Annotated in this window: 53 protein-coding genes, 1 tRNA gene, 2 pseudogenes, 1 CRISPR repeat array and 1 riboswitch; of the genes and pseudogenes, 45 read left to right on the top strand and 11 right to left on the bottom strand. The window is 73.4% G+C overall.

Going from position 1 to position 57,161, the window contains the following annotated elements; translation table 11 throughout:
* The first annotated feature begins 15 nt into the window (after nt 1–15).
* The 15 genes from ABZ659_RS06405 (at nt 16) to ABZ659_RS06335 (ending at nt 16,845) form a co-directional block, all read left to right on the top strand.
* Nucleotides 16–888, top strand: a complete 873-nt coding sequence (locus ABZ659_RS06405; RefSeq protein WP_360214466.1) for a glycosyltransferase — start codon at nt 16–18, stop codon at nt 886–888.
* Between the two features lie 77 nt (nt 889–965).
* A complete protein-coding gene (locus ABZ659_RS06400) occupies nt 966–1,904 on the top strand; it encodes an ABC transporter permease (RefSeq protein WP_360214085.1) in 939 nt (312 codons plus the stop codon).
* A complete protein-coding gene (locus ABZ659_RS06395) occupies nt 1,897–2,712 on the top strand; it encodes an ABC transporter ATP-binding protein (protein WP_360214083.1) in 816 nt (271 codons plus the stop codon). The genes ABZ659_RS06400 and ABZ659_RS06395 overlap by 8 nt, the downstream gene beginning before the upstream one ends.
* Before the next feature lie 359 nt (nt 2,713–3,071).
* Complete coding sequence (gene hpnC, locus ABZ659_RS06390) at nt 3,072–3,974, top strand: squalene synthase HpnC (RefSeq protein ID WP_360214081.1); 903 nt, start codon at nt 3,072–3,074, stop codon at nt 3,972–3,974.
* Nucleotides 3,971–4,921 (top strand): presqualene diphosphate synthase HpnD, encoded by a 951-nt coding sequence (gene hpnD, locus ABZ659_RS06385; RefSeq protein ID WP_360214079.1) that lies wholly within the window; start codon nt 3,971–3,973, stop codon nt 4,919–4,921. Before hpnC ends, hpnD begins: the two co-directional genes overlap by 4 nt.
* Nucleotides 4,922–5,069: 148 nt before the next feature.
* Nucleotides 5,070–6,497: a hydroxysqualene dehydroxylase HpnE gene (hpnE, locus tag ABZ659_RS06380; protein WP_360214077.1), complete on the top strand. Its 1,428-nt coding sequence runs from the start codon at nt 5,070–5,072 to the stop codon at nt 6,495–6,497.
* An 83-nt stretch (nt 6,498–6,580) separates the two neighbouring features.
* Nucleotides 6,581–7,627, top strand: a complete 1,047-nt coding sequence (locus tag ABZ659_RS06375; protein WP_360214464.1) for a polyprenyl synthetase family protein — start codon at nt 6,581–6,583, stop codon at nt 7,625–7,627.
* Nucleotides 7,628–7,738: 111 nt separating this feature from the next.
* Nucleotides 7,739–9,754, top strand: a complete 2,016-nt coding sequence (gene shc / locus ABZ659_RS06370) for a squalene--hopene cyclase (protein WP_360214075.1) — start codon at nt 7,739–7,741, stop codon at nt 9,752–9,754.
* Complete coding sequence (locus ABZ659_RS06365) at nt 9,754–10,395, top strand: 1-hydroxy-2-methyl-2-butenyl 4-diphosphate reductase (protein WP_360214073.1); 642 nt, start codon at nt 9,754–9,756, stop codon at nt 10,393–10,395. The genes shc and ABZ659_RS06365 overlap by 1 nt, the downstream gene beginning before the upstream one ends.
* 5 nt (nt 10,396–10,400) lie before the next feature.
* Nucleotides 10,401–11,423 (top strand): adenosyl-hopene transferase HpnH, encoded by a 1,023-nt coding sequence (hpnH, locus tag ABZ659_RS06360; protein ID WP_360214071.1) that lies wholly within the window; start codon nt 10,401–10,403, stop codon nt 11,421–11,423.
* Nucleotides 11,424–11,427: 4 nt separating this feature from the next.
* Nucleotides 11,428–12,603, top strand: a complete 1,176-nt coding sequence (gene ispG, locus ABZ659_RS06355) for a flavodoxin-dependent (E)-4-hydroxy-3-methylbut-2-enyl-diphosphate synthase (RefSeq protein ID WP_360214069.1) — start codon at nt 11,428–11,430, stop codon at nt 12,601–12,603.
* 37 nt (nt 12,604–12,640) lie between these two features.
* On the top strand, nt 12,641–14,587 hold the full coding sequence (gene dxs, locus ABZ659_RS06350) for a 1-deoxy-D-xylulose-5-phosphate synthase (RefSeq protein ID WP_360214067.1): 1,947 nt from the start codon (nt 12,641–12,643) through the stop codon (nt 14,585–14,587).
* Complete coding sequence (locus ABZ659_RS06345) at nt 14,588–16,033, top strand: aspartate aminotransferase family protein (RefSeq protein WP_360214065.1); 1,446 nt, start codon at nt 14,588–14,590, stop codon at nt 16,031–16,033. It begins immediately after the preceding gene.
* Nucleotides 16,034–16,097: 64 nt separating this feature from the next.
* The gene (locus ABZ659_RS06340) at nt 16,098–16,727 is read left to right on the top strand and encodes an XRE family transcriptional regulator (protein WP_360214063.1); all 630 of its coding nucleotides are present in this window, start codon (nt 16,098–16,100) and stop codon (nt 16,725–16,727) included.
* Nucleotides 16,720–16,845, top strand: coding sequence for a DUF6126 family protein (locus ABZ659_RS06335; protein ID WP_360214061.1), 126 nt, complete (start codon nt 16,720–16,722; stop codon nt 16,843–16,845). Before ABZ659_RS06340 ends, ABZ659_RS06335 begins: the two co-directional genes overlap by 8 nt.
* A gap of 29 nt (nt 16,846–16,874) precedes the next feature.
* Here ABZ659_RS06335 and ABZ659_RS06330 read toward each other — a convergent pair whose 3' ends face one another.
* Nucleotides 16,875–17,672 (bottom strand): tyrosine-protein phosphatase, encoded by a 798-nt coding sequence (locus ABZ659_RS06330; protein ID WP_360214059.1) that lies wholly within the window; start codon nt 17,670–17,672, stop codon nt 16,875–16,877.
* A gap of 201 nt (nt 17,673–17,873) precedes the next feature.
* Between ABZ659_RS06330 and ABZ659_RS06325 the strand changes: the two genes are divergently transcribed.
* The 3 genes from ABZ659_RS06325 (at nt 17,874) to ABZ659_RS06315 (ending at nt 22,388) form a co-directional block, all read left to right on the top strand.
* Nucleotides 17,874–19,964: an alpha-galactosidase gene (locus tag ABZ659_RS06325; protein WP_360214462.1), complete on the top strand. Its 2,091-nt coding sequence runs from the start codon at nt 17,874–17,876 to the stop codon at nt 19,962–19,964.
* A gap of 328 nt (nt 19,965–20,292) precedes the next feature.
* A riboswitch (cyclic di-AMP (ydaO/yuaA leader) is annotated at nt 20,293–20,449 on the top strand.
* 4 nt (nt 20,450–20,453) lie between these two features.
* Nucleotides 20,454–21,407 (top strand): LysM peptidoglycan-binding domain-containing M23 family metallopeptidase, encoded by a 954-nt coding sequence (locus ABZ659_RS06320; RefSeq protein ID WP_360214057.1) that lies wholly within the window; start codon nt 20,454–20,456, stop codon nt 21,405–21,407.
* A gap of 195 nt (nt 21,408–21,602) precedes the next feature.
* Complete coding sequence (locus ABZ659_RS06315) at nt 21,603–22,388, top strand: SGNH/GDSL hydrolase family protein (protein ID WP_360214460.1); 786 nt, start codon at nt 21,603–21,605, stop codon at nt 22,386–22,388.
* Nucleotides 22,389–22,399: 11 nt separating this feature from the next.
* Here ABZ659_RS06315 and ABZ659_RS06310 read toward each other — a convergent pair whose 3' ends face one another.
* The gene (locus ABZ659_RS06310; RefSeq protein ID WP_360214055.1) at nt 22,400–23,005 is read right to left on the bottom strand and encodes a TetR family transcriptional regulator C-terminal domain-containing protein; all 606 of its coding nucleotides are present in this window, start codon (nt 23,003–23,005) and stop codon (nt 22,400–22,402) included.
* A gap of 115 nt (nt 23,006–23,120) precedes the next feature.
* On the opposite strand from ABZ659_RS06310, the gene ABZ659_RS06305 reads away from it, so the two are divergent.
* Complete coding sequence (locus ABZ659_RS06305; protein ID WP_360214053.1) at nt 23,121–24,347, top strand: MBL fold metallo-hydrolase; 1,227 nt, start codon at nt 23,121–23,123, stop codon at nt 24,345–24,347.
* 6 nt (nt 24,348–24,353) lie between these two features.
* Here ABZ659_RS06305 and ABZ659_RS06300 read toward each other — a convergent pair whose 3' ends face one another.
* Entirely contained in the window at nt 24,354–25,868 is a 1,515-nt protein-coding gene (locus ABZ659_RS06300) for a SpoIIE family protein phosphatase (RefSeq protein ID WP_360214458.1), read from the bottom strand.
* Between the two features lie 398 nt (nt 25,869–26,266).
* Between ABZ659_RS06300 and ABZ659_RS06295 the strand changes: the two genes are divergently transcribed.
* Nucleotides 26,267–26,734, top strand: a complete 468-nt coding sequence (locus ABZ659_RS06295) for a cyclic nucleotide-binding domain-containing protein (RefSeq protein WP_360214051.1) — start codon at nt 26,267–26,269, stop codon at nt 26,732–26,734.
* 183 nt (nt 26,735–26,917) lie between these two features.
* On the top strand, nt 26,918–27,520 hold the full coding sequence (locus ABZ659_RS06290; protein ID WP_360214049.1) for a hypothetical protein: 603 nt from the start codon (nt 26,918–26,920) through the stop codon (nt 27,518–27,520).
* Between the two features lie 200 nt (nt 27,521–27,720).
* Here ABZ659_RS06290 and ABZ659_RS06285 read toward each other — a convergent pair whose 3' ends face one another.
* Entirely contained in the window at nt 27,721–28,374 is a 654-nt protein-coding gene (locus ABZ659_RS06285) for a CBS domain-containing protein (protein WP_360214047.1), read from the bottom strand.
* A 403-nt stretch (nt 28,375–28,777) separates the two neighbouring features.
* On the opposite strand from ABZ659_RS06285, the pseudogene ABZ659_RS06280 reads away from it, so the two are divergent.
* The 7 genes and pseudogenes from ABZ659_RS06280 to ABZ659_RS06250 all read left to right on the top strand — a co-directional run.
* Nucleotides 28,778–29,049: pseudogene (locus tag ABZ659_RS06280) on the top strand (arginine deiminase family protein); the annotation flags it as partial.
* 54 nt (nt 29,050–29,103) lie between these two features.
* A complete protein-coding gene (locus tag ABZ659_RS06275) occupies nt 29,104–30,027 on the top strand; it encodes a carbamate kinase (RefSeq protein ID WP_360214045.1) in 924 nt (307 codons plus the stop codon).
* A gap of 311 nt (nt 30,028–30,338) precedes the next feature.
* Nucleotides 30,339–30,770 (top strand): annotated as a pseudogene (locus ABZ659_RS06270) (pyridoxamine 5'-phosphate oxidase family protein); the annotation flags it as partial.
* A 159-nt stretch (nt 30,771–30,929) separates the two neighbouring features.
* Nucleotides 30,930–31,559 (top strand): DoxX family membrane protein, encoded by a 630-nt coding sequence (locus ABZ659_RS06265; RefSeq protein WP_360214043.1) that lies wholly within the window; start codon nt 30,930–30,932, stop codon nt 31,557–31,559.
* A gap of 312 nt (nt 31,560–31,871) precedes the next feature.
* Nucleotides 31,872–34,562: a GNAT family N-acetyltransferase gene (locus ABZ659_RS06260; protein ID WP_360214041.1), complete on the top strand. Its 2,691-nt coding sequence runs from the start codon at nt 31,872–31,874 to the stop codon at nt 34,560–34,562.
* Between the two features lie 26 nt (nt 34,563–34,588).
* A complete protein-coding gene (locus tag ABZ659_RS06255; protein WP_360214039.1) occupies nt 34,589–35,323 on the top strand; it encodes a CBS domain-containing protein in 735 nt (244 codons plus the stop codon).
* A gap of 32 nt (nt 35,324–35,355) precedes the next feature.
* Complete coding sequence (locus ABZ659_RS06250) at nt 35,356–35,865, top strand: flavodoxin domain-containing protein (protein ID WP_360214037.1); 510 nt, start codon at nt 35,356–35,358, stop codon at nt 35,863–35,865.
* Nucleotides 35,866–35,942: 77 nt separating this feature from the next.
* Here the strand turns inward: ABZ659_RS06250 and ABZ659_RS06245 are convergent, their stop codons facing one another.
* Nucleotides 35,943–36,446, bottom strand: coding sequence for a universal stress protein (locus ABZ659_RS06245; RefSeq protein ID WP_360214035.1), 504 nt, complete (start codon nt 36,444–36,446; stop codon nt 35,943–35,945).
* A gap of 189 nt (nt 36,447–36,635) precedes the next feature.
* Here ABZ659_RS06245 and ABZ659_RS06240 point away from each other — a divergent pair, with 189 nt between their 5' ends.
* The 13 genes from ABZ659_RS06240 (at nt 36,636) to ABZ659_RS06180 (ending at nt 50,291) form a co-directional block, all read left to right on the top strand.
* Nucleotides 36,636–37,616 (top strand): hypothetical protein, encoded by a 981-nt coding sequence (locus ABZ659_RS06240; RefSeq protein WP_360214033.1) that lies wholly within the window; start codon nt 36,636–36,638, stop codon nt 37,614–37,616.
* 362 nt (nt 37,617–37,978) lie between these two features.
* Nucleotides 37,979–39,715, top strand: coding sequence for an ATP-binding protein (locus tag ABZ659_RS06235; RefSeq protein WP_360214031.1), 1,737 nt, complete (start codon nt 37,979–37,981; stop codon nt 39,713–39,715).
* Nucleotides 39,716–39,802: 87 nt separating this feature from the next.
* Entirely contained in the window at nt 39,803–40,237 is a 435-nt protein-coding gene (locus tag ABZ659_RS06230; protein ID WP_360214029.1) for a roadblock/LC7 domain-containing protein, read from the top strand.
* 2 nt (nt 40,238–40,239) lie between these two features.
* Entirely contained in the window at nt 40,240–40,611 is a 372-nt protein-coding gene (locus ABZ659_RS06225; RefSeq protein WP_360214027.1) for a DUF742 domain-containing protein, read from the top strand.
* Nucleotides 40,589–41,242, top strand: coding sequence for an ATP/GTP-binding protein (locus tag ABZ659_RS06220; RefSeq protein ID WP_360214025.1), 654 nt, complete (start codon nt 40,589–40,591; stop codon nt 41,240–41,242). The genes ABZ659_RS06225 and ABZ659_RS06220 overlap by 23 nt, the downstream gene beginning before the upstream one ends.
* Before the next feature lie 61 nt (nt 41,243–41,303).
* Nucleotides 41,304–41,876, top strand: coding sequence for a GAF domain-containing protein (locus ABZ659_RS06215; RefSeq protein ID WP_360214023.1), 573 nt, complete (start codon nt 41,304–41,306; stop codon nt 41,874–41,876).
* A 177-nt stretch (nt 41,877–42,053) separates the two neighbouring features.
* Entirely contained in the window at nt 42,054–43,082 is a 1,029-nt protein-coding gene (gene tdh / locus ABZ659_RS06210) for an L-threonine 3-dehydrogenase (RefSeq protein WP_360214021.1), read from the top strand.
* Nucleotides 43,083–43,104: 22 nt separating this feature from the next.
* Complete coding sequence (locus ABZ659_RS06205; protein ID WP_360214019.1) at nt 43,105–44,298, top strand: glycine C-acetyltransferase; 1,194 nt, start codon at nt 43,105–43,107, stop codon at nt 44,296–44,298.
* 18 nt (nt 44,299–44,316) lie between these two features.
* The gene (locus ABZ659_RS06200) at nt 44,317–45,219 is read left to right on the top strand and encodes a LysR substrate-binding domain-containing protein (protein ID WP_360214017.1); all 903 of its coding nucleotides are present in this window, start codon (nt 44,317–44,319) and stop codon (nt 45,217–45,219) included.
* Nucleotides 45,220–45,336: 117 nt separating this feature from the next.
* A complete protein-coding gene (locus tag ABZ659_RS06195) occupies nt 45,337–45,864 on the top strand; it encodes a 2Fe-2S iron-sulfur cluster-binding protein (RefSeq protein ID WP_360214015.1) in 528 nt (175 codons plus the stop codon).
* Nucleotides 45,861–46,847, top strand: coding sequence for a xanthine dehydrogenase family protein subunit M (locus tag ABZ659_RS06190; protein ID WP_360214013.1), 987 nt, complete (start codon nt 45,861–45,863; stop codon nt 46,845–46,847). The genes ABZ659_RS06195 and ABZ659_RS06190 overlap by 4 nt, the downstream gene beginning before the upstream one ends.
* Entirely contained in the window at nt 46,847–48,964 is a 2,118-nt protein-coding gene (locus ABZ659_RS06185; protein ID WP_360214011.1) for a xanthine dehydrogenase family protein molybdopterin-binding subunit, read from the top strand. The genes ABZ659_RS06190 and ABZ659_RS06185 overlap by 1 nt, the downstream gene beginning before the upstream one ends.
* A gap of 76 nt (nt 48,965–49,040) precedes the next feature.
* Nucleotides 49,041–50,291, top strand: coding sequence for an NAD(P)/FAD-dependent oxidoreductase (locus ABZ659_RS06180; protein WP_360214456.1), 1,251 nt, complete (start codon nt 49,041–49,043; stop codon nt 50,289–50,291).
* Nucleotides 50,292–50,304: 13 nt separating this feature from the next.
* On the opposite strand, the gene ABZ659_RS06175 is transcribed toward ABZ659_RS06180, so the two are convergent.
* The gene (locus ABZ659_RS06175; RefSeq protein ID WP_360214009.1) at nt 50,305–50,697 is read right to left on the bottom strand and encodes an SRPBCC family protein; all 393 of its coding nucleotides are present in this window, start codon (nt 50,695–50,697) and stop codon (nt 50,305–50,307) included.
* A 69-nt stretch (nt 50,698–50,766) separates the two neighbouring features.
* The gene (locus ABZ659_RS06170; protein ID WP_360214007.1) at nt 50,767–51,030 is read right to left on the bottom strand and encodes a hypothetical protein; all 264 of its coding nucleotides are present in this window, start codon (nt 51,028–51,030) and stop codon (nt 50,767–50,769) included.
* Between the two features lie 180 nt (nt 51,031–51,210).
* Here ABZ659_RS06170 and ABZ659_RS06165 point away from each other — a divergent pair, with 180 nt between their 5' ends.
* From ABZ659_RS06165 to ABZ659_RS06155, 3 genes are read left to right on the top strand one after another with little or no spacing between them, the layout of a single operon-like run.
* Nucleotides 51,211–51,801, top strand: coding sequence for an XRE family transcriptional regulator (locus ABZ659_RS06165; RefSeq protein ID WP_360214005.1), 591 nt, complete (start codon nt 51,211–51,213; stop codon nt 51,799–51,801).
* A complete protein-coding gene (locus ABZ659_RS06160) occupies nt 51,798–52,322 on the top strand; it encodes a GNAT family N-acetyltransferase (protein WP_360214003.1) in 525 nt (174 codons plus the stop codon). Before ABZ659_RS06165 ends, ABZ659_RS06160 begins: the two co-directional genes overlap by 4 nt.
* A gap of 30 nt (nt 52,323–52,352) precedes the next feature.
* Complete coding sequence (locus ABZ659_RS06155) at nt 52,353–52,712, top strand: MmcQ/YjbR family DNA-binding protein (RefSeq protein WP_360214001.1); 360 nt, start codon at nt 52,353–52,355, stop codon at nt 52,710–52,712.
* Nucleotides 52,713–52,724: 12 nt separating this feature from the next.
* On the opposite strand, the gene ABZ659_RS06150 is transcribed toward ABZ659_RS06155, so the two are convergent.
* Together ABZ659_RS06150 and ABZ659_RS06145 are read right to left on the bottom strand one after the other, a co-directional pair.
* Nucleotides 52,725–53,636, bottom strand: a complete 912-nt coding sequence (locus ABZ659_RS06150; RefSeq protein WP_360213999.1) for a transketolase — start codon at nt 53,634–53,636, stop codon at nt 52,725–52,727.
* A 49-nt stretch (nt 53,637–53,685) separates the two neighbouring features.
* Nucleotides 53,686–54,381, bottom strand: a complete 696-nt coding sequence (locus ABZ659_RS06145) for a transketolase (protein ID WP_360213997.1) — start codon at nt 54,379–54,381, stop codon at nt 53,686–53,688.
* A 137-nt stretch (nt 54,382–54,518) separates the two neighbouring features.
* Between ABZ659_RS06145 and ABZ659_RS06140 the strand changes: the two genes are divergently transcribed.
* A tRNA-Pro gene (locus ABZ659_RS06140) sits at nt 54,519–54,592 on the top strand.
* Nucleotides 54,593–54,692: 100 nt separating this feature from the next.
* Here ABZ659_RS06140 and ABZ659_RS06135 read toward each other — a convergent pair.
* The gene (locus ABZ659_RS06135) at nt 54,693–55,295 is read right to left on the bottom strand and encodes a site-specific integrase (RefSeq protein ID WP_360213995.1); all 603 of its coding nucleotides are present in this window, start codon (nt 55,293–55,295) and stop codon (nt 54,693–54,695) included.
* Nucleotides 55,296–55,379: 84 nt separating this feature from the next.
* Nucleotides 55,380–55,910: a hypothetical protein gene (locus ABZ659_RS06130; protein ID WP_360213993.1), complete on the bottom strand. Its 531-nt coding sequence runs from the start codon at nt 55,908–55,910 to the stop codon at nt 55,380–55,382.
* A 612-nt stretch (nt 55,911–56,522) separates the two neighbouring features.
* Nucleotides 56,523–56,734: a CRISPR direct-repeat array (repeat unit 29 nt; unit sequence CGGAACACCTCCGCTCGCGCGGAGAGGAC).
* Nucleotides 56,735–57,161: the final 427 nt, after the last annotated feature.

Genomic DNA, 57,161 nt, shown 5'->3' with positions numbered 1-57,161 from the left:
GTGGACGCCGCCTCGCTGAAGGTCGGCGCGGTCGTCATCACCATGGGCAACCGCCCCGCCGAGCTGCGCGCCCTGCTGGACTCCGTCGCCCAGCAGGACGGCCCCGCCGTCGAGGTGGTCGTCGTCGGCAACGGCTCCCCGGTGCCCGACGTCCCCGCCGGGGTGCGCACCGTCGAGCTGCCCGAGAACCTCGGCATCCCCGGCGGCCGCAACGTCGGCATCGAGGCGTTCGGCCCCGGCGGCCGGGACGTCGACATCCTGCTCTTCCTCGACGACGACGGCCTGCTCGCCCGCGCCGACACCGCCCAGTTGTGCCGCGAGGCGTTCGCCGCCGACCCCCGGCTCGGCATCGTCAGCTTCCGCATCGCCGACCCGGACACCGGCGTCACCCAGCGCCGCCACGTCCCCCGGCTGCGCGCCTCCGACCCGATGCGCTCCTCCCGGGTCACCACCTTCCTCGGCGGCGCCAACGCCGTCCGCACGCGGGTCCTCGCCGAGGTCGGCGGCCTGCCGGACGCGTTCTTCTACGCCCACGAGGAGACCGACCTCGCCTGGCGGGCCCTGGACGCGGGCTGGATGATCGACTACCGCGCGGACATGGTGCTCCACCACCCCACGACCGCGCCCTCCCGGCACGCGGTCTACCACCGGATGGTCGCCCGCAACCGGGTCTGGCTCGCCCGGCGCAACCTGCCCGCCCTCCTCGTCCCCGTCTACCTGGGCGTCTGGCTGCTGCTCACCCTGGTGCGGCGCCCTTCCCGGCCCGCCCTGAAGGCCTGGTTCGGCGGCTTCCGGGAGGGCTGGGCCAGCCCCTGCGGTCCCCGCAGGCCCATGAAGTGGCGTACGGTGTGGCGGCTGACCCGACTGGGCCGACCCCCGGTGATCTGACAAGCTCTTCCCTGAGAGCATCGACCCGTGCCGGGCCCCGCGCGGGCCGCTCGGATCGAAGACGAAAGTTTCCACTTGTGAGTGAGACAACGCACGACGGAGGAGTCGCGGTGACGACCACGCTCCCGTCGCCCGACGAGTCACTGACCGCGGCGCAGCTGGCGGCGAAGTACGGCCTGTCCGTGAGCGGCGCCCGGCCCTCGCTCGTCGACTACGTCCGCCAGCTCTGGGACCGGCGCCACTTCATCCTCGCCTTCTCCCGGGCCAAGCTGACCGCCCAGTACAGCCAGGCCAAGCTGGGCCAGCTGTGGCAGGTGGCGACGCCGCTGCTGAACGCCGCGGTGTACTTCCTCATCTTCGGCCTGCTGCTCGGCGCCCGCCGCGGCATCCCGCACGACATCTACGTGCCGTTCCTGGTGACCGGCGTCTTCGTGTTCACCTTCACCCAGAGCTCGGTGCTCGCCGGGGTGCGCGCCATCTCCGGCAACCTCGGCCTGGTGCGCGCCCTGCACTTCCCGCGCGCCTCGCTGCCCGTCTCCTTCGCGCTCCAGCAGCTCCAGCAGCTGCTGTACTCGCTGATCGTGCTGGTCATCATCATGATCGGGTTCGGCAGCTACCCGAGCCCCGCCTGGCTGCTGGTGATCCCCGCGCTGGTGCTCCAGTTCGTGTTCAACACCGGCCTCGCGCTGACCTTCGCCCGGATGGGCAGCAAGACCCCCGACCTGGCCCAGCTGATGCCGTTCGTGCTGCGGACCTGGATGTACGCCTCCGGCGTGATGTTCAGCATCCCGGCGATGCTCGCCAACAAGGACGCCCCGACCTGGCTGAGCGACCTCCTCCAGTGGAACCCCGCCGCGATCTACATGGACCTGGTCCGCTTCGCGATGATCGACGGCTACGGCACCGAGTACCTCCCACCGCACGTGTGGGCCTTCGCCCTGGGCTGGGCCGTGCTCGTCGGCGCCTTCGGGTTCGTGTACTTCTGGAAGGCCGAGGAGCAGTACGGCCGTGGCTGACCTCGACAAGACCGACCACGTCAGCGCCTACGAGGGCGGGGCACGCGTCCCCACCGTCATCGCCGACGACCTGCACATCGTCTACCGCGTCAACGGCACCCGCGGCGGCCGGGGCAGCGCCACCGCCGCCCTCAGCCGCATCCTCCGGCGGGGCTCCGACGACAACGAGCGGGGCGTGCGCAAGGTGCACGCCGTGCGCGGGGTCTCCTTCGTCGCCTACCGGGGCGAGGCGATCGGCCTGATCGGCTCCAACGGCTCCGGCAAGTCCACCCTGCTGCGCGCCATCGCCGGACTGCTGCCCGCCGAGCGGGGCCGCGTCTACACCGACGGCCAGCCCTCCCTGCTGGGCGTGAACGCGGCCCTGATGAACGACCTCACCGGCGAGCGCAACGTCATCCTCGGCGGTCTCGCGATGGGCATGTCGCGGGAGCAGATCCGCGCCCGGTACCAGGACATCGTCGACTTCTCCGGCATCAACGAGAAGGGCGACTTCATCACCCTGCCGATGCGCACCTACTCCTCCGGCATGGCGGCCCGGCTGCGGTTCTCCATCGCCGCCGCCAAGGACCACGACGTCCTGATGATCGACGAGGCGCTCGCCACCGGCGACGGCCGCTTCCGCAAGCGCTCCGAGGCCCGCATCCGCGAGCTGCGCAAGGAGGCCGGGACGGTCTTCCTGGTCAGCCACAACAACAAGTCGATCCGTGACACCTGCAACCGCGTGCTCTGGCTGGAGCGGGGCGAACTGCGCATGGACGGCCCGACCGACGAGGTCCTCAAGGAGTACGAGAAGTTCTCCGGCAAGTAGCGGCACCCGCCGCGGGTCCCGTGGGAACTGTCCCGGCGGGGCCCGCGTCTGCAAAGGAAACGTCAACTCTGCGCGGCCGTAGGAATCTTGGAGCCAATCGGTGTGTTCTTGTGATGTGCAGGACACCCCCGAGCTGCCCGGTCCGTTGTACAACGTAAGCTGTACCGGTGCCGAATCACGGCAATAAGGGCCATACTGCGCGACACCCTGATCCGGGACCGCCGCGCCGAGCACCGGGCGGCGTGTCCGAAATAGTGTGTATTGGGTCCGCAGTGTAGAACGGGAGATGTGACGGCAATGGCTACGGAAACTCCCCGGCTCCGCGCAGCACGTGCCGTCCCCGCCCCGGGCAGCGAACGGTGACCGGAGCAGCGACGACGCGCGCCGGGGACCCGGAACGCGCGACCCTCGACAAGGCCACGGCTGAGAACTTCCCCGTGGCCCCCTTCTTCCTGCCCCGCGCCTGGCGCACCGACCTCATGGCCGTCTACGGCTTCGCCCGTCTGGTCGATGACATCGGCGACGGCGACCTGGCACCCGGCGGCGCCGACGCCGCCCTCCTCGGCGTCGCCCCCGACGCTGCTGAGGACCGGCTGGCCCTCCTCGACGCCTTCGAGGCCGACCTGCGCCGGGTCTTCGACGGCACCCCCCGGCACCCCCTGCTGCGCCGCCTCCAGCCCACCGTGCGCCGGTGCGCGCTGACCCCCGAGCCGTTCCTCGGCCTGATCGCCGCCAACCGCCAGGACCAGCTCGTCAGCCGCTACGAGAGCTACGACGACCTGCTCGCCTACTGCGAGCTGTCCGCCAACCCGGTCGGCCGACTCGTCCTCGCCGTCACCGGCACGGCCACCCCCGAGCGCATCCGCCGCTCCGACGCGATCTGCACCGCGCTCCAGATCGTCGAGCACCTCCAGGACGTGGCCGAGGACTTCGGCCGCGACCGGATCTACCTGCCCGCCGAGGACATGAAGCGCTTCCACGTCCAGGAAGCGGACCTCACCCCGAGGACCACCGGCGCGTCGGTGCGCGCCCTGGTCGCGTACGAAGCACAACGCGCCCGCGAACTCCTGAATGAAGGCGCCCCCCTGGTGGGTAGCGTCCACGGCAGACTGAGGCTGCTGCTCGCGGGGTTCGTGGCGGGGGGAAGGGCGGCGATCGACGCGATCGCCGCCGCCGATTACGACGTACTTCCCGGCCCGCCCAAGCCCGGCAAGGTCCGGCTGCTGCGTGAGGTGGGCGTGACTCTGCGAGGAGAGGGGTGATCCGGACCGTGGAGTCTCCACCACACGCGTCCGCGCCGGTACTCGCCGCCTACAGCTACTGCGAGACGGTCACCGGACAGCAGGCGCGTAACTTCGCCTACGGCATCAGACTGCTGCCCGCCCCCAAGCGGCGGGCGATGTCGGCGCTGTACGCGTTCTCCCGCCGGGTCGACGACATCGGCGACGGCGCGCTGGACGGCGAGGTGAAGGTCAGCAGGCTCCAGGACACCCGGGCGCTGCTCACCCGGATCCGGGACGGGGCCGTCGACGAGGACGACACCGACCCGGTCGCGGTCGCCCTCGCGCACGCCGCCCGCGCCTTCCCGATCCCGCTGGGCGGCCTGGACGAGCTGATCGACGGCGTCCTGATGGACGTCCGCGGCGAGACCTACGAGACCTGGGACGACCTGAGGGCGTACTGCCGCTGCGTCGCGGGCGCCATCGGGCGGCTCTCCCTCGGCGTCTTCGGCACCGCACCGGGCGCGCGCGGCGCCGAGCGGGCACCCGAGTACGCCGACACCCTCGGCCTCGCCCTCCAGCTCACCAACATCCTCAGAGACATCCGCGAGGACGCCGAGGACGGCCGGACCTATCTGCCCTCCGACGACCTCGCGAAATTCGGGTGCTCGGCCGGGTTCCACGGGCCGACTCCACCGGAGGGCTCCGACTTCGCGGGCCTCGTGCACTTCGAAGTGCGTCGGGCCCGCGCCCTTTTCGCCGAGGGCTACCGGCTGCTCCCCATGCTCGACCGCCGCAGCGGCGCCTGCGTCGCCGCCATGGCGGGCATCTACCGCCGCCTTCTGGACCGCATCGAACGCGACCCCGAGGCCGTGCTCCGCGGCCGGGTCTCCCTGCCCGGCCGGGAGAAGGCCTACGTCGCCGTGCGCGGACTGTCCGGACTGGACGCCCGCCACGTCACCCGGCGGTCCGTCAGGAGGCGCGCCTGATGGATCACCTGGACCACCGCGGTCCCGCCCCGGGCGCCCACGCCAAGCGGCGGGCAACCCTCCGGGGCGGGCGGGCGTCCCTGACTGCGACGACCTGCCGTCCAGGCCGCACGGAGCACGGTGGCACCGCCGTGGAGGAGGGGGCGCGATGACCGACCGCACGGACGGGGACGGACCACGCGCGCACCCCGCCGCGGAGGCCGCCCGGGACGCCGTCGTGATCGGCGGCGGGCTCGCCGGGACCACCGCCGCGCTCGCGCTCGCCGACGCGGGCGTCCAGGTCACCCTCCTCGAAGGCCGCCCACGCCTGGGCGGCCTCGCCTTCTCCTTCCAGCGCGGCGGGCTGACCGTCGACAACGGACAGCACGTCTACCTGCGCTGCTGCACCGCCTACCGCTGGTTCCTCGACCGGATCGACGGCGCCGCCCTCGCCCCGCTCCAGGACCGCCTCGACGTCCCGGTCGTCGATGTCACCCGCCCCGAGGGACGGCGCCTCGGCAGGATCCGCCGCGACGCGCTGCCCGTGCCCCTGCACCTGGGCCGCAGCCTCGCCGCCTACCCGCACCTTCCGCTCGCCGACCGCGCCCGGGTGGGACGCGCCGCACTCGCGCTCAAGGGGCTCGACCTCGCCGATCCGACCCTGGACACCCAGGACTTCGGCAGCTGGCTGACCGCGCACGGCCAGTCGGCGCGCGCCGTCGAGGCCTTGTGGGACCTGGTCGGGGTCGCCACCCTCAACGCGTTCGCGGGCGACACCTCGCTGGGGCTCGCCGCGATGGTGTTCAAGACCGGTCTGCTCTCCGACCCGGGCGCGGCCGACATCGGCTGGGCACACGTCCCGCTGGGCGAACTGCACGACCGGCTCGCCCGCAAGGCGCTCGACTCCGCGGGCGTACGCGTCCGCACTCGTACACGCGTCACCTCCATCTCCCTCCAGGACAACGGTCGTTGGGCCGTGCAAGTTCCCGGCGACCGCATCGGGGCCGACGCCGTCGTCCTCGCCGTACCCCAGCACGAGACCCACGCCCTGCTCCCCGACGGCGCCCTCGACGACCCCGGACGGCTCACCCGCATCGGCACCGCGCCGATCCTCAACATCCACGTCGTCTACGACCGCAAGGTGCTCGACGCGCCCTTCCTCGCCGCGCTCGGCACCCCCGTGCAGTGGGTCTTCGACCGCACCGCCGCCTCCGGCCTGGAGAGCGGCCAGTACCTGGCGCTGTCCCAGTCCGCCGCGCGCGACGACATCGACGCCCCCGTCGCCGACCTGCGCGAGCGCTACCTGCCCGAGCTGGAGCGGCTGCTGCCGCACACCCGGGCCGCGACGGTGCGGGACTTCTTCGTCACCCGGGAGCGCACCGCCACCTTCGCCCCCGCCCCCGGCGTCGGCCGCCTCAGGCCCGGCGCCCGGACCCGAGCCCCCGGCCTGTACCTGGCCGGCGCGTGGACCGCCACCGGCTGGCCCGCGACCATGGAGAGTGCGGTCCGCAGCGGCATCAACGCGGCCGACGCCGCGCTGCACGCCCTCGGCAGGCCCCGCCCCGCCCACCTCTTCGACGTCGAGGAGGCGGCGTGACACTCGATCAGCGCGCGGCAGGCACCCGCACCCCCCGCACAGCAACAAGAGGAGAGAACGTGCCCCCTGTGCCCCCGGCCTCGATGGCCGCTAGAGACGCGGTCGACGTGACCGCTCTCCTGGAGCGCGGCCGAACCCTGGCCACGCCGGTGCTGCGGGCGGCCGTCGACCGCCTCGCCCCGCCCATGGACACGGTCGCCGCCTACCACTTCGGCTGGATCGACGCCCACGGCAACCCCGCCGCGGGCGACGGCGGCAAGGCCGTACGCCCCGCCCTCGCCGTGCTCTCCGCCGAGGTCGCCGGAGCCGCGCCGGAGACCGGCGTCCCCGGCGCCGTGGCCGTCGAACTCGTCCACAACTTCTCCCTGCTGCACGACGACCTGATGGACGGGGACGAACAGCGCCGCCACCGCGACACCGTCTGGAAGGTGCACGGCCCGGCCCAGGCCATCCTGGTCGGCGACGCCCTGTTCGCCCTCGCCCAGGAGGTGCTGCTGGAACTCGGCAGCGTCGAGGCGGGCCGCGCCGCCCGTCGGCTGACCACCGCCACCCGCGCCCTGATCGACGGCCAGGCACAGGACATCTCCTACGAGCACCGCGACCGCGTCAGCGTCGAGGAGTGCCTGGAGATGGAGGGCAACAAGACCGGCGCCCTGCTCGCCTGCGCCAGCTCCATCGGCGCCGTCCTCGGCGGCGCCGACGACCGCGCCGCCGACGCCCTGGAGCGCTACGGCTACCACCTCGGCCTCGCCTTCCAGGCCATCGACGACCTGCTCGGCATCTGGGGCGACCCGGACGCCACCGGCAAGCAGACCTGGAGCGACCTGCGCCAGCGCAAGAAGTCCCTGCCGGTGGTGGCCGCGCTCGCCGCGGGCGGCCCCGCCTCCGAACACCTCGCCGAACTCCTCGCCGCCGACGCCAAGGAACCCGACTTCGCGGACTTCTCCGAGGAGGAGTTCGCGGTCCGCGCCGCCCTCATCGAGGACGCGGGCGGACGCGGCTGGACCGCCGAGGAGGCCCGCCGCCAGCACACCATCGCCATCGAAGCCCTCGACGCCGTCGACATGCCCGACCGGGTGCGCGACCGGTTCACGGCGCTCGCGGACTTCGTCGTCGTACGAGAGAGATGATCATTATTGGCCGGATAGACCTCGCGTAGTCGCCGGCCGGAGCAGCGCGCTCCGGCCGACGGCGGACCCACAGCAGACGCACCACTTGCAGCACTGCACGAAGGGGAAGCCATGACAGCGACGACCGACGGAAGCACCGGGGCCACCCTGCCGCCCCGCGCTGCCGCGGCCAGCGAAACCACCACCATCACCACCACCCCGGCGGCGACCGGGGTCCAGGAAGCCGCCGTGCGCGCGGTGCAGCGCGCAACGGAGCACCTGCTGGCCCGTCAGGACACCGAGGGCTGGTGGAAGGGCGACCTGGAGACGAACGTCACCATGGACGCCGAGGACCTGTTGCTCCGCCAGTTCCTCGGCATCCTGGACGAGGAGACCAGCCACGCCGCCGCCCTGTTCATCCGCGGCGAGCAGCGCGCGGACGGCACCTGGGCCACCTTCTTCGGCGGCCCCGGCGACCTGTCGGCCACCGTCGAGGCGTACGTCGCCCTCCGGCTCGCCGGGGACGCCCCCGACGCCGAGCACATGGCGAAGGCGTCCGCCTGGATCCGCGCCCGCGGCGGGATCGCCGCCGCCCGGGTCTTCACCCGGATCTGGCTGGCCCTGTTCGGCTGGTGGAAGTGGGAGGACCTGCCCGAACTCCCGCCGGAGATCATCTACCTGCCCACCTGGGCCCCGCTGAACATCTACGAGTTCGGCTGCTGGGCGCGGCAGACCATCGTCCCGCTGACCATCGTCTCCGCCAAGCGCCCGGTGCGGCCCGCGCCGTTCCCGCTCGACGAACTGCACACCGACCCCGCCGACCCCAACCCGTACCGGCCGCTCGCCCCCGCCACCACCTGGGACGGCGCCTTCCAGCGCATCGACAAGGCCCTGCACGCCTTCCGCAGGGTCGCCCCGCGCCGACTGCGCCGGGCCGCGCTGAACACCGCCGCCCGCTGGATCATCGAACGGCAGGAGAACGACGGCTGCTGGGGCGGCATCCAGCCCCCGGCCGTCTACTCGGTCATCGCCCTGCACCTGCTCGGCTACGACCTCGGCCACCCGGTGATGCGCGCGGGCCTGGAGTCGCTGGACCGGTTCGCGGTCCGGCGGGAGGACGGCGCCCGGATGATCGAGGCGTGCCAGTCCCCGGTCTGGGACACCTGCCTCGCCACCATCGCGCTCGCCGACGCGGGCGTGCCCGCCGACCACCCGGCGCTGGTCAAGGCCGCCGACTGGATGCTGGGCGAGCAGATCGTGCGCCCCGGCGACTGGTCGGTGCGGCGGCCCGGACTGCCGCCCGGCGGCTGGGCGTTCGAGTTCCACAACGACAACTACCCCGACATCGACGACACCGCCGAGGTGGTCCTCGCGCTGCGCCGGGTCCGGCACCACGACCCGGAGCGCGTGGAGAAGGCCATCGGCCGCGGGGTGCGCTGGAACCTCGGGATGCAGTCGAGGAACGGCGCGTGGGGCGCGTTCGACGTCGACAACACCAGCCCCTTCCCCAACCGGCTGCCGTTCTGCGACTTCGGCGAGGTCATCGACCCGCCGTCGGCGGACGTCACCGCGCACGTCGTGGAGATGCTCGCGGTGGAGGGCCTGGCCCACGACCCGCGCACCCGGCGCGGCATCGCCTGGCTCCTCGACGCGCAGGAGGCGGACGGCTCCTGGTTCGGACGCTGGGGCGTCAACTACGTCTACGGCACCGGCTCCGTCGTCCCCGCCCTGGTCACCGCCGGACTGCCCGCCTCGCACCCGGCGATCCGGCGCGCGGTCGGCTGGCTGGAGAGCGTGCAGAACGAGGACGGCGGCTGGGGCGAGGACCTGCGCTCCTACCAGCACGCCGAGGAGTGGCGGGGCCGCGGCGCCTCCACCGCCTCGCAGACCGCGTGGGCGCTGCTGGCGCTGCTCGCCGCCGGGGAGAAGGACTCCAAGACCGTCGAACGCGGCGTGGAGTGGCTCGCCGCCACCCAGCGCGAGGACGGCTCCTGGGACGAGCCGTACTTCACCGGCACCGGCTTCCCCTGGGACTTCTCCATCAACTACCACCTCTACCGGCAGGTCTTCCCGGTCACCGCGCTCGGCCGGTACGTGTACGGGGAGCCCGCCGTCCTGAAGCCGCGCGCCGCGGCCAAGGGGGGCTGATGGCGGCACCGCCGACACCGGCACCGCTGCTGATCGCCTGCGCGCTCGGCATCGAGCAGTTCGCCCTGCGCACCGGCGACCGGAGCGGCGCCGACGGGCCCGTCACCGTGCTGCGCACGGGCATGGGCCCCAAGGCGGCCGAGCGCTCCGTCACCCGCGCCCTGACCGGCGCCGCGCTGCGGGACGCCGCCGTGCTCGCCACCGGCTTCTGCGCGGGGCTCGCGCCCGGGATGCACCCCGGTGACCTGGTCGTCGCCGAGGAGACCCGGGACCCGCGCGGGCGCACCCCCTGCACGGGCACCGAACTGCTGGTCAAGGAGCTGGCGCGGGCGGTACCCGGCCGCACCGTGCACACCGGGCCGCTCACCGGCGCCGACCACGTGGTCCGCGGCCAGGAGCGGGCCGAACTGCTCACCACCGGCGCGATCGCCGTCGACATGGAGTCGGCGGCCACGCTCCTGAGCGCCGTCCGCGCGGGCGTGCGCCCGGTTGCGGCCGTCCGGGTGGTCGTGGACGCTCCAGAACATGAACTCGTCCGGATCGGCACGCTGCGCGGTGGAATATCTGCTTTCCGCGTTCTTCGTTCCGTACTTCCCGCTTTTTTCGAATGGCACCGTTCCGCACTGCTCCCCAGGAGGTGAGCCAGATGGCCATGCCGCTGCGCCAGTCCATCAAGGTCGCTACGTACTTGGCTGAACAGAAGCTCCGCAGGCGGGACAAGTTTCCGCTGATCGTCGAGCTGGAACCGCTCTTCGCCTGCAACCTCAAGTGTGAGGGCTGCGGGAAGATCCAGCATCCGGCGGGCGTGCTCAAGCAGCGTATGCCGGTCGCGCAGGCCGTGGGCGCCGTGTTGGAGTCCGGTGCGCCGATGGTGTCGATCGCCGGGGGTGAGCCCCTGATGCACCCGCAGATCGACGAGATCGTGCGCCAGTTGGTGGCTAAGCGGAAGTATGTCTTCCTGTGCACCAACGCCATGCTGCTGCGCAAGAAGATGGACAAGTTCACGCCCTCGCCGTATTTCGCGTTCGCCGTCCACATCGACGGGCTGCGTGAGCGGCACGACGAGTCCGTGGCCAAGGAGGGCGTGTTCGACGAGGCGGTGGCGGCGATCAAGGAGGCCAAGCGGCGCGGCTTCCGGGTCACCACCAACTCCACGTTCTTCAACACCGACACCCCGCAGACCATCGTCGAGGTACTCAACTTCCTCAACGACGACCTCCAGGTCGACGAGATGATGATCTCGCCCGCCTACGCCTACGAGAAGGCGCCCGACCAGGAGCACTTCCTCGGCGTCGACCAGACCCGCGAGCTGTTCAAGAAGGCGTTCTCCGGCGGCAACCGCCGCAGGTGGCGGCTCAACCACTCGCCGCTCTTCCTGGACTTCCTGGAGGGCAAGGTCGACTTCCCGTGCACGGCCTGGGCGATCCCCAACTACTCCCTCTTCGGCTGGCAGCGCCCCTGCTACCTGATGAGCGACGGGTACGTGCCGACGTACCGCGAGCTGATCGAGGACACCGACTGGGACAAGTACGGCCGCGGCAAGGACCCGCGCTGCGCCAACTGCATGGCGCACTGCGGCTACGAGCCGACCGCCGTCCTCGCCACCATGGGCTCCCTGAAGGAGTCCCTGCGCGCGATGCGCGAGACGGTCTCCGGGAACCGGGAGTGACCCCGTGACCGCCGTACCGCTGGGCGTCCCCGAGGTACCGGTCCGGCCGATCGCCGAGCGGCGTGCGTCGCGGCGGATCCAGGTCGGGCCGGTCCCGGTCGGGGGCGGGGCCCCGGTGTCGGTGCAGTCGATGACGACGACGCGTACGTCCGACATCGGCGCCACCCTCCAGCAGATCGCCGAACTCACCGCCTCCGGCTGCCAGATCGTCCGCGTCGCCTGCCCCACGCAGGACGACGCGGACGCGCTCGCGACCATCGCCCGCAAGTCGCGGATCCCGGTGATCGCGGACATCCACTTCCAGCCGAAGTACGTCTTCGCGGCGCTTGAGGCCGGGTGTGCGGCCGTACGCGTCAATCCCGGCAACATCAAGCAGTTCGACGACCGGGTGAAGGAGATCGCGCAGGCCGCCAGGGACCACGGCACGCCGATCAGGATCGGGGTGAACGCGGGCTCCCTGGATCGCCGTCTGCTCCAGAAGTACGGCAAGGCGACCCCGGAGGCGCTGGTGGAGTCGGCGCTGTGGGAGGCGTCGCTGTTCGAGGAGCACGGCTTCCGGGACATCAAGATCTCGGTCAAGCACAACGACCCGGTCGTGATGATCGAGGCGTACCAGCAGCTCGCCGCCCAGTGCGACTACCCCCTGCACCTGGGGGTGACCGAGGCGGGCCCGGCGTTCCAGGGCACGGTCAAGTCGGCCGTCGCCTTCGGGGCGTTGCTCTCCCAGGGCATCGGCGACACCATCCGGGTCTCGCTGAGCGCGCCCCCGGCCGAGGAGGTCAAGGTCGGCATCCAGATCCTCCAGTCCCTGGGACTGAAGGAGCGGCGGCTGGAGATCGTCTCGTGTCCGTCCTGCGGGCGGGCCCAGGTCGACGTCTACAAGCTGGCCGAGGAGGTCACCGCGGGCCTCGACGGCATGGAGGTGCCGCTGCGGGTGGCCGTCATGGGCTGCGTCGTCAACGGGCCGGGGGAGGCCCGGGAGGCCGACCTCGGGGTGGCCTCCGGCAACGGCAAGGGCCAGATCTTCGTCAGGGGCGAGGTCGTCAAGACCGTCCCCGAGTCCAGAATCGTCGAGACGCTGATCGAAGAGGCGATGAAGATCGCCGAGCGCATGGAACAGGACGGCGCCGGGTCCGGCGCCCCCACCGTCACCGGGAAACCGGAAGTGACTGTGAGCTAGACGCTGGAAACAGCACGGACCGAGAGGGGGCCCGAGCGTGACCATACTTGAGACGATCCGGGGACCACGCGACCTGAAGGCGCTGCCCGAGGCGCAGCTTGGCCGACTGTCCGAGGAGATCAGGGAGTTCCTCATCCACGCGGTCGCCCGGACCGGAGGCCATCTCGGGCCCAACCTGGGGGTGGTGGAACTGACCATCGCGCTCCACCGGGTCTTCGAGTCGCCCGTCGACCGCGTCCTGTGGGACACCGGCCACCAGAGCTACGTCCACAAGCTGCTGACCGGCCGTCAGGACTTCTCCAAGCTGCGCGGCAAGGGCGGCCTGTCCGGCTACCCCTCGCGGGAGGAGTCCGAGCACGACGTCATCGAGAACAGCCACGCCTCCACCGCGCTCGGCTGGGCCGACGGCCTCGCCAAGGCCCGTCAGGTGCGGGGCGGGAAGGGCCACGTCGTCGCGGTGATCGGCGACGGCGCGCTGACCGGCGGGATGGCCTGGGAGGCGCTGAACAACATCGCCGCCGCGAAGGACCGGCCGCTGATCATCGTCGTCAACGACAACGAGCGCTCCTACGCGCCGACCATCGGCGGCCTCGCCAACCACCTGGCGACCCTGCGCACCACCGACGGCTACGAGCGGTTCCTGGCCTGGGGCAAGGGGGTGCTGCTGCGCACCCCGGTGGTCGGCGGCACGGTCTACGAGGCGCTGCACGGCGCCAAGAAGGGCTTCAAGGACGCCTTCGCGCCGCAGGGCATGTTCGAGGACCTGGGCCTGAAGTACGTCGGCCCGATCGACGGCCACGACACCCGCGCCGTGGAGTCCGCGCTGCGCCGCGCCAAGCGCTTCCACGGGCCGGTCCTCGTGCACTGCCTCACCGAGAAGGGCCGCGGCTACGAACCCGCCCTCGCCCACGAGGAGGACCACTTCCACACCGTCGGCGTGATGGACCCGCTGACCTGCGCGCCCCTCACCCCGTCCGGCGGGCCGTCGTGGACGTCGGTGTTCGGCGAGGAGATCGTCCGGATCGGGGAGGAGCGCGCGGACGTCGTGGCGATCACCGCCGCGATGCAGCACCCCGTCGGCCTCGGCGCGTTCGCCGAGCGCTTCCCCGACCGCGTCTACGACGTCGGCATCGCCGAGCAGCACGCGGCGGTCTCGGCGGCGGGGCTGGCCACGGGCGGACTGCACCCGGTCGTCGCCGTCTACGCCACCTTCCTCAACCGCGCCTTCGACCAGCTGCTGATGGACGTCGCGCTGCACCGCTGCGGGGTGACGTTCGTGCTCGACCGGGCCGGGGTCACCGGCGTCGACGGCGCCTCGCACAACGGCATGTGGGACCTGTCGGTCCTCCAGGTCGTCCCCGGACTGCGGATCGCCGCGCCCCGCGACGCCGACCAGCTCCGCGCCCAGCTGCGGGAGGCGGTCGCCGTGGACGACGCGCCGACGCTGGTCCGCTTCCCCAAGGAGAACGTCGGCCCCGCGATCCCGGCGGTGGACCGCGTCGGCGGCGTGGACGTGCTGCACCGGGCCGAGGCGCCTCAGGTGCTGCTGGTCGCCGTGGGCGTGATGGCGCCGGTCTGCCTCCGGGCCGCGGAACTCCTCGAGGCCCGCGGCATCGGCTGCACCGTCGTCGACCCGCGCTGGGTCAAGCCCGTCGACCCGGCGCTGCCGGGGCTCGCCGCCCGCCACCGGCTGGCCGCGGTCGTCGAGGACAACAGCCGCGCGGCCGGGGTGGGCGCCGCGGTGGAGCTGGCGCTGCGGGACGCGGACGTGGACGTCCCCGTACGCCGGTTCGGCATCCCGGAACAGTTCCTCACCCACGCCAAGCGCGCCGAGGTGCTCGCCGACATCGGCCTGACACCGGTGGAGATCGCCGGGCGGATCAGCGCGAGCCTCGCGGTGGCGCGGGAGCGGGCGGCGGGTGGCGGTGACCGGGCTCCGGCTGAGGTCGTCCGAGGTGAAGACGTCGTGCGAGGAGAAGACTGAATGACGACCACGGAATCCGTGCCCCAGCCGTCCGCGCCGGTGCCGCCCCCCTCGGGCCCGGCGCCGGGCGCGGACTTCGACCTCGGCGCGCTGCTGGCCGAACGCGGCGCCGAGCGCTACGACCTGCACGCCCGGCACCTCAACCACCAGCTGCCGCGCATGTTGCACACCATCGGCTTCGACAAGGTCTACGAGCGGGCCGAGGGCGCCTACTTCTGGGACACGGACGGCAACGACTACCTGGACATGCTCGCCGGGTTCGGGGTGATGGGCCTGGGCCGCCACCACCCCGTCGTCCGCAAGGCGCTGCACGACGTCCTCGACGCCTCGCTCGCCGACCTCACCCGCTTCGACTGCCAGCCGCTGCCCGGACTGCTCGCCGAGCGGCTGCTCGCCCACAGCCCGCACCTGGACCGGGTCTTCTTCGGCAACAGCGGCACCGAGGCGGTGGAGACCGCCCTGAAGTTCGCCCGCTACGCCACCGGCAGACCGCGCGTCCTGTACTGCGCGCACGCCTTCCACGGGCTGACCACCGGCTCCCTGTCCGTCAACGGCGAGTCCGGCTTCCGCGACGGCTTCGCCCCGCTGCTGCCCGACACGGCCGTCCCGCTCGGCGACCTCGACGCGCTCGCCCGGGAGCTGCGGAAGGGCGACGTCGCCGCGCTGATCGTCGAGCCGATCCAGGGCAAGGGCGTACACGAGGCGCCGCCCGGCTACCTGCGCGCCGCCCAGGAGCTGCTGCGCCGGCACAAGGCGCTGCTCATCGCCGACGAGGTGCAGACCGGCCTCGGCCGCACCGGCGACTTCTACGCCTACCAGCACGAGGACGGCGTCGAACCGGACCTGGTCTGCGTCGCCAAGGCGCTCTCCGGCGGCTACGTGCCGGTCGGCGCCACACTCGGCAAGGACTGGATCTTCAGGAAGGTCTACTCCTCGATGGACCGCGTCCTGGTCCACTCGGCCAGCTTCGGCGGCAACGCCCAGGCCATGGCGGCGGGCCTGGCGGTGCTGTCGGTCATGGAGCGGGAGCGGACCGTCGCCGCCGCCCGCGCCACCGGCGACCTGCTGCGCACCCGGCTCGCCGCGCTGGTCGACCGCTACGAGCTGCTCGCCGACGTCCGCGGCCGGGGCCTGATGATCGGCATCGAGTTCGGCCGGCCCAGCTCGCTGAGGCTGCGCACCCGCTGGCACATGCTCCAGGCGGCGCGCAGGGGACTGTTCGCGCAGATGGTGGTCGTCCCGCTGCTCCAGCGGCACCGGATCCTCACCCAGGTCTCCGGCGACCACCTGGAGGTGATCAAGCTGATTCCGCCGCTGGTCATCGGGGAGCGGGAAGTGGACCGGTTCGTCGAGGCGTTCACCGCGGTGATGGACGACGCGCACGACGGCGGGCTGGTGTGGGAGTTCGGCAAGACGCTGGTGAAGCAGGCGGTGGCGAACCGGTAACCGGACTTTTTGCCTCTGAGGCAACAGAATTGCCTCAGAGGCAACCCTGCGGCTCAATGGGGTCATGCCCGCACCGGAAGACGCGGCGGCCTCCGGCGGACCCGAGGCCCTGCCGCCCACCGTCGCACCCCAGCTGCGCGCGCTGCGCCGCCGGGCCGCCCTCACCCTGGAGGCCGCGGCCCGCTCGGCGGGGCTGTCGCCCGCCCACCTCTCCCGGCTGGAGACCGGGCAGCGCCAGCCCTCGCTGCCGATGCTGCTCGCACTGGCCCGGATCTACGGTACGACCGTCTCCGAGCTGCTCGGCGAGACCGTCGCCGACCGGGACGCCGTCCTGCGCGGCGCGGAGACCGAGCCGACCCGCGCGGGCGGCTGGACCTACTGGCAGGCGGGCGCCGCCGGGCGCGGGATGCAGGCGCTGCGCGTCCATGTGCCGTACGGCTCGCAGGGCGACGTGGTGCGGGTGCACCCCGGCGAGGAGTGGCTGTACGTGCTCCGCGGCGAGCTGCGCCTGCGGCTCGGCGACACCGCGCACCGCCTCGGACCGGGGGACAGCGCCCACTTCGACTCCCTCACCCCGCACCGGCTCGCGGCCGGGACCGGTGCGGGGGTGGACCTCCTGTTCGTGCACACTCTTCTGCAGAGCCCGACGGCCACGCTGTGCCTCGGCCCCACCCCTGGAGACACCCATGAGTGACAGAGACATGGAGCAGAAGCTGCCCCGCGGCATCTGGTTCCGCCTGTTCGTCTACGTGGTGGCGGGCCACCTCTTCGCGGCGTTCCTGTACCTGCTCTTCGAGGTGGGGGCCAAGTAGCGCTCCGGCCGGTCAGTCGCTCCGGCCGGTCAGTCGAGGAGGCGTTCGCGCAGCTGGTCGCGGACCTCGGGGGTGACGTCCAGACCGCGCACGAGGTAGGTGTCGACGCCGCCCCAGGTCTCCTCGATGGTGTCGAAGGCGGCCGACAGGTACTCCGCGCGGGCGTCGAAGAGGGGGCTGAGCAGCTCCATCACCTCGGGGGAGTAGGCCGAGGACGCGCTGCCGCTGCGGTGCACCTTGTAGCGGCGGTGGGTGGCGTTGGACTCCAGGTAGTCCGCGAGGATGGCGTCCCGCTCCACGCCCAGGGCCAGCAGCGTCACCGCGATCGACAGGCCCGCGCGGTCCTTGCCCGCGGCGCAGTGCATCAGCGCGGGCACGCTGTCCTCGGCCAGGGAGCGCAGCACCCGGGAGTGCTCGGCGGTGCGGTCCCTGATGATCATGCGGTAGGACGCGATCATCCGGTCCGCCGCCCTGCCGTCGTCGAGGACCGAGCGCAGCTGCTCCAGGTCGCCGTCGCGGACCATCTTCCAGAACTCGGCGCCGTCCGCCGGGTCCGACAGCGGCAGGTTCACGTTGCGCACGCCGGGCAGCTCGACGTCCGGCCCCTCCAGCTTCTGGTCGGCGGCGTTGCGGAAGTCGAAGACCGTGTGCAGGCCCAGGGAGGTGAGGAACGCGGCGTCCTCGTCGGTGGCGTGCGCCAGGTGGCCGCTGCGGAACAGCACACCGTGCCGCACCCGGCGGCCGTCGACGGTCGGCAGTCCGCCCACGTCACGGAAGTTGCGTACGCCAGCCAGTTCGGGCTCGGTCGACGGGACCTGCTGCGTCACGGGGGCTCCCTCCCATCGGCCCCGGCGGCGCCGATCGCCGACGGGTACGCCCTTGACCATACGACATGGATTCCTGGGGCAATGAGTTGTCCACAAGGGAGGGCCCCCGGTCGTCCACAGGCGTTGCCCTCCCGCCCGGAAACGGTTGATGATGTTGGGTGTTGAGCGGAGCTGTCGGGATCTGCGGGGTGGGTGGGACCAGTGCCGGTGGAGATCGCCGAGAACGGCCGTACGTGGCTGCTGTCCGGGCCGACGAGCAGCTACGCCGTCCACCTCACCGACGCCGACGAGCTGCTGCACCTGCACTGGGGCCCGCGCATCGCCCTCGCGGACGCCGAGGCGCTCGCCGCCCGCCCGCTGCCGGACCACTGGCCCTTCGAGTCCCGGCTCGACGGCCGCGAGGAGTACCCCGTCGAGGGCGGCCCCCGCTTCACCCGCCCCGCCCTGTCCGCGCGCACCGACGACGGGCGGCGCGGCACCGAGTGGGCCTTCGAACGCCACGAGGCCGACCCCGACGGCGTACGGCTGCGGTTCCGGGACGCGGACCCGGACGCGGGTCTGGTCGTCACCCTGCACTACCGGATCCGGCACGACGTGGTCGAACGCCGGGCCACCGTCGAGAACGCGGGCGCCCGGGCGGTGGAGCTGCTGCGCGCCGACTCCGCCGTCTTCACGCTCCCGGAGCGCGACGGCTGGCGGCTGAGCCAGCTGCACGGCCGCTGGGCCGCCGAGTCCCGGCTGACCGCCGCCCCGCTCACCTACGGCGAGAAGGTCATCGGCAGCCGCCGCGGGCACACCGGCCACCAGCACCTGCCCTGGGTCGCCCTGGACACCGACGCCACCGAGGAGTGCGGCGAGGTCTACGGCTGCGCCCTCGGCTGGTCGGGCTCCTGGCGGATCACCGTCGCCCAGCTGCCCGACGCGCGTGTGCAGATCACCGGCGGCGCCGGGCACGACGACGCGGGGCTGCTGCGGCTGGCCGCCGGGGAGTCCTACACCACCCCCGTCCTCGCCGGGCTGTGGAGCGACGGCGGCTTCGGCGGGGCCAGCCGGGCCTGGCACCGCTACCAGCGGGCGTACGTCATCCCCGACGCGGACCGGGACCGGCCGGTGCTGTTCAACTCCTGGGAGGCGACCGGCTTCGGCATCTCCGAGGACCAGCAGCGGGCCCTGGCCCGGCGGGCCGCGGAGATCGGCGTCGAGCTGTTCGTCGTCGACGACGGCTGGTTCGGCTCCCGCACCGGCGACCACGCCGGGCTCGGCGACTGGACGCCCCACCCCGACCGCTTCCCGAAGGGCCTGGCGCCGCTCGCCGAGGACGTGCGGGCGCTGGGAATGCGGTTCGGCATCTGGGTCGAACCCGAGATGGTCAACCCGGACAGCGACCTGTACCGGGCGCACCCCGACTGGGTGCAGTACCAAAAGGGACGTAAGCGGACAGAGTTTCGCAATCAACTCGTCCTCAACCTCGCCCGCGAGGACGTCCAGGAGTACCTGTGGGAGCGTCTCGACGCCCTGCTGTCCAGCGCGCCCATCGACTACGTGAAGTGGGACTTCAACCGCTGCTTCACCGACGCCGGATGGCCCGGTGAGCCCTACCCGTCGCGGCTCTGGGTGGACCACGTACGGGCCGTGTACGCGCTGCTCGACCGGCTGCGGGCGGCCCACCCCGGCGTCGCCTTCGAGTCCTGCTCGGGCGGCGGCGGCCGGATCGACCTGGGCGTCCTGAGCCGTACGGACCAGGTGTGGACCTCCGACAACACCGACCCCCTGGACCGGCTCGCCATCCAGCACGGCTTCAGCCAGCTCCACCCCGCGCGCGTGATGGCCGCCTGGGTGACCGACAGCCCCAACGACCAGCTCAACGGGCGGGTCAGCTCGCTGTGCTTCCGGTTCGTGAGCGCGATGGCCGGGGTGCTGGGGATCGGCGGCGACCTGACCCGCTGGAGCGCGGCGGAGCTGGCCGAGGCCCGCGACTGGGTGGCGCTCTACCGGGAGATCCGGCCGCTGGTGCAGCGCGGGGACCTCTACCGGCTGCGCCCGCCCCGGGGCGGACTGAGCGCGGTGCAGTACGTGCGGGGCGCGGAGTCGGTCGTCCTCGCCTGCCTCCAGGCGCAGCACCACGGTGAGCCGGTCCCCGCGCTCCGGCTCCGCGGACTGGACCCGGCAAGCTCGTACGAATGCCGGGAAACGGGAGAAATCCACCGCGGTGCCGTGCTGCTGCACCACGGGATACGGCTGGGGCTGCGCGGTGACCTCGACGCGGCGGTTCTCCGACTGCGCCGCGTCTGAGCCGTCGGCGCTTTCTGTGTCGCCTGTCCGAATTAGCCGCTTCCGTTCCAACTAGCTCCGGAATGCGGTGACCTGGAATTCCGGCACGTGAGCAGCGTCATAGCCGTGACCGTGAGTCGCCCGTCATGCTCACGTAATCAAGGGCTCTTTCAAGGGCTTTTGGGGAAAGCGTCGCCCCGCGGAACAACTCAGTGTGACCGGTAATGACCACAAGGGATCAAGAAAAAGACGTTCGGGCGGAAACTCTCGCTTGTCCCCTCGCGTCCTGCTCGCTTACGTTCCACACCGATCCCGGACGGAACGCCGAATCCTGCCGCCGTCCGGACTCCGCGCAAACTGACCCGTGCCCGGCAGGAGCGGGGGACCCACAGGTAGACCGCCTGTTCCGGTTCCCGGAACGGCTTGGGGTTAAGCCGCACCTCGGTGCGGCCGGACATCTCCAGTCCGCACCCGACAGCTCACCTCGCAGGCGCAGGAGAGGAACGCATCATGCCCGCGAAGGGTAAGCACCGCCGTCCCAAGTCCCTGCGTATCGCCCGGTCCATCGCCGTGGCCGGTACCGGAGGCGCCGCGCTCGCCCTGCCCCTGATGGGGGCCGCCAGCGCCAACGCCGCCACCCCGCAGTCCGTTTCGGAAAAGGCCGTCCACTCCGCCCCCGTGGTGCAGAAGTCGGCCGCCGAGAAGAAGTCCACCGCGAAGAAGTCGGGTGTGCGGACGTATTCCGTCCGTGCCGGTGACTATCTCTCGAAGATCGCTGACGAGCAGAACGTCAGCGGCGGCTGGAAGAAGCTCTACGCGGACAACCGCGCGGCCGTCGGTGCCGACCCCTCGCTGATCCACCCCGGGCTGAAGCTCAGCATCGGCCAGAAGGCCGCGGCGCAGGGCGAGACCAAGAAGCGGTCCGCCCCGAAGGCCACCCAGCAGGCCAAGCCGGAGCAGCAGGCCAAGCCGGAGCAGCAGGCGAAGCCGGAGCAGCCGACGCAGTCCGCCGAGTCCTCCGCCGGCGCCTCCACGGCCGCCCAGTCCGCCGCCACCGGCTACAGCGCGCCGGTCGACGGCGCCGCCGTCGGCACCGGCTACAAGGTGGCGGGCAGCATGTGGTCCAGCGGCTACCACACCGGCGTCGACTTCGCCGCCGCCACCGGCACCACGCTGAAGTCCGTCGGACCCGGCACCGTCGTCTCCGCGGGCTGGGCCGGTGCGTACGGCAACCAGGTCGTCATCAAGCTGGCCGACGGCTACTACGCCCAGTACGCCCACCTGTCCTCGCTCTCCGTCTCCAGCGGCCAGACCGTGACCGGCGGTCAGCAGATCGGCCTGTCCGGCTCGACCGGCAACTCGACCGGCCCGCACCTGCACTTCGAGATCCGCACCACCCCCAACTACGGCTCCGACATCGACCCGGTGGCCTACCTCCGCTCGCACGGCGTCTCCATCGGCTGACGCCCGCGCCGCGACCGCGCCGACGGCCGGACCCACCTGACCGGGTCCGGCCGTCGGCGTATTCCGGAATTGACCAAGGTTTTGGCAGTGGCTTATCTCACCGCCCGTCAACCCCTTCCTACGGTCGCGTAGGTCACAATCGACGGGGAAAGATGGGCCGATGTGGCAGACGATTCGAAGAATGACAGCAGATCAGTGATCGGGTCGTACGTGGCGGTGGGGGACAGCTTCACCGAAGGCGTCGGCGACCCCGGCCCCGACGGGGCGTTCGTCGGCTGGGCCGACCGGTTCGCGGTCCTGCTCGCCGACCGGCGTCCCGAGGGCGACTTCCGGTACACCAACCTCGCCGTGCGCGGGAGACTCCTCGACCAGGTCGTGGCCGACCAGGTCCCGCGCGCCGTCGGACTCGCCCCGGACCTCGTGTCCTTCTGCGCGGGCGGCAACGACATCCTGCGGCCCGGCACCGACCCCGACGAGGTCGCCGAGCGCTTCGAGAGGGCGGTCGCCCGGCTGACCGCCGTCGCGGGCACGGTGATGGTGACCACCGGCTTCGACACCCGGGGCGTGCCCGTCCTCAAGCACCTGCGCGGCAAGATCGCCACCTACAACGGACATGTGCGCGCCATCGCCGACCGGTACGGCTGCCCGGTCCTCGACCTGTGGTCCCTGAGGTCCGTCCAGGACCGCCGGGCCTGGGACGGCGACCGGCTGCACCTGTCCCCGGAGGGGCACACGCGCGTGGCGCTCCGCGCCGGGCAGGTCCTCGGCCTGCCGGTCCCGGCCGACCCGGACCAGCCCTGGCCGCCGCTGCCGCCGCGCGGCACCCTGGAGATCCGGCGCGACGACGTGCACTGGGCGCGTGAGTACCTGGTGCCCTGGATCGGCCGCCGACTGCGCGGCGAGTCCTCCGGCGACCACGTCACCGCCAAGGGCACGCTCTCCCCGGAGGACATCAGGACCCGGATCGCGTCCGTGGCCTGACCCGGGGCGCCTCAGCCCTCCCCGGCCGCCAGCCCCAGCTCCCGCGCGAGCGCCTCGTCCACCCACTCCCGGGCCCGCGCGTGGGAGACCGCGCCCGGGTACGACGTCAGCTGGACGGCGAGACCGTCGAGCAGGGCGGTCAGGCGCAGCGCGGTGGCGGCCGGGTCCGGGCACCGGAACTCGCCCGCGGCCACGCCCTCGGCGATCACCTCGGCGAGGGCGGCCTTCCACCGCCGGTCCAGCTCCCGGATCACGTCCTGGAGCGCCGGTTCTCGCGGCGCCGCCGCCCAGCCCTCGATCCACAGCCGCCAACCCTTGGCGGTGCCGGTGGGGGCGTACCAGCGCACCGCCGAGCGCAGTCGGCGCAGCGCCGTCGTACGGCGGCCGAGGAGGGTGCGCAGCTGCGCGAGGTCGCCCTCGGCCGCGTGCGCGAAGGCGGCGGCGACCAGCTTCTCCTTGGACGTGAAGTGGTACAGCACCAGCGCGTTGCTCACCCCGAGCGCCGAGGCCACGTCGGAGATCCGCACGGCCGCGACCCCGCGCGCCTCGATCTGTTCCACGGCGACCGTCAGCAACGCGGCCCGCCGCTCCGCCACACTCCACCGCGCCCTCGCCACGCGGCTCACCCTAGAACGCGCGGGCCGGCGGTCGAACGCGTTCCCGGGGAAGCCGACGCGCCACTGTGGCGGCCGACCATAATGTAAGGACTCACCGACTCCACCTGGAGGTACCGTGACCGGTTTCCGTTCCCTGCGCTCCGGGCTTCGCTCGCTGCGGCCCGCGGCCTTCGGCGCGGACCCCAGTGGTGAGCGCATGGCCCGCATCCGCAGATCGCCGCACTTCGAGGACGGCGTCTTCCAGAACCCCGGCCCGCCCACCCGGACGCGGCCGTCGGGCTCCGCCGTGGAGTTCGCCAAGATCTTCTTCGACAAGGACGAACGCGCCCGCCGCTCCCCCCGGGGCGGCGTCCCCGTGCACGCCACCACGTTCGCCGACATCGCCCGGCCGCCCGCCAGCGGTCTGCGGCTGACCTGGATGGGGCACTCCAGCGTGCTCGCCGAGATCGACGGACGGCGGGTCCTCTTCGACCCGGTGTGGGGCCAGCGCTGCTCCCCGTTCCCCTTCGCCGGACCCAGGCGACTGCACCCCGCGCCGCTGCCGCTGGCCGCGCTCGGCCCGGTCGACGTCGTCGTCATCTCGCACGACCACTACGACCACCTCGACCTGCCCACGATCAGGGCGCTCGCCGGTACCGACACCGTGTTCGCCGTGCCCCTCGGCGTCGGTGCCCACCTGGAGCACTGGGGGGTCTCCGCGGACCGGGTGCGCGAGCTGGACTGGCACGAGGAGACGAAGGTCGGCCCCCTCACCCTGACCGCCACCCCGGCCCGCCACTTCTGCGGCCGGGGCCTGCGCAACACCCAGCACACCCTGTGGGCGTCCTGGGTCGTCGCGGGGGAGCGGCACCGGATCTACCACAGCGGCGACACCGGCTACTTCGACGGCTTCCAGGACATAGGCGCGGCCCACGGCCCGTTCGACGCCACGATGATCCAGATCGGCGCGTACAGCGACTACTGGCCCCGGGACCGGGCGGCCGACGAGGGACCCGAGCCCGGCTCCTGGCCCGACATCCACATGAACCCCGCGCAGGGCGTCCAGAGCCACCTCGACCTGCAACAGGGCCAGCCGGGGGGTGTCCTGCTGCCCATCCACTGGGGCACCTTCAACCTCTCCCTGCACCCCTGGGCCGAGCCCGGCGAGTGGACGCTCGCCGCCGCCGAGGCGGTCGGCCAGGCCGTCGCCGTACCCGTCCCGGGCCAGCCCTTCGAACCCGGCGGCGACCTCCCCGTGCGCCCCTGGTGGCGGGACGTGTCCCCGCGGCTCACCCGCGAGTGGCCGGTCCCGGAGACCGCGCTGCGGACGGCCCGCGGCCTGGACCTGGTGGGCGAGGACTGACCGGGCTCACAGCCTGAGGGTGAACCACGTCGTCTTCCCCTCGTCGGTCGGCCGGACGCCCCAGCTGTCGGCGAGGCTGCGCACCAGCAGCAGGCCCCGCCCCGACTCCGCCTCGCGCTCCGCGAGCCGTGGCTGCGGCAGGTGCGGGCTGCGGTCGGCCACCTCCACGGTGAGTTCGGTCAGGGACCGGCACACCCGGAGCCCGATGGCGCCCTCGGCGTGCTGTACGGCGTTGGTGAGGATCTCCGAGAGCAGCAGCAGCGCGTCGTCCGACTTCGCCGGACAGCTCCAGGAGACCAGCGTCTTGTGGAGGAAGGCGCGCCCCTCGGGCACCGAGGACGGCACCGCGGGCAGGTCCAGGACCGCCGAGTCGACCGGCGCCGCCGGGAGCTGGGCGAGCAGCAGGGTCACGTCGTCGTTGTGGCTCTCGGCGTCCGGCACCATACGGGCCAGCACGTGGTCCGCGACCGCCTCCAGGCGCGGCGTGGGGCGCTCGGCGCAGAACGCGTCGAGGACGTCGGTGAGTTCACCGATCCGTCCCTCGATGTCACTGCCGGGCGTCTCGATCAGACCGTCGGTGTAGAGCACCAGCGTCGCCCCCGGCGGGACCTCCGCGCGGGTCTGCTCGTAGAGGACGCCCCCCACGCCCAGCGGCGCGTTCACCGGCGCGGTGAGCTGGTACACCCGGCCGCCGGGACCGGCCACGAGGGTCGGCAGATGACCGGCCGAGCAGACCGTCACCGTGTTGGTGTCCGGGGCGATGACCAGGTAGCAGCAGGTGACGAGCTGGTCGGGCACGTCCAGGTCGGCGACGCAGGTGTCCAGCGCCTGCAGGAGCTGCTTGGGCTGCATCCCGGTCTTGGCCAGCGCGTGCGCCGCCGACCGCAACTGGCCCATCACCGCGGCGGCCTCCAGACCGCGGCCCATCACGTCCCCCATCAGGACGCCGACCCGGCCCGCGCCCAGGGGTATCAGGTCGAACCAGTCGCCGCCCACGCCCGCGCCCTGGGTGGCAGGCCGGTAGCGGCTGGCCGTCGCGAGGCCGGGGATGGCGGGTGGCGTGCCCATCAGGCTCCGCTGCAGGGTCAGCGCGATGTGCCGCTGCTGCTCGTACAGTTCGGTCAGTTCGGCCTCGGCGCGCTTGCGGTCGCTGACGTCGCGGACGGCGGCCGACACCAGCAGCCCGTCCGCCGTCTCCAGCGGGCTGAGGCTGATCTCCACCGGGAACTCGGTGCCGTCCTTGCGCACCCCGTGCAGTTCCAGACCGGCGCCCATCGGCCGCACCTGCCGGTTGGCGGTGTAGTCGTCGCGGTGGTGGGTGTGGTGGTCGCGGAACCGCCGCGGCACCAGCACCTCGACCGGACGGCCCAGCAACTCCTCGCGGCGGAAGCCGAACAGGACCTCGGTCTGCGCGTTGACGAGCCTGATGGTCCCGGTGTCGTCCACGATGACCATCGCGTCCGGCGCCGCCTCCAGCAGTCCCCGGAACCGCTCCTCGGCGACCGAGGTACCGCCGCCCAGCCCTGTCCCACCGCAGCGGCAGCCCGCCCGGACCGCGGTGGTGTCCGGATCGCTCGGCCTTTGGTCCACAGCGCTCACGTCCGATTCCCCCCTTCCCTGCCCTTCGCGGTCATCACAGCGCACCCGGGACGCAACCGTGCGTACATGTCGGCTTCTGTTCTCGCTCTGCTCGAACCGCGTCGCAATCGGTCCTACCCTGACCGTCCGTCCGCGCCGGGGTGGACAGGAGTCGGCCAGTCATCAGGCGCCCCCGGAGCCGCCGACAGTGCCCGACCGGGACCCCCGGTCGGGGCCACTCGGCCCAAGCCGTGCGCCGCCGGGCCGCCGAGTCTGGAAACAGGGGCCCGGCGGTCGTGTCCCTCCGGCGGAACCGTCGGCTCGTGTGAGGAGGCGCCACCATGACGACCACCACGTTCACACCCCGACTCACCCGGACGCTGCCCACCGAGTACCGCGGCAGGCTCATGACCGCCGCCCGCGAGGTGGACATCCCCTCCGGTACCCGGCTCTTCGACGAGGGGTCCCGCGCCGACAACTTCTGGATCATCAGGTCCGGGACCATCGCCCTGGACATACGGGTGCCCGGGCGCCGCCCGGTCGTCGTCGAGTCCGTCGGCTACGGCGAACTCGTCGGCTGGTCCTGGCTGTTCCCGCCCTACCTGTGGCAGCTCGGCGCCCAGGCCGTGGGCCCGGTGCGCGCCTACGAGTTCGACGCCGGGGCGGCCCGGCGGATGTGCGCCGCCGACCCCGCCATGGGAGAGGCGGTCGCGCTCTGGATCGGCCGGGTGCTCGCCCACCGCCTGTACGCCACCCGCACCCGGCTGCTCGACCTGTACGCCCCCTACGGCAGCGGCGTCCCCGGCTGAACCGTTCCGCCGCCCCCGTTGACCCCCGTACGAGCCCGTGTCCTGGAGGAATCATGTACGGCTCCTCGCGCCCCGCGCACCCACCGGCATCCGGCCTCCGCCGGGCCGGCGACGGCCGTCAGCCGCCCCTGCGGCTGCCCGCCGCGCCGACCCGGACGGTCTGACGGGGAAGGGGGGACGGTCATGGAAGAGCGACGCCCGACGCGGGTCAGGAGACGGTGGCTGTGGCGGTGGCGGCGCAATCCGCTGCGGCGCCGCAGCGACCGGGCCGAGGCGTGGTTCGTGCTCACCGTCTGGGCGTGCGCCCTGCTGGGCGGCGTGCTCAGCGGCTGGGCGGCGCAGACGGCCACGTCGGACAGCCTCGCCGCGAGCCGCTCGGCGGCCCTGCGCGTGCAGGCCGTCGTCACGGAGATCCCACTCGCCGACCCCGAGAACGGGACCGTCGTGGAGTCGTACGGCAAGGGGGCGTGGGCCAAGGTGCGCTGGACCGACGGCGACGGCACCACGCGGAACGGGGCGGCCTGGATCGACGCGGGCGTCGCCGTGGGCACGTCCGTGCCCGTGTGGACCGACGACCGGGGCAAGCTGATCCCCGAGCCCGTGGACGGCGCCCAGGCGGAGCGGCAGGCCGTGCTGCTCGGCGTGCTGTCCGGGATGGCCGTCGCCGCGCTGGTGCTGGCCGGGGGCCGCCTGGCCCTGCGGGGGCTGGAGCGGCGGAGCGTGGGGCAGTGGGAGACGGAGTGGGCGCTGGTGGAGCCGCAGTGGCGGAAGCGGATGCTCGGCTGAAGCAGGGGAAGCAGGGGCGGAAGCGGATGCTCGGCTGGAGCAGGGGTAGCAGGGCGGAAGCGGATGCTCGGCTGGAGCAGGGGTAGCAGGGCGGAAGCGGATGCTCGGCTGGAGCAGGGGTAGCAGGGCGGAAGCGGATGCCCGGCCCAACCGGGCAGGGGAGGGGGCCCGCACGTCGACGTGCGGGCCCTTCCCCCTGTCTACTCCCGCGTGGGGCCGGTGAGGTGGCACTCCACGTCCACCACGCCCTCGACGGCGCGGATCAGCCGGGCGGCCACCGGGACCAGGGAGGTGTCCCGGACGGTGCCGGTGAGGGTGACACGGCCGTCCACGACCCGCACCGACAGCGGCTCCGGGGACGTGCGGAACACCGACGAGACGATCTCGCGGCGCACCTCGTCGGCGATCTCGTCGTCCGGCCGCAGGAAGACCTTGAGCAGGTCCGCCCGGCTGACCAGGCCCTCCAGCAGGCCCGTCTCGCCGACCACGGGCAGCCTCTTCACCTTGCGCTGGGCCATGATGCGGGCCGCCTCGGCGAGCGGGGCGCCGGCGTGCACCGTGACGGCCGGGCTGGTCATCAGCTCCCCGGCGGTCAGCGCGCCCGCCTTGGCCAGGTCGCCCAGCCGCTGCAACTGCGTGAACCGGTCCGGGTCGCTGTCCCGGAACTCCTCCTTGGGCAGCAGATCGGCCTCGGAGACGACGCCGACGACCCGGCCCTCGCCCGCCAGCACGGGCAGCGCGCTGACCTTCCACTGCTCCATGAGCCTGACGATGTCCTTGAACGAAGCGTCGCGGCCGACGGCGACGACGGTCTGCGTCATCACATCGCTCACGACGTAGGGGCTTGGATGCACGGTGTCCTCCTCGACGCCATGGGACTCCTCATCCCAGCGTCCGTCCGGCCGGTGCCGCCGGCCACGGGCCGACCGGCTCCGCCAGCAGGGACCTCCGGGTCCGGACGGGGACCTGTAGGCCTGTCCCCGTGACCGCCCGGGCGCAGCAGGATCGGGACCGGAACCGGTCCTCGCGGCGGCCGTTCCGCACTCCGGCCCCTCGGCGCAAGGAGCAGAGCCATGTCCACCGGAACGGGCGGCGCCAGGACGTCGCCCAGAGCGGCGCTGGGCCTGCCCGCCGCCTCCGCCCTGGTGACCGGCGGCATCACGGGAGTCCGGCGCGCCGTTCACCGACGCGGCGAACAACATCATCGGTGGGAGCCGGGCGGGCGACGCGGTCGCCGTCGCCGCGGTCGTCTCCGCGCCCGGGGCCCGGGAGCGGCTGCTGGACCGCATCGTCACCCCGGCCGTGGTCGGACCGGCGCTGACCGACCCCGTACGGGAGTTCACCGCCGGGCTGCTCAAGAGCGACCTGCCGCTCGCCGCGCCGCACAGCCCGGTGTGGAGCGCCCTCGGCGGCGGGGAGTTCGCGTTCGCCCCGCTGCCCACCACCTCCTCCCGCGCGACGACTCATGCTGGACCTATGACCCGGTCGCGGCCGACCCGATGGCCAAGCCCGCCCGGCGCCGGGTGAGCCAACCCTGCGAATGGCTCGCTCATCCCGAACAACAAGGCAGGGAGGACTGAACCGTGCGCATCGTCATCGCCCTCGGCGGCAACGCCCTCCTGCACCGCGGCGAACGCCCCGACGCCGACGTCCAGCAGGCCAACATCGACCGGGTCGCCACCGCCGTGGCCGCCCTCGCCCAGGAACACGAGATCGTCGTCACCCACGGCAACGGCCCCCAGATCGGCCTGCTCGCCGTGGAGAGCGCCACCGATCCCTCCCTCACCGCGCCCTACCCGCTCGACCTGCTGGGCGCCCAGACCCAGGGCATGATCGGCTCGCTGCTGGTCCGCACCCTCTACGACACCCTCCCCGGCCAGCGCGTGGCGGCCCTGGTCACCCACACCGTCGTGCGCGCCGACGACCCCGCCTTCCGCCACCCGACCAAGTTCGTCGGGCAGGTCCTCCCGCGCTCCGAGGCCCGCGCCCTCGCCCACCGGTACGGCTGGCACATCGCCCAGGACAGCACCGGCTGGCGGCGCGTCGTCGCCTCCCCGACGCCCGAGGGGATCGTGGAGACGGACACCATCCACGAACTGCTCAAGGCCGGCACGCTGGTCGTCTGCGCGGGCGGCGGGGGCGTCCCGGTCACCGCCGACCGCGACAGCGGCGCCCTGCACGGGGTCGAGGCGGTCGTCGACAAGGACCTGACCGCCGCGCTGCTCGCCGAGGAGCTCAAGGCGGACTTCCTGCTCATCCTCACGAACGTCCCGAACGTCTACGCCGACTACGGCACCCCCCGGCAGCGGGCCGTCCTCGACGCCACCCCCGCCGAACTGCGGCGCGGCGGCTTCCCGGCCGGTTCGATGGGGCCGAAGACCGAGGCCGCCGCCCGTTTCGTGGAACGCACCGGGGGACTGGCGGCGATCGGCGCCCTGGACGCCGCCCAGGAGATCGTGCACGGCCGCTCCGGCACCCTCGTCCGGCCGGAGCTGACGGTGCCGTGAGACGCCGACGGCAGGCCGGGGCGGCGGGGCGCGCCCCCGCCGGTGCGCCCCGCCGGGCCCGAAGACCCCGGCCGGGTCGGCGCGGTCCGCGGTGTCGGAGCCGCCGGGGACCGAGGTAGGGCCGGTCGGCCCTGTCGGGCGGGTCGACCGGGGCCCCCGCGGCGGGCTCCGGGCGGGTCGACCGAGGTCCGGGGCAGGGCCGGTCTCCGGTCCCTACGGGACAGAAGGGCCCTCACGCCCCGGCCGCCACCGGCTGACGATGGAAGGACCATCAGCTGGCAGTGTGCCCTCAGGCGAAAGATGGAATAGCCATGTACCGGAATGACGGTTTCCGCGAGCTGGGACGCCGGGAATGCCTGCGCCTGCTGGGCCGAGCCGACATCGGCAGGATCGTCCACACCCGCCACGCCCTCCCGGCGGTCCTGCCCGTCAACTTCAGCCTCGACGACGACGGCGCCGTGCTCGTGCGCACCGCCGCGGGCTCGGAGCTGGTCCGCGCCGTCGACGGCGCGGTGGTCGCCTTCGAGGCCGACGAGGTCGACCGCGTCGCCGAGGCGGGCTGGAGCGTCGTCGTCACCGGGACGGCCACCGTCGTCACCGACCCCGACGAACTGCGGCGCCTGGCGCGCGGCGGCCCGCGGTCCTGGGCGCCGTCCCCGCGCGAGGTCCTGCTGCGCGTCGAACCGGAGCTGGTCACCGGCCGCGAGCTGGTCGGCGGGCGCACCATGTACGGCCTCGACCTGCCGCTCCGGGCGCCTGCCGAGGCACGCCGAACGACCCCTGGAAATAGGGCTGTTCAGCCCTCTCGACGCGGACCTTCGGCATCCGGCGCCCAAGGGGACGAGCCAGCAGAGTAAAGGTGTCAGGCACCAACCGGACCGCTCCCCGAAGGGAACACCGTCATGGCCGTGCACAACCACCCGCAGCAGGGCACCGGCTTCCACCTGCCGTCACTGCGCCGCAACCGGACCACCGCCGCACCGCAGACCGACGCCGCCGCGCTCGGCGAGGCACACACCGCGCGGGCCTACGTGTTCGGATCGGTCCGCCTCCTCATGGGCTTCGTCTTCCTGTGGGCCTTCCTCGACAAGACGTTCGGCTTCGGCTACGCGACCCCGTCGGGCAAGGGCTGGATCGACGGCGGCTCGCCCACCCTGGGCTTCCTCAGCTCGGTCAAGGTCGGCCCGATGGAGTCGACGTTCCACTCCTGGGCCGGTGACACCTGGGTCAACTGGCTGTTCATGCTCGGCCTCCTCGGCGTCGGCCTGGCCCTCGTGAGCGGCGTCGCCCTCCGGCTCGCGGCAGTCGCCGGCACCGCGATGATGGCGTTCATGTGGATCGCCGAGTGGCCGCCCGCCAAGCACCTCTCGGACGGCTCGGCGAGCATGTCGACGAACCCCTTCGCCGACTACCACGTCGTGTACGCCGCCATCCTGATCGGCCTGGCCGTCGTCTCGGCCGGGAACGCCCTCGGATTCGGCCGCCTCTGGGCGAAGCTCCCCTTCGTCCGCGACAACGGCTGGCTCCGCTGAACCCCTGCGACGCGGTGGACCCACCGACGGGTCCACCGCGTCGGGCCGTACCGGAGCGCCGTACACGACGGACGAACCGGACGGCCGAGGGGCCGGGTCACCCGGCCCGCCCGTCCTACTCGGCCCTCGTGGGTCACCGACCCGACCGGGGCCGTCGGCGTACCCGGGACCCCCTCCCGGCGACCCGGCCCCGTCCAGGCGCCCCCGACCCGGGCCGAACGGCCCCCGGTCGGCCCCGGTCAGCCCCTGGGACCCCGTACCGCCCCGCTGGATGCTCGAAGTGCCGGACCACCACACCTGAGGAGATCCGTGATGACGGACGACGTGCTGCCCCGCCCCCCGGTCCACGCGCTGCTCGCGGACGGCACCACCGTGCGCATCCGTCCCGTGGTGACCGCGGACCGCGCCCAGCTGGAGGGCCTCTACCAGGAGATGTCCCCCGAGAACCTGCGCCTGCGGTTCTTCGCGGCCAGCCGCCGCGCCGCCGATCAGGCCGCCGAACGGGCCTGCGCCACCGGCTGCCGCGGCCACCGCGCCCTGCTCGCCGAACGCGCGCAGCAGGTGCTCGGCCTCGCCGAGTACCACACCGGCGAGGACGCCTCCTCCGCGGACGTCTCCATCGCCGTCGCCGAGGGGCTGCACCACCACGGGGTCGGCACGCTCCTCGTCGAACACCTCGTCTCCGCCGCCCGCACGGACGGCATCACCACCTTCACCGCCGACGCCCTCAGCGAGAACCACAAGGTGATGCGGCTCTTCGCCGACCTCGGTCTCGACGTCACCCGGCGCCTCGACGGCCCCGAGGTGCACTGCTCGATCGCCCTGGACACGGGCGACGCCTACCTCACCGCCGTCGAGGAACGCGGCCGGGCCGCCGACGTCGCCAGCCTCCGTCCGCTCCTGCGGCCGGAGGCGGTCGCCGTGATCGGCGCCGGGCGCACCCCGGGCTCGGTCGGCCGCGCCCTCCTGCACCACCTGCACACCGGCGGGTTCACCGGCCGCCTCTTCGCGGTGAACCCGAAGTGCACCTCGCTCCTCGGCATCCCGTCGTACCCGTCCGTCGCGCTGCTGCCGAAGGTGCCCGACCTCGCCGTGGTCGCCGCGCCCGCGCCCGCCGTGCCCGGCATCGCCGAGGAGTGCGGCAAGGCGGGCGTCCGGGCCCTGGTGGTCGTCTCCGCGGGCCTCGACACCGCCACCGCGCGCGCCCTGGTCACCGCCTGCCGCGCCCACGGGATGCGCCTGGTCGGCCCGAACTGCCTCGGCATCGCCAACACCGAACCCGGCCTCGCCCTGGACGCCACCTTCGCCGCCACCCACCCCCGGCCCGGCACCGCCGGGGTCGCCGTGCAGTCCGGCGGCGTCGGCATCGCCCTGCTGGACGGGCTGTCCCGGCTCGGCATCGGCGTCTCCAGCTTCGTCTCCCTCGGCGACAAGTACGACGTCAGCGGCAACGACCTGCTCCAGTGGTGGGAGAGCGACGACCGCACCGACCTGGCCCTGCTGCACCTGGAGTCCTTCGGCAACCCGCGCGCGTTCTCCCGCACCGCCCGCCGCGTCACCCGCCGCATCCCCGTCCTCACGGTGGACGCCGGACGCACCGACGCCGGGCGCCGTGCCGCCGCCTCGCACACCGCGGCCGCCGCCACCGGCACCATGACCCGTCAGGCCCTGTTCACCCAGGCCGGGATCACCGCCACCCACTCCATCGGCGAACTCCTGGAGACCGCCGCCCTGCTGCACTCCCAGCCGCTGCCCGCGGGCACCCGCGTCGCCGTCGTCACCAACGCGGGCGGGGCGGGGGTGCTGGCCGCCGACGCCTGCGCCGAGGCGGGCCTGGTGCTGCCGCAGCCCACCCCCGACCTCGTCGACGACCTGCTCACCGTGCTGCCCCAGGGCGCCTCGGTCGGCAACCCCGTCGACGCCACCGCCGCCGTCACCGAGTCCGAACTGCGCGCCTGCGTCGACCGGCTGGTGGCCCACCAGGGCGTCGACGCCGTGCTGGTCGCCCTCGTGCCCACCGCCGTCGCCGTCGCGACCGGCGACGACCTGGTCCGGGCCCTCACCGCGGGCCCCGGACGCCGGGCCCGCCCCGTCGCCGTCGTCCGCCTGGAGCAGGAGGTGCCGGTGACGCTGCTGCCCGCCGCCGACGGCACCGTGCCCTCGTACGCCGAACCCCGCGCCGTCGCCCGCGCGCTCGCCCACGCCGCCCGCCGCGCGGCCTGGCTGGCCCGCCCGGCCGACGCTCCCGCAGACCTCGACGACATCGACGGCGCGCGCGCCCACGAGGTGGTCGAGGAGTTCCTCGCCGCCCACCCCGAGGGCGGCTGGCTCGACCCGCGCACCTGCGCCGGACTGCTGTCCTGCTACGGCATCCCGCAGCTGTCCTGGGCCTGGGCGGAGACCGAGGACGAGGCCGTGCTCGCCGCCGAACGGCTGCGCGGCGCGGACGGCCGGGTCGTGCTCAAGGCCCACTGGCCCGGCCTGGTGCACAAGAGCGAACAGCGCGCCGTCCACCTCGACCTGCGCGGCGACGCCCAGGTCCGGGCCGCCTACCGGGACCTGGAGACCCGGTTCGCCGGACTCCTCACCGGCGTCGTCGTGCAGCCGCTCGCGCCGCGCGGCACCGAGCTGTTCGCCGGGGTCGTCCAGGACGAGGTCTTCGGACCGCTGGTGCTGTTCGGGCTCGGCGGCACCGCGACCGAGGTCCTCGCCGACCACGCCGCCCGGCTCGCCCCGCTCACCGGCCACGACGTCCACGACCTGATCACCGGGCCGCGCTGCGCGCCGCTGCTGTTCGGCGCGCACGGCGGCGGCCCCGTCGACCTCGACGGCCTGGAGCAGCTGCTGCACCGGCTCTCGCGGATGGCGGCCGACCTGCCCCAGCTGGCCGAGGCGGACTTCAACCCCGTACTCGCCACCCCCGAACGCGTCACCGTTCTCGACGCCCGGCTGCGGCTGCTGCCCCGCCGGTCCCAGGACCCCTATCTCCGCCGACTGCGCTGACCACCTGCCGCAGGGAAGGAAACGCCATGAAGCACAACAAGGTCGGCTCCGTGATGACGACCGACGTCGTCCGGGCCGAGTACGGCACCACGTTCAAGAACGTCGCCCGGCTGCTCGCCGAGCACGACATCAGCGGGCTGCCCGTGGTCGACGAGGACGAGCACGTCATCGGCGTCGTCTCGGAGACGGACCTGATGATGCGGCAGGCGCAGGTCCCCGACCCCTACGAGCCGCCCGTGCGGCTGCGGTTCGCCGCGCTGCGGCCCGCCGCGCGGCGCCGCGCGGCGAAGGCGCAGGCCCGTACGGCGGGGCGGCTGATGACCGAGCCGCCGGTCACCGTGCACGCCGACGACACCATCGTGGCCGCCGCCCGCACCATGGCCGAACGGCACGTGGAACGGCTGCCCGTGCTGGACGAGGAGGACCGGCTGGTCGGCATCGTCACCCGGCGCGACCTGCTGCGGGTGTTCCTGCGCCCGGACGCGGAGATCCGCCAGGAGGTGCGGCGCGAAGTGCTGGAGCGCGCGCTGTGGCTGCCGCCGTCCAGCATCGACGTGTCGGTGACGGAGGGCGTGGTGACGCTCTCCGGCGACCTGGAGCGCAAGAGCGAGGCCGAGATCGCGGTGTCCATGACCCGGCAGGTGGACGGGGTCGTGGCCGTCGTCGACAAGCTGACCTACCGACTGGACGACTCGCGGCTGCCCGCCGCCGACGGGCACGCCATGCACGGCGTGGCCGACGACTGGCTGCGCAGGCTGTGACCCTGTGACTCTGTGAGAGGAGGCGGAACACTATGGACGGCAAGGTACTCGTCGCTTACGGCACGACCAACGGCTCCACGGCCCGGATCGCCGAGACGGTGGCCGAGGTGCTGAACCGGGAGGGCGTCCCGGCCGAGGCCCGCCCCGCCCGGTCCGTGTCCGACGCGGCGGCCTACGACGCGGTGGTGGTCGGCGGCGCCCTGTACTCGGGGCGCTGGCACAAGGACGCCCGCCGCTTCGTACGGCGCCACCGCGGCGAACTGGCCGGGCGGCCGGTGTGGTTCTTCAGCAGCGGCCCGCTCGACGCGTCGGCCTCGGAGCGGGAGATCCCGCCCGTCCCCCGCGTCAAGCGCGCCATGACCGAACTGAACGTCGCCGGCCACGCCACCTTCGGCGGACGGCTGGAGGAGGGTGCCCGCGGCCGGGTCGCCGGCATGATCCTGCGCTCCGGCAAGGGCGGCGACTTCCTCGACCCCACCGCCGTCGAGTCCTGGGCGACCACCATCGCCAAGGACCTGACGAGGAAGGGGAAGACCACCTAGGGAGGGGGGCGCGCCCCGGGCACCCGGACAGGACCGGGCGCCCGGGGCGCCTGGCCGTGCCCGGCGGGTCCGCCGGCTCAGGTCGCCGCGGTGCGGCCCGCCGCCCGGTGCTCAGCGAGCCGTGTGACCGTCGCGGCCGGGGCGGGCACCGTGACCACCGGGACCGTCGCGCGGCGCAGGCACTCGCGGCCGACCGGGCCCGCCGCGGTGGTGTGCTGGGGGTGCATCGTGTGGCCCAGGACCAGGAGGGCCGCGTGGCGGGCGCGGCGGGGGAGGACGCGGGCGGGCGGGCCCTCGATCAGTTCGGCGCGTACGGTGCCGGCCACCCGCGGGCCCATCACCCCCCGGACCGTCTCCGCGAGGACCCGCGCCGCCGCGATCCGCTCCTCGTCCGCCTCCGGGCGGGCCGCGGCGGGCGCGTACGGCGCGATACGGGGGCCACTGGGCTCCCAGACGTGTACGGCGACGACCTCGGCACGCAGCGCTCGGCCCTGCTCGGCGGCCCAGCGCAGGGCCGCGGCGGAGGCCGGGGAACCGTCTACGCCGACCACGATGGCCGGACCACTGCCGGGTACGGACATGACACCCTCCCGAACGTCCTGACGAAGACTTCTCCGCCTTCCAGCGTGGCCCGTCCGGCACCTCCGTGCCTGGGGCCCACCGGCCCCCTCGGAAGGCCGCTCGGCCCGACGCGGGGACCTGCGGCCCCTGCTGCGGTACGGGGGCGCGCACGAGCATGGGGGCACGAAGCTGGAGAAAGGGCGGCACCCATGTCCGTCGTCATCGCACCCACCGGTCACGCCTCCGCCTACCTGGTGCGCGCGGCCGTCACGGCACCCTCGGTCTACAACACGCAGCCCTGGTTCTTCGTCGCCGACGGGGACCGGGGCATCGAACTGCACGCGGATACCGACCGCAGGATGCCCCGTACCGACCCGCACGGCCGGGAACTGGTCATCAGCTGCGGGGCGGCCCTGTTCAACGTCCGTCTGGCCATGCGGCACCTGGGCTTCACCCCGGTCGTCCGGGCCTTTCCGCGCCCCCAGGACCCGGCGCTGCTGGCCCGGGTCGCCTGGGGACCGTACGCGAGGCCCACCTCCGACGAGCAGCGCATGTACGGCGCCCTGCGGCGCAGGCGCACCGTCCGCGGCGCGTTCCGCACCGACCCGCTGCCCGCCGGGCTGGTCGAGTCGCTGCGCGTGCAGGCCGTGGAGGAGGGCGCCGCCCTGCACGTGGTGGACGACCCCGTGAGCCGCAAGAACCTGGCCGCGCTGGTCCAGGAGGCCGAGAACGTGCACCGCGGGACGCTGGCGCACAGCGCCGAGCAGGCCGCCTGGACCTGGCGGCCCGCCGAGCCGCGCCGGGACGGCGTGCCCACGGACGTGAGCGTCACGCACCCCGACTGCACGGGCTTCGCCGGGCGCGACATCGCCGGGCTGACGGACATGTTCCCGGTGCCGCCCGGCCGGATGCCCGCCCCCGCCGGCCTGGTGGCGGTGCTGAGCACGGACCGGGACGACCGGCTGGCCTGGCTGCGGGCCGGGCAGGCGCTGGAGCGCATCCTGCTGTACGCCGCCGCGCACGGCGTCATGGCCGCCTTCCACACCCAGCCGCTGGAGGTCGACCGGCTGCGCGCCCGGTTGCGCCGGGAGTTCCTGCCCGGTGACTTCCCGCAGATGGTCCTCCGTCTCGGCTTCGCGCCGCCGCTGCGGACCGTGCCCCGGCGCCCCGCCGCGGAGGTCCTCCACTGAGCCCGCACCTCACCCCTGAGTATCACGGAGCGTGTTGGTAGACCCGGGTCCGGAGGCGCCGTCCCCGCCTCCGGAACGGTCCGTCTCCGTCGTCCGATTGGCTGCGCGCGAAGGGATGAGAAGCGAGCGCCGGGTTGACCTCCCCGTTCGCTGACGATCTCTCATGACCGTTCTTGAACAGGGATGTTCGCCCTTCTGTGGCGACGTGACCGCCATCCCGGCATCCTCTCGGACTGGCGTACGAAGACTCATACCAGAGTGGGACGTGTGGCGAGGGACTTTGTCAACTGCCCACCGCATGTGATGCCGAGGCGACTACTGTCAGTGTCCATCCCGTCCGACGGACCAGTACGAGGACACCGATGTCTCACCTCCGCGCACCGGCCGCACGCGCAGACCGCCGTGAGAGCGGCGGGCGGCACGGACGGCCGGTCGCCCGTACCACGCCCGCCCTGCCTGAGGCCCATATACGGCCCCAGCTCCTGCGGCTCGCCGTCCTGCCGCCCACCGCCGTCGCCCTCAGCGCCTGCGCCGCCGTGCTCTTCACCGTGCGCTCCACCGGCGCCCGCCCGGGCCCCACCCTGTGGGCCGTCCTCACCGGCGCCCTCTGCGTCACCGCCGCGGGCATCCTGATCGCCGCCGTCGCCGCGGGCCGCGCCGCCCGCACCGTCCAGGACCGCGTCGCCGCCCTGCGCCGCGGCACCGCCCGCCGCGAGGCCGACCTGCGCTCCCTCGTCGAGGCCCTGCGCCGCGGCGAACCCCCCGCCCCCCGCGCCCCCCGCCCCACCCCGCCCCCGGACGCCGACGACTTCGAACTCCTCGCCAACGACCTCGCCCGCGCCCACGACGCCGCCGCCACCGCCGTCGTCCAGGCCGCCCAGCTCTCCAGCCGCACGGGCAGCGAGCAGAAGCTGGAGGTCTTCGTCAACCTCGCCCGGCGGCTCCAGTCCCTGGTGCACCGCGAGATCTCCCTCCTCGACGACCTGGAACAGGAGATGGAGGACCCCGACCTGCTCAAGGGCCTCTTCCACGTCGACCACCTCGCCACCCGCATCCGCCGCCACGCCGAGAACCTCGCCGTCCTCGGCGGCGCCGTCTCCCGCCGCCAGTGGAGCAACCCCGTCTCCATGACCGAGGTGCTGCGCTCCGCCACCGCCGAGGTCGAGCAGTACTCCCGGGTCAGGCTGGTGCCGCCGATCGACGGCGACGTGCGCGGCCACGCCGTCGCCGACGTCATCCACCTGCTGGCCGAACTCATCGAGAACGCCACCCTGTTCTCCGCCCCGCACACCCCGGTCCTGCTGCGCACCGGCCACGTCACCTCCGGCCTCGCCGTCGAGGTCGAGGACCGCGGCCTCGGGATGCCCACCGGTGAGCAGAACAGGATGAACGCCCTGCTCACCGACCCCGACCAGGTCAACGTCGCCCGACTGCTCGCGGACGGCCGCATCGGCCTGTTCGTCGTCTCCCAGCTCGCCCGGCGGCACGGCATCAGCGTCCGCCTCCAGGGCAACATCTACGGCGGTGTCCAGGCCGTCCTCGTCATCCCGCAGGGACTCCTCGGCACCGTGCCCCAGCCACCCGGCGCCACCACCCAGCCCCGCCCCACCGCCGTACCCCCACCCCCGCACCCGCCCATCGGTCCCGCCACCTCCCTCCCCCTCCCCCTCCGCGACGCCCACGACCAGCGGCCCACCCCCGCCGACGCCGTCCCCGGCATCCGCCCCGAGGACCGCGACCAGGTCGCCGAGCACACCGCCGTACCGCCCGTCCCGCGCACCGGAACCGTCCACGGCACCCCGGGCAAGCCCCAACTGCCCCGGCGCCGGGCCCAGGAGCACCTCGCGCCCCAGCTCCGCGGCGGCCCCGCGCCCCGCCAGGACGACGGCCCCCACGTCGGCCACGACCCCGACCTGATGGCGGCCTTCCAACGCGGCGTCAGCCTCGCCAAGGCCCAGCGGGAACCGGACCCGGCACCCCTCGGCGCGACGTACGGCGCGCCGGGGCGGCTCATCCCCCTGGAACCCAGGCCCGCGCACACCCCCACCGCCCCCGAACACCCCGCCACCCGGCACGACGGGAGCCCACCGGCCGGATGACCACGGCACGTGGCACCCATGCGTTCCCGATCCCGCCCCGCCCTCACCGCAGCAGCGGACACCCGTACCCCAAGGAGTCGATCCCCCATGGCGAGCGACATGCCCACCGGCCACGTATCCGATCTCGACTGGCTGATGAGCGGCCTCGTACAGCGCGTACCGCACACCAGCAGCGCGGTGCTCCTGTCCAGCGACGGGCTGGTGAAGTCGGTGCACGGCCTCGACCCGGACAGCGCCGACCACATGGCCGCCCTCGCCTCCGGCCTGTACTCCCTCGGCCGCAGCGCCGGGATCCGGTTCGGCGACGGCGGCGACGTACGGCAGGTCGTCGTCGAACTCGACTCGACGCTGCTGTTCGTCACCACCGCCGGGTCCGGCACCTGTCTGGCCGTCCTCGCGGGCCGGGAGGCCGACCCGGCCGTGCTCGGCTACGAGATGGCGATGCTCGTCAAGAGCGTCCGCCCCTACCTGGTGACCGCCCCCCGCCAGCACGCCGTCGAACCCACGGCGCTGAGGTCTTGAGCGTGGCGGCGGCTGGCGACGGGCCGTGGCTCGACGACGCGGCCGGACGGCTGGTGCGCCCCTACACGGTCAGCAACGGCCGGACCCGCCCCAGTACCACCCTCGACCTGATGTCGCAGGTGATGGCCACCGGGGCCACCCCCGTCGGCTATCTCGGTCCCGAGCACACCCAGGCCCTGGACCTGTGCCACGCGCCCGTACCGGTCGCCGAGGTCGCCGCCCACCTGAGGCTGCCGGTGGCCGTCACCAAGGTGCTGCTGGCGGACCTCCTCGACTGCGGGGCGCTCACCACCAAACCCCCCGCGTTCCACCACCACCCCACGGACCGGGCCCTTCTGGAGGCAGTGCTCGATGGACTACGACGACAGCTCTGACTACGACGGCCACCCCGGCCCCGACCGTCCCGACACCCCCGACCCGGGAGGCGACCCCTTCCCCACCGCCCTCAAGATCCTCATCGCGGGCGGCTTCGGCGTCGGCAAGACGACCCTCGTCGGCGCCGTCAGCGAGATCGCGCCGCTCAGCACGGAGGAACTGCTCACCACCGTCAGCGCCGCCACCGACGACCTCACCGGCGTCGAGAACAAGGTCGAGACCACCGTCGCCATGGACTTCGGCCGCATCACCCTCGACCGGCAGCACGTCCTCTACCTCTTCGGCACCCCCGGCCAGCAGCGCTTCTGGTTCATGTGGGACGAGCTGTGCGAGGGCGCGCTCGGCGCGGTCATCCTCGTCGACACCCGGCGCCTGGAGGACTGCTTCGCCGCCGTCGACTTCTTCGAGGAACGCGGACTCGGCTTCATCGTCGCCGTCAACGAGTTCGACGGCGGCCACCGCTACGCGCCCGAGGAGGTACGCGCCGCCCTCGACCTGGACCCCCGGATCCCCGTCGTCCGCTGCGACGCCCGGATCTCCGCCTCCGGGGTCCAGACCCTGCTGACCCTCGTCCGGCACCTGATCGCCCATGCCCCGGCGCCCGCGCCGAGCCATGGCGCCCACCTGTGACACCCGCACACCACCGCACGGAGCCGCACATGACACACCCTCGACGCGACGGAGCCCGGCCATGAGCTACGAGCCGCCGCACCCGGTCGGTCGGTTGCTGCTCACCCCCGACGACAAGGAGGCCCCCGCCCGCGTGCGGCGGCTGCGCCACCTCGGCCTCGGCGAACGCCCCGAACCCGCGCTCGACGCCTTCGCCGCCTGGCTCGCCGGTCACACCGAGGCGCCCTACGCCATGGTCAACTTCCCCGACGCACGCGGGCAGTTCTACGCCGGGCTGCACACCCCGGTCGCCGGACCCGTCGTACGCGACGACGGCGCCCGCCCGCTGATCGGCCGCTACCTCCCGCGCGACCACGGCTTCTGCCCCCATGTGCTGGTCCGGCGCAAGGCCCTCGTCCTGGAGGACGTCCGCGACTACCCGCGGTTCGCGGGCAACCCGGTCGTCGACGAGTTCGGCGTCCGCTCCTACCTCGGCGCACCGCTCATCGACTCCACCGGCACGGTGCTTGGCACCCTCTCCGTCGTCGACGTGCGCCCCCGGCCCTGGGGCCGCGACGGCCTGGACACCATCAAGGCGAGGGCCGCGGAACTCGCCGCCCGGCTGGAACGGGGCGACGACGGCCACGGTCCGTGACGGCCCACGCGGAGGAGACGGGCGGTGTGAAGGAAAGCTGTGGCGGCGCTTAAGAAATCCTCGATGGACCCGAGGGGCGCCGGTACGGCAGATTGCCAGGTGTTTCCACTCCTTCCCCCCGTCGTGGGCGCCTTCGGCGTGCCCGGCCGCGGGGGCTCACCGTCAGGAGCCGTAGCGTTGAAGGCGCTGGTCAAGGAGAAGGCGGAGCCCGGCCTGTGGCTCACGGACGTCCCGGAGCCCGCGATCGGGCCCGGTGACGTACTGATCAAGGTGCTGCGCACCGGCATCTGCGGCACCGACCTGCACATCCGCGCCTGGGACGGCTGGGCCCGGCAGGCGATCCGCACCCCGCTCACGCTCGGGCACGAGTTCGTCGGCGAGGTCGTCGACACCGGCCGGGACGTCGCCGACATCGCCGTGGGCGACCGGGTCAGCGGCGAGGGCCACCTGGTCTGCGGCAAGTGCCGCAACTGCCTCGCCGGACGCCGCCACCTGTGCCGGGCCACGGTCGGCCTCGGCGTCGGCCGCGACGGGGCGTTCGCGGAGTACGTCGCCCTGCCCGCCTCCAACGTCTGGGTGCACCGCGTCCCGGTGGACCTCGACGTCGCCGCGATCTTCGACCCGTTCGGCAACGCCGTGCACACCGCGCTCTCCTTCCCGCTGGTCGGCGAGGACGTGCTGATCACCGGCGCCGGTCCGATCGGCCTGATGGCGGCGGCGGTGGCCCGGCACGCCGGTGCCCGCAACGTCGTCATCACCGACGTCAGCGAGGAGCGCCTCGACCTGGCCCGCAAGGTCGGCGTCAGCCTGGCGCTGGACGTCTCCCGGTCCCCGATCGCCGACGGACAGCGCCGACTCGGCCTGCGCGAGGGCTTCGACGTCGGCCTGGAGATGTCCGGCAACCCCGCCGCGATGCGCGACATGATCGCCAACATGACCCACGGCGGCCGGATCGCCATGCTGGGCCTGCCCGCCGAGGAGTTCCCGGTCGACTGGGCCCGGATCGTCACCTCGATGATCACCATCAAGGGCGTCTACGGCCGCGAGATGTACGAGACGTGGTACGCGATGTCGGTCCTGCTGGAGGGCGGCCTCGACCTCGCCCCCGTGATCACCGGCCGCTACGGCTACCGCGACTTCGAGGCGGCGTTCACCGACGCGGCCAGCGGTCGCGGCGGCAAGGTCATCCTCGACTGGACCGCGTAACCCCCTCTTAGGAGCCTCAGCGATGTTCGACTCCGTGCGCGACGACCTGCGCGCCACCCTCGACGAGATCCGCGCCGCCGGACTGCACAAGCCCGAGCGGGTGATCGGCACCCCGCAGTCCGCGACGGTGAACGTGACCGCGGGCGGGCGCCCCGGCGAGGTCCTCAACTTCTGCGCCAACAACTACCTCGGCCTCGCCGACCACCCCGAGGTCATCGCCGCCGCCCACCAGGCGCTGGACCGCTGGGGCTACGGCATGGCCTCCGTGCGCTTCATCTGCGGCACCCAGGAGGTGCACAAGGAGCTGGAGGCGCGGCTGTCGGCGTTCCTCGGCCAGGAGGACACGATCCTGTACTCCTCCTGCTTCGACGCCAACGGCGGCGTCTTCGAGACCCTGCTCGGCCCCGAGGACGCCGTCATCTCCGACGCCCTCAACCACGCCTCCATCATCGACGGCATCCGCCTGTCCAAGGCCCGCCGCCTGCGCTACGCCAACCGCGACCTCGCGGACCTGGAGCAGCGGCTCAAGGACGCCGCCGACGCGCGCCGCCGCCTGATCGTCACCGACGGCGTCTTCTCCATGGACGGCTACGTGGCCCCCCTGCGCGAGATCTGCGACCTCGCCGACCGCTACGACGCCATGGTGATGGTCGACGACTCGCACGCCGTCGGCTTCGTCGGCCCCGGCGGGCGCGGCACCCCCGAACTGCACGGCGTCATGGACCGCGTCGACATCATCACCGGCACCCTCGGCAAGGCCCTCGGCGGGGCCTCCGGCGGCTATGTCGCCGCCCGCGCCGAGATCGTCGCCCTGCTGCGCCAGCGGTCCCGGCCGTACCTGTTCTCCAACACCCTCGCCCCGGTGATCGCGGCGGCCTCGCTGAAGGTGCTGGACCTGCTGGAGGCGGCGGACGACCTGCGCGTCCGGCTGCGCGAGAACACCGCGCTGTTCCGGCGCCGGATGACCGAGGAGGGCTTCGACGTCCTCCCCGGCGACCACGCGATCGCCCCGGTGATGATCGGTGACGCGGCCGAGGCGGCGAGGATGGCGGAGCTGCTGCTCGACCGCGGCGTGTACGTGATCGGCTTCTCCTACCCGGTCGTCCCGCAGGACCAGGCCCGCATCCGGGTCCAGCTCTCCGCCGCGCACTCCACCGACGACGTGCTGCGCGCCGTCGACGCCTTCGTGGCCGCCCGGGCGGAGCTGGCCGCCTGACCTGAGAGAATCGGTCGCATGATCGAGGCGCGGCGGCTCCACATCCTCCGTGCGGTGGCCGACCACCGCACGGTGACGGCGGCTGCCGCCGCGCTGTACCTCACCCCGTCCGCCGTCTCCCAGCAGCTCACCGCCCTGGAGCAGGAGACCGGCCACCGCCTCGTCGAACGCGGCGCCAAGGGCGTACGGCTCACCCCCGCCGGTGAGATCCTGCTCAGCCACACCAACGCCGTCCTCGCCCAGCTGGAGCGGGCCGAGGCGGAGCTGGCCGCGTACGCCTCCGGGGAGGCCGGGACGGTCACCGTCGCCGCCTTCGCCACCGGCATCGCCCTGGTCGTCGCGCCCGCCCTGGCCCGGCTCGCCGCCTCCGCGCCCGGCATCCGACTGCGCGTGCAGGACGCCGAGGGCGACGCCAGCCTGCCGATGGTCCTCGACCGGCAGGTGGACATCGCCGTCGCCGTCGAGTACCGCGGGGCGCCGCCCGCCGACGACCCCCGGCTGACCCACGTACCGCTGTACGCCGAGCCGTTCGACGCGGTCGTCCCGGTCAGCCACCGGCTCGCGGACGCGGTGGAGGTGCCGCTCGCGGAGCTGGCGAAGGACCCCTGGATCGGGCCGTACCCCGGCAACCCCTGCCACGACGTGGTCGTGCTGGCCTGCGAGAGCGCCGGGTTCCAGCCGCGGCTCGAACACCTCTCGGACGACTTCCGGGCGGTGGTGGCGCTGGCCTCCGCCGACGCGGGGGTGGCACTGGTGCCGCGGTCGGCGCTGCGGGGGATGCCGCTCGGCGGGGTCGTCGTACGGCCCGTCGACGGGGTGGCGCCCACCCGGCGGGTGTTCGCGGCGGTGCGGCGCGGGGCGGAGACGCATCCACTGATCGCGCCGGTGCTGGGGGCGTTGGCGGGGGCCGCCGCGGAGTGAGGGGCCGGGCGCGGGGTTCGCCGTGGTCGCTCGCGCGGTTCCCCGCGCCCCGGGCGGCGCCGCCCTACCGGACGCCTCCGATGTGCCGGAGTGGGGCGCGTGCCCCAGGCTGGTCGCATGGACGTGGACGCGTACAGCTCCGTCATCACGGTCGAGGTCAACGGCACCGCGCACACGGTGACCGTCGACCACCGGCGGGTCCTGCTGGACCTGCTGCGGGAGGACCTCGGCCTGACTGGTACCAAGAAGGGGTGCGACCAGGGGCAGTGCGGTGCCTGCACCGTGCTCGTCGAGGGGCGGCGGGTCAACAGCTGTCTGCTGCTCGCCGTCGCGGCGGACTCCACCGCCGTCACCACCGTCGAGGGCCTCGGCGACGGCGACGCGCTCCACCCGCTCCAGCGGGCCTTCCTCGACCGGGACGCCTTCCAGTGCGGCTACTGCACACCCGGCCAGCTCTGCTCCGCCGTCGGCGCCATCGCCGAGGCCGCCGTGGGCCAGCCCTCCCGGGTCACCGGCGCCGAGGTGCCGTCCGGGCGGCCCGTGCCGCTCACCCGGGACGAGATCAGGGAGCGGCTTAGCGGCAACCTGTGCCGGTGCGGCGCCTACCCGCACATCGTCGACGCCGTGGAGGACGTCCTGACGTGAAACCCTTCGCCTACGTCCGCGCCACCACCGTCGAGGAGGCGGCCGACGCCCACGCCGCCGCGCCCGACGCCCACTACCTGGCGGGCGGCACCAACCTGGTCGACCTGGTGAAGCTGGGCGTCGAACGGCCCGGCACCCTCATCGACGTACGCCGACTGCCGCTGGACACCGTCGAGGAGCTGCCCGACGGCTCGCTGCGCGCCGGCGCCACCGTGCGCAACGGCGACCTCGCGGCGCACCCCGCCGTCCGCGACCGCTACCCGGCGCTCTCCCAGGCGCTGCTGTCCGCGGCCTCCGGGCAGCTGCGCAACGCCGCCACCACCGGCGGGAACCTCCTCCAGCGCACCCGCTGCGCCTACTTCCAGGACGTCTCCAAGCCCTGCAACAAGCGGGCGCCGGGCAGCGGCTGCGGCGCCCGGGACGGCGTCCACCGCGACCACGCCGTCCTCGGGCACTCCGCGCGGTGCATCGCCACCCACCCGTCGGACATGGCGGTGGCGCTCGTCGCCCTCGACGCCCAGGTGGAGCTGTACGGGCCCGAGGGCGAACGCACCGTCCCCGTCAGCGGCTTCCACCGGCTCCCGGGCGACCACCCCGAGCGCGACACCGACCTGCGCCCCGGCGAGCTGATCACCGCCGTGCTGCTGCCCGCCGCCACCGCCGGGCTGCCCTCCACGTACCGCAAGGCCCGCGACCGCGCCTCCTACGCCTTCGCCCTCGCCTCCGCCGCCGCCGTCCTGCGCGTCGAGGACGGCGTGACCACCCATGTCGCCCTCGCGCTCGGCGCCGTCGCGCACCGGCCGTGGCGGGCCCGGATCGCCGAACAGGCGCTGCTGGGCGCCGCCCCCACCCCCGACCTGTTCGCGCACGCCGTGGACCTGGAGCTGGCCGCGGCCGAGCCGCTGCGTGACAACGCCTACAAGGTGGCCCTGGCCCACGACGTCGCCGTGGACGTCCTGCGCGACCTGTCCGGGAGGACCTGATGGCAGTCCCCACCGCCGCCGCCCGCGCCCACACCGCCGTCGGCGCGCCCGCCGAGCGCCGCGAGGGCCGGGAGAAGGTGACCGGGCAGGCCCGTTACGCCGCCGAGCACCAACTTCCCGGCCGCGCCCACGCCTGGCCCGTCACCGCCGCGATCGCCCGCGGCCGGATCCGCTCCGTGGACGCCGCCGCGGCCCTGGCCCAGCCCGGCGTGATCGCCGTACTCACCCACGAGAACGCGCCCCGGCTGGCCGAGCCGGACGACCCGATGCTGCGGGTGCTCCAGGACGACCGCGTGCCGTCCCGGGGCGCGTTCGTCGCCCTGGTCGTCGCCGAGACCCCGGAGTCGGCGCGGGCCGGTGCCGAGGAGGTCCGGGTGGCGTACGACGCGGAGCCGTACGACGTCACGCTGCGCGCCGACCACCCGGACCGCTACGAGCCCGAACAGGCCAACGGCGGCCACCCCGGACGCCGGGAACAGGGCGACCCCGAGGGCGTGTTCGCCGAGTCCACGGTGCGCGTCGACACCTCCTACCGGGTGCCGCCCCTGCACAACCACCCCATGGAACCGCACGCCAGCGCCGCCCACTTCGACGGCGACCGGCTGCTGGTGCACACATCGAGCCAGGGCACCACGATGGTGCGGGCGACCCTCGCCGCGCTGTTCCGGATGCCGGAGGACGCCATCACCGTCACCGCCCGGCACGTCGGCGGCGGCTTCGGCTCCAAGGGCACCCCGCGCCCCGACGTGGTGCTCGCCGCGCTGGCCGCCCGGCACACCGGCCGCCCCGTCACCCTCGCCCTGCACCGCCGGATGCTGCCGTCCGTCGTCGGGCACCGGGCGCCCACCCTGCACCGGGTGCGGCTCGGCGCCGGCGCGGACGGGCGGCTGACGAGCGTGCTGCACGAGGTCACCACGCACACCTCCCGGACCAAGGAGTTCGTGGAGCAGGCCGCCGTACCGGCCCGGGTGATGTACGCCGCCCCGCACCGCCTCACCGTGCACCGCGCCGTCCCGCTCGACGTGCCGATCCCGTCCTGGATGCGCGCCCCCGGCGAGGCGCCCGGGATGTACGCGCTGGAGTCGGCGATGGACGAACTCGCCGACGCGCTGGGCATGGACCCCGTCGAACTGCGCGTCCTCAACGAGCCGGACGCCGAACCCGACAGCGACAAGCCGTTCAGCAGCCGCCACCTCGTGGAGTGCCTGCGCGAGGGGGCCCACCGCTTCGGCTGGTCCCGCGACCGCGACCGCACCCGGGAGGGGCCCTGGCTGGTCGGGCAGGGCGTGGCGGCGGCCACCTACCCGGTCCTGGTGTCGCCCTCCACGGCGACCGCGCACGCCCTGCCCGACGGCACGTTCACCGTCCGGGTGAACGCCACCGACATCGGCACCGGCGCCCGTACCGTCCTCGCGCAGATCGCCGCCGACGCCCTCGGCGTGCCGCTGGAGCGGGTGCGCACCGAGGTCGGCGGCACCGAGCTGCCGCCCGCGCCGCTGGCCGGGGGCTCCTCGGGCAGCTCCTCGTGGGGCTGGTCGGTGCACGGGGCGTGCACCCGGCTGGCCGCCGCCCTCGCCGTGCACGCCGGGCCGCTGCCGCCGGAGGGCCTGACCGCGCACGCCGACACCACCGGCCGCGCCGACGCCGACAGCCCCTACGCGCGGCACGCGTTCGGCGCGCACTTCGCCGAGGTCGCCGTGGACACCGTCACCGGGGAGACCCGGGTACGGCGGCTGCTGGGCATGTACGCGGCCGGGCGGATCCTCAACGCCCGTACCGCGCGGTCCCAGTTCGTCGGCGGGATGACGATGGGCCTGGGCATGGCACTGACCGAGGGCAGCACGCTGGACCCCGCGTTCGGCGACTTCGCCGAGTGCGACCTGGCCATGTACCACGTGCCCGCGCACGCCGACGTGCCGGACATCGAGGCGCACTGGATCGACGAGGAGGACCCGCACGTCAACCCGATGGGCAGCAAGGGCATCGGGGAGATCGGCATCGTCGGCACGGCGGCGGCCATCGGCAACGCCGTCCACCACGCGACGGGCGTCCGCTTCCGCGAGCTGCCGCTGACACCGGACCGGGTGCGGGAGGCGGTGCGGGGCGCGGGGCGCTGAGCGGGCCGTCGCATCCACGCGGCCCCCGGAGAGAGAAGGGAACCGACAGGCGGGAGAGGTGGTCAGCGTGGCCGGGATGGACGGTGTCACGGACGTACTGGTGGTGGGCGCCGGGGTGGCCGGGCTGGCCTGCGCCCGCGACCTGCTGGCGGCGGGTGCCGGGGTGCGCGTGCTGGAGGCGTCCGACGACGTCGGCGGGCGGATGCGCTCCGACGACGTGGACGGGTTCCTCGTCGACCGTGGCTTCCAGGTCTTCAACACCTCCTACCCGCAGGTCCGACGGCGGCTGCGGCTCAGGGACCTGAGGCTGCGGCCCTTCACCCCGGGCGCCCTGGTGCACACCCCGCGGGCCCGGCTCCGCTTCAGCGACCCCACCCGGCGGCCCCGCGACCTGCCGGGGCTGCTGTCCGGAGGGCTCGCCGGGCCCCGTGACCTGGCGGCGCTCGGGGTGCTGTGCGCGCGGGACATGCTGGCCCCGCCGCGGCGGCTGAAGGCATCGCCGGACACCACGACCCGGACCGCCCTGGCAGCCGCCGGGATCTCCGACGGGTTCGTCGAGCGCTTCTTCCGCCCGTTCCTCTCCGGGGTGTTCCTGGAGGACGGACTGGAGACCTCCGCCCGGGTCTTCCACCTGGTGTGGCGCAGTATGCTGCGCGGCTCGCTCTGCCTGCCCACGGAGGGCGTACGGGCCGTGCCGCGGGCCCTGGCGGCGGCGCTGCCCGAGGGCACCGTCCACCGGGACACGCCCGTGGCCCGGCTCACCGACGACGGCGTCCTGACCGCCGACGGCCGGGAACGGCCCGCGCGCGCCGTGGTCGTGGCCACCGGCCCCGGGCCGGTCGCCGGTCTGCTCCCCGAGGCGCCCGCGCCGCCCGCCTACCGGACCGTCACGACGTACTACCACGTCGCCACCCGCTCCCCGCTGGCCGAGCCCACGCTGCTGGTGGACTCCCGGCGGCGCTTCCTCAACACCTGCGTCCTGAGCGAGACGGTGCCCGCGTACGCCCCGCCCGGCCACGCCCTGATCGCCACCTCGGTCCCGGGCGGCGACGCGCCGGGCCGCGAGCGCGACCTGCGCGCGGTACTGGGCGAGGCGTACGGCACGGACGCCGACGGCTGGGACCTGCTGACCACCCGGACCATCGAGGACGCGCTGCCCGCCATGCCGCCCCCGCAGCCGCTCAGCCGTACCACCAGGGTGGCGCCGGGGCGCTACCTGTGCGGCGACCACCGGGCCACCGGCTCGGTCCAGGGCGCGTTGGCGTCGGGCGCCCGCGCGGCCCGCGAGGTGCTCCGGGACCTGGACCCGCCCCGGCTCGACAGGTGACCCGGGGCACGGCTCAGGTCTCCGGGGCGACGAGCCGCCGTAGGGCCAGCCGGGCCAGCGGCGCGTAGAGGAACGGCACGGGCCCCGGACCCCGCACGGTGAGCCGGGTCTCGGTACCCCGCGGGTGCGGCAGCACCGCGTGCGCCAGCCACAACCGCAGCGGCCCGAGCCGCACCCGCCAGGTCCACGTCCGCCGCCGCTCGTCCACGGACTCCACGACGAAGCAGGCCGTGACACCCAGGTACGAGGTGACCGTGCCCCGGGTGCCCGGGGCGATCCGGTCACCGTCCGCGCGTACCCGCAGCAGGTACGGCGACCAGTCGGGCCACCGCCGGCAGTGCGCGTAGCGCAGCCACACGGTGTCCGGGCGGGCGCGGCCGACGGCCCGCAGGCCCAGCTCGGTCACGCCCGCCGCCCCGCCGTCACCCAGCCGCCCCGCCGCCACCCGACGGCGCCCGTCATCCGATGGCGCCCGTCATCCGACGGCGCCCGTCAGGTACTCCTCCAGGGCCTTGCCCGGCCGGAAGGCGGCCCCGCCGCCGTCGCCGCGGAAGCTGCCGAAGCTGCCCACCACGACCGTCTGACCGCCGCGCAGGGCACGGGCGAGGGAACCGGGGTGCTCCACCGTGCCGAAGAGGGCGTCCAGCACCCGCTCGACATCCTCCGCGGTGACCGCCTGCCCACCGCCGTCGCCGTTCGCCGCGTCCGCGGTCGCCTCGGCCAACTGGGCCTTGTCCATGTGCTGTGGTCCGTTCCTGTCGGTACGTCGCCGCCCGGCGGGTGGTCCCGTCCGAGCGGGGTGTCTGACGACAGGATCACGGCCTTCGGCGGCCCGCGCACGTCGGACGGGCCGCCGGTACCCGTGGGGGCGGGGGCTCCCCTTGCCCTGCGATCCCATATCCGGGATAGCATCCCTGATGTGAAACACTCCGCATCTGGCCCCGTCCCGGACGCCGACCCCGTCGACACCCGGCTCGGCATCCGCCTCGCCGCGCTGCGCGCGGAACGCGGCTGGTCCCTCGGGGAGCTGGCCGAGCGCAGCGGCGTCAGCCGGTCCACCCTCTCCCGTGCCGAACGCGCCGAGACCAGCCCCACCGCCGCCCTCCTGAACCGCCTGTGCGCCGTCTACGGCCGGACCATGTCCCAGCTGCTCAGCGAGGTGGAGGCGGCACCCGACCCGCTGGTCCGCGCCGCCGACCAGCCCGTCTGGGAGGACCGCGCCTCCGGCTTCGTACGCCGCTCCGTCTCCCCGCCGCACGCCGGGCTGCGCGGCGAACTCGTCGAGGGACGGCTCGCCGCGGGCGCCGACATCGCCTACGACCGCCCACCCGTCCCCGGCCTCGAACAGCACGTCTGGGTACTGGAGGGCGCCCTGGAGGTGACCGCCCAGGACCAGACGCACCAGCTCGGCGCCGGGGACTGCCTGCGCCTACGGGTCTGGGGGCCGACGCGGTTCCGGTGCGCGGGCCCGGAGGACGTGCGCTACGCGCTGGCGGTGGTGCTGCCATGAGGGTGAGCCGCCTGGAGGAGAGGGAACTACTCGCCTGCGTCCGGGAGTTGGCGGAACTGTTGACGGACACGGTGGCGGGCGGCGCCTCCATCGGCTTCGTCCCGCCGTTCGGCCGGGCGGAGGCGGAGGACTGGTGGCGCGGGCAGGCGGCGGAGGTGGCCGCCGGGCGCTCCGCCGTGTGGGTGGCCCGTGAGGACGGCGCGACCGGCCCGGTGCTGGGGACCGTCAGCCTCACGTTCCCCGACAAGCCCAACAGCCGCCACCGCGCCGAACTGGTCAAGCTGATGGTGCACCGCCGGGCCCGCGGCCAGGGCCTCGGCCGCGCCCTGCTCACCGCGGCGGAGAGGGCGGCGGCCGCGGCCGGGATCACGCTCCTGCACCTGGACACCGAGACCGACAGCCCCGCCGAACGCCTCTACGGGTCCGCGGGCTGGACCCGCGTCGGCGCCATCCCCGACTACGCGGCGAGCCCGGCGGGGGAGCTGCGCCCGACGACGATCTACTACAAGCGACTGCCCTGATTGTCAGTGGTGGCGGCTACGGTGCCTGTCATGCCGCACGCCGAAGACGTACGCCGTATCGCCCTGTCCCTGCCCGACACGACGGAGAAGACCGCCTGGAGTATGCCCACGTTCCGGGTGGCGGGGAAGATGTTCGCCACCCTGCCGGAGGACGAGACCTCCGTCGCGGTCCGCTGCCCGAAGGAGGAGCGCGACGAACTGGTCCTCGCCGAGCCGGAGAAGTTCTGGATCGCGGGCCATGAGGCGCAGTTCGCCTGGGTCCGCGCCCGGCTGGCCGCCCTGGAGGACGAGGACGAACTGCGCGACATCCTCGCCGACTCCTGGCGCCAGGCGGCCCCACCGGGACTCCAGGAGGCCCACCCGGCGCTGGGACATCCGCAGGGCGGCTGATCGGAGGAGCGGTCAGACGGGCTGGCGGACGGCCAGGAACCCGGCGACCCGCTCCCGCAGCGACGCGGCGTCGAGCCCATGGGCGGCCACATGCTCCGCCACGGTCCCGTACCGCCGCAGCTCCCGTCGCCCCACGCCCAGCCCGAGCACCCGGTGCGGCACATCGGCGAGCGCGTCGCTGACGGCGGCCGTGGAGGTGCCCGCGAGATACGGCTCCACCAGCACGACGTCCGCCGGGGCCGCCCCGGTGGCCCGGCGCAGCCCGGCCGCGTCGAAGGGCCGCACGGTGGTCGCGTACAGCACGGTGACGTCGAGCCCCTCGGTCGCCGCGAGCACCGCGTCGAGCACCGGCCCGACGGCGACGACGGCCCCGCGCCGCCCTTCCCGCACCACCCGGAACCGCTCCCCGTCCACCGGCAGCGCGGTGCCGTTCGACTGCTCCGACAGCCGCACGTACACCTTGTCGTCCCCGGCGGCGACCGCGTGCCGCAGCAGGGTCTCGGCCTCGTCGGGGTGACCGGGCACGTGCACGGTCCAGCCGTCCAACGTGTCCAGGAGGGCCACGTCCCCGGGCGCCATGTGCGTGTAGCCGCCCGCGGGCCAGTCGAACGAGGCCGCGGCACTGACCAGCACGGCGCCCACCCCCTGGTGCCCCAGGTCCAGCTTGACCTGCTCGAAGGGCCGCTCCACGAGGAAGCTGGCGAAGGTGTGCACGACCGGCCGCATCCCGGTCAGCGCCAGCCCGGCCCCGGCGCCCACGAGGAGCTGCTCCCGGATGCCGACGTTGATCACCCGGTCGGGATGCCGCCGCCGCGCCTCCTCGAACCCGACGACGCCGATCTCGGCGAGGACGACGGCGACCCGGGGATCCTCGTCGAGCAGCCGGGAGGCAGCGGCCGTGAACCGGTCCCGCATGGTGTCCATAACAGAAAGACTCCCTTGTTCCGCGAAGGTGGACAGAGACCTGTGACAGCTAGCTGGACTTGGCCTCGACCTGGGCCACGACCACGTGCGGCCGTCCCGGGTGCGGCGCGGTGAACGCGTCGTAGAGCGCCTCGTGGTCCCGTCCGTCGACGGTCACCGCCGACCAGCCCGCCGCCTCGAAGCGGGCGGCGATGCCGCCGGGCCGGGCGTGGCTGGCGGAGGCGTTGTCGACGACGACGGTGTGCAACCGCTCCAGCCCCGCCGGACCCGCGAACGCGACGGCCTCGTGGTTGGAGCCCTCATCCATCTCCGCGTCGCCGACCAGCACCCACACCGCCGGATCGTCCAGCCCCTGGGCGCGCAGCCCCAGCGCGGTCCCCACCGCGATCGGCAGCCCGTGCCCGAGGGACCCGCTGCCGATCTCCACGCCCGGCACCAGCGTCCGGTCCGGATGGTGTCCGAGCGGCGACTCGTACGCCCCGAACCCCGGCAGCCACTCCTCCGGCACGAACCCCTTCGCCGCGAGCACCGCGTAGTACGCCATCGGCCCGTGCCCCTTGGACAGCAGGAACCGGTCCCGCCCCGGGTCCGCCACCCTCTCCGGCGCGACCCGCAGCACCCGGTCGTAGAGCACCCACAGCACGTCCAGCGTGGAGGTGGCCGCGGGCCCGTGCTTCTCGTCGCCGGTCATCAGCCCCATGAGCTCCGACAGACGCTCCTTCACGCTTGCCTCAGTGATCGCCATGCCGACGATCGTGCAACCTCAATCGAACTTGAGGTCAACCTCACCCGCCCCGCGAAAGCCGCGCGCGACCACCGACCCGAGTGCGGTATGGTTTCCCTGCGCGTTTCGCCCGGGGGAAACCCCAGGTCAGACGCCACCGGGACGTGGCGCAGCTTGGTAGCGCACTTGACTGGGGGTCAAGGGGTCGCAGGTTCAAATCCTGTCGTCCCGACTCGTATGAGTCGCAGGTCAGGGCCGGGTTCGGAGGCATCCGAACCCGGCCTTTGATCATTTTTGGGGACCAGTTGGGGACCAATGTCCCTTGACTGCTGTCAGCGGGTGAGGACGGTTGTTGCGGGGAGCGTGCGGGGGGCACGTAGCACGCTGAGGTGTGCGGAGAGTGCCGACCCGGCGGCCGTGATCTTGTGGGTGTCCGGGTGCAGGTAGCGTTGTGTGGTGGTCAATGAGCCGTGGCCGGCGATCCTGCGCAGGACGTGGAGCGGGACTCCGGCGTCGGCGAGCCAGGTGAGTCCGGTGTGGCGGAGGTCGTGATGCCGTAGGTGTTCGTGGCCGAGCTGGGTGACGACCTCGTCCCAGTGGGTCGCGTCGCGCAGGACCGCGGTGGAGATGCGTCCTCCGCGTGGGCCGGTGAACAAACGGGCGTCGGGGGCGGGGCCGGCGGAGAGGACGCGCTGGGCCACGAGGGGGCGGATTTCCTCGATGATGGGAACCTTCCGGGCGCGCTTGCCTTTGGTGCCCTTGTCGATCAGGCCGCCGGGCGCGGGCGTGGTCTGGCGTTGCACGGTCCAGATCCACTGGCTGGTGTCGATGTCTCCGACGCGGCACCCGGAGACTTCTCCGATCCGTGCGGCGGTGCTCGCGGCGAAGAGTACGACGTCGCCCCAGCCTCGGTACTGGTTGTAGGAGGCGGCCACGAGGGCGTCGGCCAGTTGGACGAGTGTCTGCCAGTCGGGCAGGGCGAGGGCGCGGGGGTCGCGGAGTTCGTCCTGGGCCTGTTTCTAGAGTTTCTGCCAGCCGCTGACGCGGGCGGGGTTGACCTTGATGATGCCGTCGCGGACTGCCTGTTCCATGACGCGGACCAGGACGGCGATGGTGTTCTTGACTGTTGAGCGGCTGTTCTCGTCGGCGATCCAGTTCTGCACCGCGCGGTCGACGACACCGTTGGTGATCATCCGCACGGCGAGGTGGCCCAGTGCGGGGACCACGCGTGTGCGCCATCCCGCGAGATACGGGTCGAGGGTTTTCGGCTCCAGTCCGCGCAGGGCGAGTTCCATGTTCGCGTCGCCGTATTCGGCCAGCTTCATGGTGGCGAGTGCCGGGGACAGTCCGGCCTGCGCGGCTTCGATGATGTCCTGGAGCCACTCTTGTGCTTCGTCCTCGTCCGCCTTGCCCTCCGACAGGGACAGGCGTCGCTTCGTCACCGGGTCGATCCAGCGGACACGTGCTCGGTAGGGATGAGGACGATCGGGCCGGTATTCGATGTCGGTGGACAGCCGGACACCGACCGGAACAACGGCCTTCTCGGCCATCAGGCTTCCCGGCCCGGGACGGTACGGCGGCTGTGCAGCCATTCCTCCACGTCGAGCGCGCTGTACAGGACGACACGCTCCGAAACGGAGACGAACGGCGGGCCTTGCGGTGGCCGAGCGGTGCGCCAGCGACGCAGCGTCGAGGCGTCTACGCGCAAGCGGGCAGCGAGGGCGCTGGTCGAGTACCAGGCGTGCGCCAGGAGGGACGAACTGCCGTCGTCGGCGTCGAGGTGATCTGTGGTCTCCTTCTGAGTGTGCGGCTGACGGTGTCGGGTAGCTGTTCTGGGTTCGGGGGCCAAGTGCGGTGAATCTCCGGGTGGAAAGGAGCACCAACGGGGTCGCGGAGGAGGGCCCGCTAGATGCCTCATCCGTACGGGCAATGAGTTCCTGCTGGCGGGTCGATCCGCAGTAGTGCTCGGGGCAGACGTTGGACAACAATCGTCTGCAGGAACGCCGGTTTGGCCAACCGGCGATGTGCGGCTATGTTCGCCCCGCTCACGACGGCATGGTCGATGCGTGGCTCCCACGGGCGAGGTGACCTGCCCGATGGGTGGACGATCGCCTACGTGCTTGGCGCAGCACGCACTGCGCCGGTTCACGCATTCCCGATGACGGAACACCTCCGCTCGCCCGGAGAGGACTCCAGCCCGGCGCGGAGAACGGTTTCAGGTACCGGAACACCTCCGCTCGCGCGGAGAGGACGTGAGGTTCTCCGGCTGCGGCATCGTCGGCGTCGGAACACCTCCGCTCGCGCGGAGAGGACTGGCGGCGGATCGGCGCAGGGAGGCGCGGCTCAGGAACACCTCCGCTCGCGCGGAGAGGACCCTTCGCCACCTGCGGCGTTAGAAGGGCTTGGTTGTTCCTTTACCTTCGGTGGCCGCCTGAGGGCTGGTGACTATCCTGAACATTTGTTCATGGGTCCTGTCGGTTCTGACTGCTGGTGTGCCTGCCGTGGAGGATAGCCGCGTCGCGGTCGGGGGCGGCAAAGTAGCAGGTCGGGGTGGGTTGTCAGTGGATGCTGCTACAACCTCACGTCATGAATGACGATGAGGCGGCTTCACGGGTCGATGTGCGGCTGTGGGGTAAGGAGCGTGGGCTTCCGTATCCGTACCCGGTGGTGTGTCATTTGCTTGATGCGGCGGCTGTGTTCGGGGTCGGGAGTGTTCAATGATCGGCGGATCCGATGATCAAGGAGACGCCTCATGAGCGACACCACCATCGAGCAGATAGCGGGCGCGGATGTCGAGCCGG

It is taken from the genome of Streptomyces sp. NPDC006997, from assembly GCF_040635175.1.
Taxonomy (GTDB): Bacteria; Actinomycetota; Actinomycetes; order Streptomycetales; family Streptomycetaceae; genus Streptomyces.
This window is presented reverse-complemented; position numbering and strand designations above follow the sequence as displayed.

Coding starts and splice junctions, on each gene's coding strand:
- ABZ659_RS06250 (WP_360214037.1), top strand. CDS start 35,356: ATGGACGGCAAGGTACTCGTCGCTTACGGCACGACCAACGGCTCCACG.
- ABZ659_RS06255 (WP_360214039.1), top strand. CDS start 34,589: ATGAAGCACAACAAGGTCGGCTCCGTGATGACGACCGACGTCGTCCGG.
- hpnH (WP_360214071.1), top strand. CDS start 10,401: ATGGCCATGCCGCTGCGCCAGTCCATCAAGGTCGCTACGTACTTGGCT.
- ABZ659_RS06320 (WP_360214057.1), top strand. CDS start 20,454: ATGCCCGCGAAGGGTAAGCACCGCCGTCCCAAGTCCCTGCGTATCGCC.
- ABZ659_RS06260 (WP_360214041.1), top strand. CDS start 31,872: ATGACGGACGACGTGCTGCCCCGCCCCCCGGTCCACGCGCTGCTCGCG.
- ABZ659_RS06170 (WP_360214007.1), bottom strand. CDS start 51,030: ATGGACAAGGCCCAGTTGGCCGAGGCGACCGCGGACGCGGCGAACGGC.
- shc (WP_360214075.1), top strand. CDS start 7,739: ATGACAGCGACGACCGACGGAAGCACCGGGGCCACCCTGCCGCCCCGC.
- ABZ659_RS06130 (WP_360213993.1), bottom strand. CDS start 55,910: ATGGCCGAGAAGGCCGTTGTTCCGGTCGGTGTCCGGCTGTCCACCGAC.
- ABZ659_RS06155 (WP_360214001.1), top strand. CDS start 52,353: ATGCCGCACGCCGAAGACGTACGCCGTATCGCCCTGTCCCTGCCCGAC.
- ABZ659_RS06265 (WP_360214043.1), top strand. CDS start 30,930: ATGGCCGTGCACAACCACCCGCAGCAGGGCACCGGCTTCCACCTGCCG.
- ABZ659_RS06240 (WP_360214033.1), top strand. CDS start 36,636: ATGTCCGTCGTCATCGCACCCACCGGTCACGCCTCCGCCTACCTGGTG.
- ABZ659_RS06205 (WP_360214019.1), top strand. CDS start 43,105: ATGTTCGACTCCGTGCGCGACGACCTGCGCGCCACCCTCGACGAGATC.
- ABZ659_RS06235 (WP_360214031.1), top strand. CDS start 37,979: ATGTCTCACCTCCGCGCACCGGCCGCACGCGCAGACCGCCGTGAGAGC.
- ABZ659_RS06160 (WP_360214003.1), top strand. CDS start 51,798: ATGAGGGTGAGCCGCCTGGAGGAGAGGGAACTACTCGCCTGCGTCCGG.
- ABZ659_RS06220 (WP_360214025.1), top strand. CDS start 40,589: ATGGACTACGACGACAGCTCTGACTACGACGGCCACCCCGGCCCCGAC.
- ABZ659_RS06195 (WP_360214015.1), top strand. CDS start 45,337: ATGGACGTGGACGCGTACAGCTCCGTCATCACGGTCGAGGTCAACGGC.
- ABZ659_RS06245 (WP_360214035.1), bottom strand. CDS start 36,446: ATGTCCGTACCCGGCAGTGGTCCGGCCATCGTGGTCGGCGTAGACGGT.
- ABZ659_RS06150 (WP_360213999.1), bottom strand. CDS start 53,636: ATGGACACCATGCGGGACCGGTTCACGGCCGCTGCCTCCCGGCTGCTC.
- ABZ659_RS06365 (WP_360214073.1), top strand. CDS start 9,754: ATGGCGGCACCGCCGACACCGGCACCGCTGCTGATCGCCTGCGCGCTC.
- ABZ659_RS06340 (WP_360214063.1), top strand. CDS start 16,098: ATGCCCGCACCGGAAGACGCGGCGGCCTCCGGCGGACCCGAGGCCCTG.
- ABZ659_RS06290 (WP_360214049.1), top strand. CDS start 26,918: ATGGAAGAGCGACGCCCGACGCGGGTCAGGAGACGGTGGCTGTGGCGG.
- ABZ659_RS06180 (WP_360214456.1), top strand. CDS start 49,041: ATGGACGGTGTCACGGACGTACTGGTGGTGGGCGCCGGGGTGGCCGGG.
- ABZ659_RS06230 (WP_360214029.1), top strand. CDS start 39,803: ATGGCGAGCGACATGCCCACCGGCCACGTATCCGATCTCGACTGGCTG.
- ABZ659_RS06215 (WP_360214023.1), top strand. CDS start 41,304: ATGAGCTACGAGCCGCCGCACCCGGTCGGTCGGTTGCTGCTCACCCCC.
- hpnE (WP_360214077.1), top strand. CDS start 5,070: ATGACCGACCGCACGGACGGGGACGGACCACGCGCGCACCCCGCCGCG.
- ABZ659_RS06145 (WP_360213997.1), bottom strand. CDS start 54,381: ATGGCGATCACTGAGGCAAGCGTGAAGGAGCGTCTGTCGGAGCTCATG.
- ABZ659_RS06375 (WP_360214464.1), top strand. CDS start 6,581: ATGGCCGCTAGAGACGCGGTCGACGTGACCGCTCTCCTGGAGCGCGGC.
- ABZ659_RS06295 (WP_360214051.1), top strand. CDS start 26,267: ATGACGACCACCACGTTCACACCCCGACTCACCCGGACGCTGCCCACC.
- ABZ659_RS06335 (WP_360214061.1), top strand. CDS start 16,720: ATGAGTGACAGAGACATGGAGCAGAAGCTGCCCCGCGGCATCTGGTTC.
- ABZ659_RS06345 (WP_360214065.1), top strand. CDS start 14,588: ATGACGACCACGGAATCCGTGCCCCAGCCGTCCGCGCCGGTGCCGCCC.
- ABZ659_RS06185 (WP_360214011.1), top strand. CDS start 46,847: ATGGCAGTCCCCACCGCCGCCGCCCGCGCCCACACCGCCGTCGGCGCG.
- ABZ659_RS06200 (WP_360214017.1), top strand. CDS start 44,317: ATGATCGAGGCGCGGCGGCTCCACATCCTCCGTGCGGTGGCCGACCAC.